The sequence below is a fragment of the Pseudomonas sp. CFBP 5748 genome, from assembly GCF_053850495.1.
Window position 1 is genome coordinate 169,764 of record NZ_JBSPTN010000002.1, and the last position, 57,671, is coordinate 227,434.

Sequence of the window (57,671 nt, forward strand, 5' to 3'; positions counted from 1 at the left end):
TTCACCGGCGCCGACCTGCAGTGCCAGACCCAACTCGGCGATGCGCTGCTGAAGCAGTTCGCGTATCACCAGGGCCCGGGCGGCCTGGTAGACCGCATCCTCGCGGCTCTCGGCCGGGTGATATTGCAGCTCCTGAGCCATCGCCTGCGGGGTGATCGACACCCCGTTGACGCTGATGATCGGCCACTCCTGCTCACTGCTGGCGATCAATTGCGCCGGGGCTTCATCACCCGCCGCCGGCTCGGCCTGGGCCGGTTCGAACTGCACCGCTCCTGTCGGTTCGACATCGGCAACCGGCGCGCTCACCGGTGCCGCTTTTGCCGAAGAACCGCAGCCGCCGCTGCCGCCACCACTACCGCCACATCCGCATCCACTCGTCATGATCTTCTCCTCAAAACTTCTGCCGAACGATTTGATAACGACGTCCCAGGTACCAGACCGGCGCACTGACGATGTGGACCAGACGAGTGAACGGGAACAACACGAACAGCGTCAGGCCCAGCAGCACATGGAGCTTGTAGACCAAGCCCACCGGTGCGATGGCCGTAGCCGCTTCCACCGGACGCAACAGCACGGTGTTCTGGGCCCAGTCGGCCAGCATCACCATTACCGAACCGTCCATGTGGGCGGTGGACGCGACGATGGTCAGCAACCCCAACACCAGTTGCACCAGCAGCACCACCAGCACCAGAATGTCCGAGGTACTGGACGTGGCGCGGACCCGTGGGTCGGTCAGGCGCCGATTGATCAGCATCACCAGGCCGATCAGGCCCAGGACACCGAAGAAGCCGCCGGAGACCATCGCCAACAACTGCTTGTTCTCGGTGCTCAGCACATGGTGGTAAATCGCCGATGGCGTCAGCAGCCCGACGAAGTGCCCGGCCAGCACGAACAGCACGCCGACGTGGAACAGGTTGCTCGCCACGCGCATGCCACGATTGCTCAGCATCTGGCTGGAACCGGCCTTCCAGGTGTACTGGGACAGGTCGAACCGCGCCCAGCTGCCGAGCAGGCAAATCGCCAAGGCGATATAGGGGTAGACCCCGAACAACAACAGATCCCATTTAGACATTACCCACCTCCCCGGCAGGCGCAGCGGCCCGCCCTTCATGCTGAAAATCCACCCAGTGCAACGGCACCGCGCTTTCGTCCCGCGCCTTGCCCGGCGCGCTCGGCAGTGAACTGCAACGGTCCTGCTGTTCGGCTTTCATGAAATCCACCGCCTCCTCTTCCCAGATCCTGTCCAGGGCTTCGAGTGAGTCGTCCCGTGGCTCGGCCTTCACTTGCTCACGCAACTCGGCCACCGCCACCTGAGGCTCGGCCCCAGCGATTTGCAACAAGGCCCGGAAGCAACTGGCGTAGGCGCTTTCACGCTCATCCAGGCGCGCCGCAAGCAAGGCCAGCAGGTGCGCCACATCGGCCAGGCCCTCTCGGGCCTCGATGTCTTCGCGAGTGGACAGGAACTCCAGGTACAGCGGGATGTAATCGGGCAGCTCCTTGACGCCGATGGCAAAGCCGGCCTCTTCGTACTGGGCCATCATGTCCACCATGGCCTGGCCGCGGTCGCGGGACTCGCCGTGGACGTGTTCGAACAACAGCAGCGACAGCGAACGGCCCCGGCCGAACAGCGCGCCGTAATGCTCCTGGCCGTCCATCAGGTCCTTGCCGCAGATCACCTCGAGCAACTCGAACAACCCGGCGCGCTGGTTCGGACTGATTTCCCGCGCCTGGAGAATCGCTTGTTCCAGCTCATCCCGAGCGGCCACCAGGGTCTCGGTCGGATAATCGAGCAGCAACGAAATCACTTTGAGAATGCGCATGCTCACTCCTCCCACAACTGCACGGTTTTGATCACGTCGCGGCGGTTGGCTTTCTTGCCGCCGAACATGTTGGTGTCGGAACTGCCGCTGCAACCGCTACCAAAGCTGAAGCCACAACCGGAGCGTTCGGCGAACGCATCGCTCATGGCGTCTTCGCGGTGGGCGCTTGGCACGACAAACCGATCTTCGTAGTTGGCAATGGCCAGGTAGCGGTACATCTCTTCCACCTGGTTCACGCTCAAGCCGACGTCGGCCAGCACTTGCAGATCCTGCACGCCGTCCACTTGTTCGGAACGCTTGTAGGCACGCATCGCCAGCAGGCGCTTGAGGGCGCGCTTGACCGGTTTTTCATCGCCAGCGGTGAGCATGTTCGCCAGGTAACGCAGCGGGATGCGCAGGCTGTCGACATCCGGGATCACCCCGTTCATGCCCACGGTGCCAGCGGCGGCCGCGTTTTGGATCGGCGAGAGTGGCGGCACGTACCAGACCATCGGCAAGGTGCGGTACTCCGGGTGCAGCGGCAGCGCGAGCTTCCAGTCCACGGCCATTTTGTAGACCGGCGAGCGTTGCGCCGAGTCGATCACCGACTGCGGCACGCCATCGGCCAGGGCCTGGCGAATCACCGCCGGGTCATTCGGGTCGAGGAAAATCTCCAGTTGTTTTTCGTACAGGTCCTGCTCATTGGCGGTGCTGGCCACTTCGCTGATGCGGTCGGCGTCATACAGCAGCACACCGAGGTAACGAATCCGTCCGACGCAGGTTTCAGCACAGACCGTCGGCATCCCGGCTTCGATGCGCGGGTAGCAGAAAATGCATTTTTCCGACTTGCCGCTCTTCCAGTTGAAATAGATCTTCTTGTACGGGCAGCCGCTGATGCACATGCGCCAGCCGCGGCACTTCTCCTGGTCAATCAGGACAATGCCGTCCTCTTCGCGCTTGTAGATCGCGCCGCTCGGGCAGGACGCCGCGCACGCCGGGTTCAGGCAGTGCTCGCACAGACGCGGCAGGTACATCATGAAGGTGTTTTCGTACTCGCCGTAGATGTCCGCCTGGATCTTGTCGAAGTTCTTGTCCTTGCGCCGTTTGGCGAATTCGGTGCCGAGGATTTCCTCCCAGTTCGGGCCCCATTCGATTTTCTGCATGCGCTTGCCGGACACCAGTGAACGCGGCCGCGCGGTGGGCTGATGCTCGCCCAGCGGCGCGGTGTGCAGGTGCTGGTAGTCGAAGTCGAACGGTTCGTAGTAATCGTCCAGGCTCGGCAGGTCCGGGTTGGCGAAGATGTTCGCCAGCACGCGGAACTTGCCGCCAATGCGCGGGTTGATCGAACCGTCGGCGTTGCGGATCCAGCCACCCTTCCACTTGTCCTGGTTTTCCCATTCCTTGGGATAGCCGATGCCCGGCTTGGATTCGACGTTGTTGAACCAGGCGTATTCCATGCCTTCACGGCTGGTCCAGACGTTTTTGCAGGTAATCGAGCAAGTGTGGCAGCCGATGCATTTGTCCAGGTTCAGGACCATGCCGATTTGTGAGCGAATTTTCATCTCAGTTCTCCTCGATATCAGTCGGCAGTGGACGCGGCAGATCATCGCCACTGGAACCATCGAGCCAATCGACTTTGGACATCTTGCGCACCACGACAAACTCGTCGCGGTTGCAACCGACCGTGCCGTAATAGTTGAAGCCATAGGCCTGTTGCGCATAGCCACCGATCATGTGGGTGGGCTTGAGCACCACGCGGGTCACCGAGTTGTGGTGGCCGCCACGGGTCTTGGTGGTTTCCGAGCCGGGCACGTTCACGATCCGTTCCTGGGCGTGATACATCATCACCATGCCTTCCTTGACCCGCTGGCTGACCACCGCCCGGGCGGTCAGCGCGCCGTTGACGTTGAAGCATTCGATCCAGTCGTTGTCCTCGATACCGGCGCGCTTGGCGTCGATTTCCGAGAGCCAGACAATCGGTCCGCCACGGCTCAAGGTGAGCATCAGCAGGTTGTCGCTGTAAGTGCTGTGGATGCCCCACTTCTGGTGCGGGGTGATCCAGTTCAGGACGATCTCGGTCTGGCCATTGCTGCGCTTGCCCTTCACGCCTTCGATGGTGCGGGTGTTGACCGGTGGCCGGTAGCTCATCAACTGCTCGCCGAACGCCTGCATCCACGGGTGATCCTGGTAGAACTGCTGGCGGCCGGTGATGGTGCGCCATGGGATCGACTCGTGGACGTTGGTGTAGCCGGCGTTGTAGCTCACGTGATCGTCTTCCAGGCCAGACCAGGTCGGGCTGGAAATGATCTTGCGCGGCTGGGCCTGGATGTCGCGGAAACGAATCGCCTCGTGCTCCTTGGCAATGGCCAGGTGGCTGTGGTCGATGCCGGTGAACTCCGACAGTGCAGCCCAGGCTTTCACCGCGACATGGCCGTTGGTTTCCGGGGCCAGGGACAGGATCACTTCGGCAGCGTCGATGGCGCTGTCGATCTTCGGCCGCCCTTGACTGATACCCGCCTCGACTTCCTTGTGGTTCAGTTCGCCGAGGAATTTAACTTCAGTGTCGGTGTTCCAGTTGATGCCCTTGCCACCGTTGCCGAGCTTCTCGAGCATCGGGCCCAGGGAGGTGAACTGCTTGTAGATGTTCGGGTAGTCGCGCTCCACCACCTGCAGGTTCGGTGCGTTCTTGCCCGGGATGGGCGCCACACCGGCACTTTTCCAGTCGGTGCCGCCAAAGGGTTGGGCCAGCTCGCCGACGCTGTCATGCATCAACGGCACGGTGACCAGGTCTTTCTCGACGCCCAGGTGGCCGACCGCCATGGCGGAAAACGCCTTGGCGATGCCTTTGTAGATTTCCCAGTCCGAACGCGACTCCCAGGCCGGATCGATAGCGGCCGACAGCGGGTGAATGAACGGGTGCATGTCCGAGGTGTTCATGTCGTCTTTTTCGTACCAGGTGGCGGTCGGCAAGACGATGTCGGAATACACGCAAGTCGAGGACATGCGGAAGTCCAGGGTAGTCACCAGGTCGAGCTTGCCAATGGCGCCCTCGTCGACCCATTCGGCCTCGGTGGGCTTGCACTCGGTGCTATGGCCGATGTCTTCGTTCATCACGCCGTTCTTGGTGCCCAGCAGGTACTTGAGCATGTACTCGTGGCCCTTGCCCGAGGAGCCCAGCAGGTTGGAACGCCAGATGAACATGTTGCGCGGGAAATTCACCGGGCTGTCGGGCTGCTCGCAGGCAAAGCGCAGGGAACCGTCCTGCAGTGACTTGACCACGTAGTCCTTGGGGTCCAGGCCAGCGGCGGCGGCATCGCGGCAGATGTGCAGCGGGTTGGTGTTGAGCTGCGGCGCGCTCGGCAACCAGCCGGCCCGTTCGGCGCGGATGTTGTAGTCCAGGGCGTGCTCGGGGAATTGCGATTTGTCGGCCAGGGGCGAGAGCACATCGTGCATGCTCATCTTCTCGTGGCGCCATTGCGAACTGTGGCCGTAGAAGAAGCTCGTGCCATTCATCTGCCGTGGCGGACGGTTCCAGTCCAGGCCGAAGGCCAGGGGCAGCCAGCCGCATTGCGGACGGAGTTTTTCCTGGCCGACGTAGTGGGCCCAGCCACCGCCGGTCTGGCCGACGCAACCGCAGAGCATGAGCATGTTGATCAGCCCACGGTAGTTCATGTCCATGTGGTACCAGTGGTTCATCGCCGCACCGACGATGATCATCGAGCGTCCACGGGTCTTGTCGGCGTTGTCGGCGAACTCGCGAGCGATCTGGATCGCTTTCTCGCGGCTCACGCCAGTGATCTGCTCTTGCCAGGCCGGGGTGCCAGGCACCGAGGCATCGTCGTAGTCCTTGGCAACGTTGGCGCCACCCAGGCCACGGTCAATGGCCAGGTTGGCCGCCGACAGGTCGAATACAGTGGCGACTTTCGCCACGCTGCCATCGGCAAGCACCACGCTGTGTACCGGCACCCGACGGAACTGCACCGCGTCACCGGCCACGTGCTGGAAGTACTCCTGGGCTTCACCGGCAAAATACGGGAACGCCACCTCGGCGACGTCGCCACCGATCAGGCTCAGCTTGAGGTCGATCTCACGCCCTGCGCCGCCTTCACGGGGCAGGATGTTCCACTTGCCCTTCTCGCCCCAGCGATAGCCGATGGAGCCTTGGGGCGAAACCAGTTCGCCGTCGGCATCCAGGGCAATGGTTTTCCATTCCGGGTTGTTGTCCTGGCCGAGGTTGTCGGTCAGGTCGCTGGCGCGCAGGAAACGGTCCGGCTGATAACCGGCACCCGGCGCTGCGCCGAGCATCGGCTTGAGCATCACCAGCACCGGCAAGTCGGTGTAGCGCTTGGCGTATTCGGTGAAATAGGCGCTAGGCTTGTCCAGGTGGAATTCTTTGAAGATCACATGGTTGAAGGCCTGGGCCAGCGCGGCGTCGGTGCCCTGCTTGGGGTTGAGCCACAGGTCGGTGAGCTTGGCGACTTCCGAGTAATCCGGGGTGATCGCCACGGTCTTGGTGCCCTTGTAGCGCACCTCGGTGAAGAAGTGCGCGTCGGGGGTACGGGTCTGCGGAACGTTGGAGCCCCAGGCGATGATGTAGTTGGAGTTGTACCAGTCGGCCGATTCCGGCACGTCGGTCTGCTCACCCCAGACCATCGGCGAGGCCGGTGGCAAGTCGCAGTACCAGTCATAGAAACTCAGGCACACGCCACCGATCAGCGAAAGGTAACGCGAACCGGCGGCATAGCTGACCATCGACATCGCCGGGATCGGCGAGAAGCCGACCACGCGGTCCGGGCCGTGTTCCTTGACGGTGTAGACGTTGGCCGCGGCAATGATCTCGTTGACTTCCTCCCAATTGGAACGGATGAAACCGCCCATGCCACGCTTGCTTTTATAGGCGTCAGCCTTGGCCTTGTCCTCGACAATGCTGGCCCAGGCCTCCACTGGCGGCAGGGTCTGCCGGGCTTCGCGCCACAGTTTGAGCAATGGCTTGCGGATCTTCGGGTACTTGAGCCGATTGGCACTGTAGATGTACCAGCTGTAGCTGGCGCCACGAGGGCAGCCGCGCGGCTCGTGATTGGGCAGGTCGTTGCGGGTACGCGGGTAGTCAGTCTGCTGGGTTTCCCAGGTGATCAGGCCGTTCTTGACGTAGATTTTCCACGAGCACGAACCGGTGCAGTTCACCCCATGGGTGGAACGCACGATCTTGTCGTACTGCCAGCGGGAGCGGTAGACGTTCTCCCAGTCGCGGGACTCCTTGCGGGTCTCGCCATGACCGTCGGAAAACTCGCCTTGCTTGCGGTTGAAAAACCGCAGTTGATCCAATAAATGACTCACAGTGTGTTCCTCTCAGGCTTGCTCCGCGGGGTCTGCGCCCCGCCCACGCAGGTTTAGGTTCGGCTTAGCAAGGTGTCGCGGCGCCCTTGCGGGCGTACCACCACCAAGTCACCACGATGCAGCTCAGGTAAAAGCCGACGAACATGTAGAAGGCCATCTCCGGGCCGCCGGTCAGGGCCATCGAAGTGCCAAATGATTTGGGAATGAAGAACGCCCCGAAGGCGCCCATGGCCGAGCTGAAACCCAGCACCGCGGCCGATTCCTTGCCGGCGTTCTTGAGCGCTTGCTCGCGTACCTCGGGCTTTTTGCCCAGGGCGGCTTTTTCATGCAGGGTGCGGAAGATCACCGGGATCATCCGGAAGGTGGAACCGTTGCCCACGCCGGTGGTGATGAACAGCAACATGAACATGCCCAGGAAGCCGTAGAAGCTGCCGCCCTGGCCGTTCTGCGGCAAAAAGTGCAGGACGCCGAAGACCATCGCGATCATCAGGACGAAGTTCCACAGGGTGACCTTCGCCCCACCGAGCTTGTCCGCCAGCCAGCCGCCCAGTGGCCGCACCAAGGCACCGACCAGCGGGCCGAGGAAGGCGAATTTCAGCGCGATGACTTCCGGGAACGAGGTCTTGATCAGCAGTGGAAAGGCGGCAGAGAAACCGATGAACGAGCCGAAGGTTGCCAGGTACAACCAGCACATCAGCCAGTTGTGCTTGCGCTTGAAAATCACTGCCTGCTCGCTGAACGAAGCGCGGGCGCTGGACAGGTCGTTCATGCCGAACCAGGCAATCAGGGTCACGGCGAGGATGAACGGCACCCAGATGAAACCGGCGTTTTGCAGCCACAACGAGCTGCCGTCGGCCAACACCTGTGGCTGGCCGCCCATGAAGCCGAACACACCGAAGGAGATCACCAGCGGCACGCTGAACTGCATCACCGACACACCCAGGTTACCCAGCCCGGCGTTCAGGCCCAGGGCGGTGCCCTGCTGGGACTTGGGGTAGAAGAAGCTGATGTTGGACATGCTCGAGGCGAAGTTGCCGCCCCCAAAACCGCAGAGCAGCGCGATCAGTACGAACACGCTGTAAGGCGTGGCCGGATCCTGCACGGCGAAGCCCATCCACAGCGCAGGCACCAGCAGCGACGCGGTGCTCAGGGCGGTCCAGCGGCGACCGCCAAAGATCGGCACCATGAACGAATAGAAGATGCGCAAGGTCGCGCCGGACAGCCCCGGCAGGGCCGCCAGCCAGAACAGCTGGTCAGTGGTGAAGCTGAAGCCGATGGCGTTCAGGCGCACGATCACCGTGCTCCAGACCATCCACACCGCGAAGGCCAACAACAGCGCCGGGATGGAAATCCACAGATTACGGCGTGCGGTCTGTTTGCCGCTGCGGCCCCAGAATGCAGGGTCTTCCGGGCGCCAGTCATGAATGACCGGGCCTTTTTCAGGCGTTTGCAGAACGGACATGTTCTTCTCCTTGGGCAATGCTGGAAAACGGGGACTGACTGGCCGGCGCTTGTTTACCCAGCAGCGGGCGCTTGCGCACTTCGCTCAGGTACATCCAGATCAGGGAGACCCAGACCACGCCGTACATCAACATGAAGCAGGACGAGCGCACGCCGGTGAGGTCCACCAGGGCGCCAAACATGATCGGCAGCACGAACCCACCCAAGCCGCCGGCCAGGCCGACGATGCCGGACACCGCGCCCATGTTTTTCGGGTAGTCGTTGGCGATGTATTTGAAGACCGAGGCCTTGCCGAACGCGAAGGCGATGCCCATCACGAACAGCAGCACGGTGAACAGCGTGGCGCTGAGGCCGATGTGGAAGTCGACGAGGCCGTTGACGGTCTGCACTTGCAGTTGGGTCTGGGGGTAGGACAGCAGGAACAGGCAGATCCAGCTGACCCACAACACCCACCAGGTCACGCTCTGGGCACCCCAGCGGTCGGACATCCAGCCGCCGACGGCCCGCAGCACGCCGCCGGGCAGGGAGAAACACGCCGCCAGCAGCGCTGCGCTTTGCAGGCTGAAACCGTATTCCTGCACGTAGTACTTGGTCATCCACAGGGCCAGGGCCACGTAGCCGCCGAACACGATCGAGTAGTACTGGCAGTAGCGCCACACCGCCGGTTCTTTCAAGGTTTTCAATTGCTCGCGCAACGTGGCGCCGCCAGTGCCGCTGTGTTCCTTTTTCTCGCTGGTGAGAAACCAGAACAGCAGCGCAGTGATGAACAGGATGGCGCTGAACACTTTCGGCACCAGGTGCCAGGAGCCGAAGGCGATCAACGCCGGAGCGAGGAACTTGGTCACCGCAGCCCCCGCGTTGCCCGCACCGAAGACGCCCATGGCGAAACCCTGGTTCTGCTTGTCGAACCATTTGGCGACGTAGGCGATGCCCACCGAGAACGAACCACCGGCCAGGCCGACGAACAGGCCCAGCACCAGGAACTGCCAGAAAGCGGTCGCCAGGGTGATCAGGTACAGCGGCAACACGCAGGAGAGCATCAGCAGGAAGAACACGATCCGTCCGCCAAAGCGGTCGGTCAGAAGGCCCAGGGGCAAACGCACCAGCGAACCGGTCAGCACCGGGGTGGCGGCCAACAGGCCGAATTGGGTTTCGTTGAGGGCCAGCATTTCCTTGATCGGGACGCCGAGCACGGCAAACATCATCCAGACCATGAAGCACACGGTGAAGGCCAGGGTACTCATCCCTAGTACCAGCCCTTGTTGCATTTGCGCTCGCATCACGATGCACTCCGTCAGTTCGATGAGCGCAGCCTAGTGATGCGAACCCCGCAAAAACTTGACCTGGGTCAACGTGCCCCAAGGCGGTACTGGCCTATGCTTGGCCCGTCTACCTCTAAGGAGGTAGACCCTGATATCGATAAAACCCTTTGTTTATCAACATCTTGATCACGTCCGCCGAAGCTTTTATCGAAACGGAGCGGCGGGCAACTCTTTAGAGGTAGTACGCCAGGGATCGGCGACTACACCCCAGGTCCAGGCGTCGCCCATGTTCGGGTTTCAGATTTTCTTGCAGAGTCAGCCTCAATGATGGGCTGGCTGCGCAGCTCCCTGCCCGCTCGCGCCGGCGTGGCGGTGATCCTCATCGCCATCCTCGCCCTGGCCAGTTCGTTGAGCGCCGGGTTGATCGCCTGGTTCAGCCAGGGCGACGCCGCGGCCATCAACACCGCCGGCTCCGTACGCATGGAGACCTACCACCTGAGCTGGAAACTGGCGGCCGGGGCCACCGATGAGGTCCCGGTGATCATCGACAGCCTGCAACAGCGCCTCGACAGCCCCGCCCTGCGCGCCGTGTTGGAAGATGGGCCGACAACCTCCCTGCACCAGAGCTACCAGAACCTTGTGCAACGCTGGAACCAGACCTTGCGACCGGCCATCGAGCGCGGCGATGCGGCGTTTTTCCAGGCCAGCGCCAGCTCTTTCGTTGAGCAACTGGACCAGTTCGTCACCCTGCTGCAACGCCAGAGCGAACACAAACAGGGCTGGCAACAGACGATCCAGGGCATGGCGCTGTTCAGCACCATGATCATCCTGCTGATCGGCCTGTATGAGTTGCAGTACGGCGTGGTCACACCCTTGCAGGAACTGGTGGAAGCCACCCAGCGCTTTCGCCGTGGCGAGTTCCAGGTACGGGTCAATCATCAATCCGAGGATGAGTTGGGCCAGTTGGCGACGAGCTTCAACACCATGGCCGAGACCATCGAGCAATCCCACCGCACCTTGGAAAACCAGGTCCAGCAAAAGACCCTGAACCTGCAACAGGCCAATGCCGCCCTGGAGTTGCTGTATCAGAGCAGCCGCAACCTCGCCACCCGCCAGGCCAACGCCGAAGGGCTCGATGAATTGATCCGGCGCTTCCAACAGCGACTCCCTGGCCTGCGTCTGTCGCTGTGCCTGCAAGGGCAATTGCAGGCACCGGCCCGGCAACTGCTGGCCCTGCATGGCGCCAACAGCCGCGAGGTGTGCGCCAGCAGCGATTGCGCCACCTGCCAGAAACATCACACCGCTCGTCCGCAGACGTTCAGCATCAGTAACCAGGGCAATGAACTGGGTGAACTCAAGGCGCATTTTGTCGACGGCCACACGGCGCAACCCTGGGAAACCGCACTGATCCAAGCCTTGGCGAACCTGATTGGCACATCACTGTCGCTCAAGCGCCAGCGTGAACAGGACCATCGCCTGCTGCTGCTCGATGAACGCACGATCATTGCCCGCGAGCTGCATGATTCCCTGGCCCAGGCTTTGTCGTACATGAAGCTGCAAGTCAGCCGCATGCAGACCCTGATGCGTCGGGGCGAGCCGGTGCAGACCCTGGAGACCGTCACCGGCGAACTGCGCGAAGGCCTCAACAACGCCTACCGCCAGTTGCGCGAATTGCTGACGACCTTCCGCCTGCAGATCCACGACGACGGCCTGGTCGAGGAGCTCAAGGACACCGCTGAAGAGTTCTCCAACCGAGGCGACTTCAAGGTGCACCTGTTCGTTGACACCCTGGCTTTCGAGCTGTCAGCCAGTGAGCAAATCCACATCCTGCAGATCACCCGTGAGGCCCTGTCCAACTGCCTGCGCCATGCCCATGCCGAGAACGCCTGGCTCGAACTGCGCCAGGAAGGCGAGACGGTGCGGCTGTCGATCGAAGACGATGGCCGGGGCTTTAGCGGCGAGGTCGACCAGCGCGAACACCATGGGCTGAACATCATGAACGAACGGGCCCGCAGCCTGCGCGGCCAATTGCAGATTCTCTCCCGAGCCCCCCAGGGCACCCGTATCCAGGTGCATTTCCAACCGGAATTCCTGGGCCAACACACCGAAGGCCTCGCAACATGAACGCCCCTCTGCGTCACACCCTGCTATTGGTCGACGATCACCCGATGATGCGTCGCGGGATCCGCCAGATGCTTGAGCTTGAAGACGATTTGCAGATCGTCGGCGAAGCCAGCCACGGCGAAGAAGCCCTGACGCTGATCGAACCGCTCAAGCCCGATCTGGTGCTGCTGGACAACAACATGCCGCAGATGAACGGCATCGAAACCCTGCGTCGGCTACGCGCCATGCACTACACCGGCAAGGTGTTGCTGTTCACCGTGTCCGACGCCGAAGACGACATCCGCGATGCCCTGCGCCTGGACGCCAACGGCTACCTGCTCAAGGACATGGAGCCTGAACTGCTGATCCAGTACATCCGCGACGCCCTCAACGGCGCGCTGGTGATCAGCCCCGGCCTGACCCGCGTCATGGCCCAGGCCCTGCGCTCCCCGCCGCGCCAGACCGATGTGGAACTGACCGAGCGCGAACGCCAGGTGCTCAAGACCATTGCTGGCGGCTACAGCAACAAAGTCATCGGCCACAAACTGGGCATCACCGAAGGCACGGTCAAGGTCCATGTGAAAAACCTGCTGCACAAGCTCGGCCTGCGTTCACGGGTCGAAGCGGCCGTATGGGCCATGGAGCATCTGCGCGGAGCGGGCTAGCCCAGCCAACACATCCCCCCCCTGTGGGAGCACAGCTTGCTCGCGATGGCGGTGGGCCAGACAACTCAATACTGACTGATCCGACGCTATCGCGAGCAAGCTTTGCTCCCACAAGGTTTGTGTCTTGAGCGGGGGCCCATCCCTCTTCCGAGGTAGGCCTGCCGAGGCATAGGCCGACGGCGCCCTGGGCCCTACCATGAGGGTACGCGGAGGTACGCCATGCTGACTCACCCTTCCATCGTTTTACTGTTGCGCCGTCACCACTTGTTCAGCCAGTTGCCGGAGCGGATTTTCGAGGAAGTGTGCAACCTCGCCGTCCTCAAGCGCCTGCCCTGCAACAGCACGCTCATGCATCAGGGCGACCCGGCCAAGCGGTTTTTCCTGCTGGTCAGTGGGCAGATCAAGTTGTATCGGGTCACCGGCGAAGGCCAGGAAAACCTGGTGGAGATCATCCAGCCCGGCCAGACCTTCGCCGAGGCCCTGCTGTTCAGCCAGGCCAAGTGCTACCCGGTCAGCGCGTCGGCGATCAAGGACAGTGTGCTGGTGAGTGTCGAAGGCAACCATTACCGAAACGCCCTGGAAGACCAACCAAAGGTCTGCCTGGCAATCCTGGCGAGCATGAGCATCCATCTGCACCAGCGCCTCAAGGACATCGACAACCTGACCCTGGCCAGCGCCAGCCGGCGCGTCATCAACTTTCTGCTTCAGGAGCGCGATCCCCGTGACGGCCAGTTGGTGCTGCAGGTGTCCAAACGCCTGGTGGCCTCCAAGCTGGGGATTCAGCCGGAGACCTTCTCGCGCATTCTTCATCGCCTGGTGGATGGCGGCCTGATTGCCATGGAACGGCGCAACATTCGCATCCTGGCCGAGGATGAGCTGGAGGCTTACCAGCAGTAGGAGCTGTCGAGTGCAACGAGGCTGCGATCTTTTCCCAGACACTTGATTCTCAAGCGAAAGATCAAAAGATCGCAGGCTTCGCCAGCGCCTACAGGACCCAGCGGGAGCAAGCGCCCTCGCCACGGGTTATCGATCAACGCCTATCATCGGTATCAACCGCTCGAACAACTCGTCCCCCTCCTCTTGCGAACAATCGACCCCGAAACGCTTGCGCAGCCCCAACTGGCTCAAAATCACATGCACATCCGCCGTCAGATCATGCTGCTGCAAACATGCCTGGACGCACTGCAACGGACACCCGTCCAGCGCAATGATCCGCCGCCCCGAGCGCGCCTTGTTGACCAGCGCCGCCACATGCCCGCCCACCCCGACAATACAGGACATCTCCGCCAGGCCGACACGGTCCAGGCGCAGGGCAACGCTGTTGGCCAGTTGCGCGACGTTGGAGCAACCGGAACAGGAATACACCAGAGGCAACACACTCGGGGCTTTCATCACACCGCTGCCAACCCCTTGCCCGCCCGCTCCAGGTTGCGCCATAACCACGGCGGCAAGACCTCCGGATCAAGGCTGTCGATCAAGTTCTTCAGCGCCAATCCCAACTCGGTATCCCCCTCGATGACCAACCGGCGACGAAAGAACAACGTGTCAGGGTCTTCCTGACGGCTGGCCAGCAACAGGAACTCACGCCAGTTGCCGCTGATGGTGACCTGGGCTTCAGCCCGTTCGGCGATGCGCAAGCCATCCCGTGCCAGGGTCAAGTACCAGCACAACTTCAGGTCCGGCACCCGCAGGCACAACCAGCGCCCGCGCAGCACTTCGAATCCGCCATCGCGCACTGGCTCGGCCAGGCAACGATTGAGCGCCTGCTGCAACGCCAATCGCTGCACCACGAACGGCACCTTGCTCACCAGCGGCAACACGCGGTCGGCACCTTTGAGCAGCCACTTCTTCGGACTCAACACAGGCCTGCCTCCTCTACCTTCAACATGCCGGCATGGCCGTGCCAGTAACCGTTGCAACCCTCCACGAACAGCGGTGGAGCCTCGCCCTGGCGCACCTTGTCGAACGCCGTGACCACCTCGGCCATGCCCTGGGCGCGCGGGCTCAGGCGCAGCAGGTCGGCGCCACTGGCCATGAGTGCGTTGTAATCAGCCAGCAGATTCGTCACCTCCCCCGACATCGTCTGGATACCGTTGAGGGTGAACAACTGCTGGCCCTCCTGACTGCTCAACGCCAGACCGTCGGGATAGTTGATGCAACAGAACTGGCAGTCGTCCTTGGGGCGGTTTTCGGCCCGGGCGGTGAAGCAGCGCGCCGAGTAAGCCAAAGGCAGATGGCCGTAGGCAAAAATCTCCACCTCGGGCAGTTCACGGTCCATCTCGCGCACCTGCTCCAGTACATCGCCGATCAGTGCCGCCGAACACTCCACAGGCGGTACCCAACGGATCATGCCGCTGTCGAGCAATTGCCCGAGGGCATGGCCGTTGTACAAGTTCAACGCCGGCCCGCCGACGAAGGGCAATTTGCGCTCGGCGAGGAACTGCACCGCGCCCATGTCATTGGCCTCCACCAACAACTGGCCGTTGTCACACAGGCGTCGCAGCGAGGACAGCTCCGAGGCCGCCTCGATCAGCGTCAGGCTCGACAATACGATCTGCGCCTGACTGCACGCTTGCAGCTCACGCGCCAAGCCCAGCCATTGATCCAGGGAAAATGCCCGGCGCTTGGAACACACGGTTTCCCCCAGGTAAATCACATCCAACGGCAGGGCCGACATCTCGGCGTAGAAATTCCCCAGTTGCGCTTTGTCCCAGTAAAACAGGACCGGTCCCAGGCTGAGTTTCATCGGGTTTCCCTCATTGCCATGATCGATGGTAGGCACCCAGGGTGGTCTGGCTGCCCTCGGACAAACCGGCCAACACCTGGCGCCATTCTTCCTGTACCCGGAACCGTTGCGGCGCGGCCTGGTGTGCGTCCAGCGCGGCGCGCCAGACCCGGGTCACTTGTTCGACATACGCCGGGCTGCGCTGGCGACCTTCGATTTTCACCGCTTCGACGCCAATGGCCGTCAGTTCCGGCAGCAGGTCCAGGGTGTCGAGGCTGGTGGGTTCTTCCAATGCATGGAAACGCTTGCCGCCCACCAGGAAGCGGCCCTTGCACAGGGTTGGGTAACCGGCGGGTTCTTCAGGGGTGTAGCGGTCGATCAGCACCTCGCTCAAGCGGGCACTCAGGCCGTCGGCGTCCTCGCTCCAGCGCACCGCCTTGGCGGGCGAGCAGACACCACAGAGGTTCGGTGATTCGCCGGTGATGTAGGAAGACAAGTGACAACGGCCCTCGGCCATGATGCACAAGCTACCGAAACCGAAGACCTCGATCGGCACCGGGCTGGCCGCCGCCACCTGACGCACCTGGGCCAGGGACAGCACCCGTGGCAGCACGGCGCGGCGGATGTCATAGCGCTCGGCGTAAAAAGCCAGGGCCGCCGCGTGGGTCGCCGAGCCCTGTACCGACAGGTGCAACGCCAGTTGTGGATGGCGCTGGCGGGCGTAGCTGAGCACACCGGGGTCGGCGGCAATCAGCGCGTCCACGCCGAAATCGGCGGCACGGTCCACCGCCCGCTGCCAGCGCTCCCAGCCCTTGGGTTGCGGGTAGGTGTTGACCGCCACATACAGCTTGCGTTGGTGTTGACGGATGTGCGCGACAGCGGCGTCGAATTGCTTGTCGTCCATGTTCAGCCCGGCGAAATGCCGGGCATTGGTGTCATCGCGAAAGCCGACATAGACAGCATCGGCGCCTTGGCGCACCGCCGCTTTGAGGGCAGGCAGATTCCCTGCCGGGCAAACCAGTTGCATGGGGCATCCTCGTGAGAAAACTAAGGGCGCCGCCAGTCTAGCCAGCCCTCCGCTGGCCACCTTGACGGCAATCAATTGCCGTCACTGCATCAGGCTCGCGAACGGCAGATACATCACTTTGTCGTGCTTGTGCACTTGCGCCTGGCACTCCACCACGGCCAAGCCATCGGCCCAGCACGCGGCCGCCAACATGGCCGAACTTTGCTGGGGATGCAGCTCGACACACAACGAGCCGTCGGCGGTCGGGGTCAATTTCGCCCGCAAGTACTGCCGTCGCCGGTTGGGTTTTAACCAGTCAAATCCGGCCGGCACCTGCAACGCTGCGGGCAATACCTCATCCATGCCCTGGGCCCGGAACAGGAACGGGCGCACGACAATCAACGCGGTAATCAGCGCCGCCGACGGGTTACCCGGCAGCCCGATCCAGGGTTTGCCCGCCACCTCGCCAAAGGCCAGGGGTTTGCCCGGCTGGATTGCCAGGCGCCACAGGTCAACGCTGCCCAGGGCTTCGATGGCTTGTTTGAGATGATCCTCCTCACCCACCGACACACCGCCGGAGGTCAGCAGCACGTCGCATTCGGCCGCCGCCAGGCTCAAGGCCTGGCGACTGGCGAGCAGTTTGTCCGGCATGACGCCGTAGTCGTGGACCTCGATACCCCAGCCGCGCAGCAGTGCCGCGAGGCTATGGCGATTGCTGTTGTAGATCTGCCCTGGTGCCAGCGTTTCGCCCGGTTCGCGCAATTCATCACCGCTGCTGAGCAGGCCCACCTGCAACGGTCGATAGACCTCTACCCGGGCAATCCCGGCACCGGCCAGCAACCCCAGTTCCTGGGCCCGCAAGCGTTTTCCGGCCTGAAGCAAACGGTCCCCTCGGCGCACTTCCTCGCCTTCCTTGCGCACATGCTCCCCGCCATTGACCGGTGGCAACCAGACTCGCTCACCTTCCACCCGGCAGCTTTCCTGGGGAACCACCGTGTCTGCCCCCGGCGGCAGCGGCGCGCCGGTGAAAATCCGTACGGCCTGTCCGGACCGCAGCGGTTGACTCGATGCCTGGCCGGCGGCAATGCGCCCGGCCAGGGTCAGGGAACCGCCGGCGGCTGGCAGGTCAGCGGCCCGCAGGGCATAACCGTCCATGGCACTGTTGTCCCATGGGGGCAAGTTCACCGGACAACGGATGTCGGTCGCCAGCACTCGGCCCAAGGCCTGGGCCAGCGCCACCCGCTGCACCGGAGGCGGCAGCGGCGCCTGATCCAGCAAATAGCGAATGGCTTCCTCCACCGGCATCAGCGCGCCGCTGTCACAGGCGCTGCCACACGCGCCGCTGCTCATGAACGCGCCTCACAGGGTTCCAGGGCAATACCTGGCTGCGGCTTGAGGTGGGGGGTGAAATTGCACGGGCCAGTGCGACTGTCCAATTGCCCGGCCAGGATCTGTTCCCAACCGGTCCGGCAAGCCCCCGGCGAGCCTGGCAGGCAGCACACCAGCACACCGTTGCTCATACCCGCCAAGGCACGAGATTGCAGGGTGGACATGCCGATCTCGGCCAACGACACCTGTCGGAACAACTCGCCAAAACCGTCGACGTGCTTGTCCAGCAACGGTGCCACCGCCTGGGGCGTATTATCGCGCGGGGTGAAACCGGTGCCACCGGTCATCAACACCACTTGCACGTTCGGGTCGGCGATCCACTGCGAGACCTGGGCGCGGATCTGGTAGATATCGTCCTTCACCAGCCCGCGGTCGATCAGCACATGCCCGGCGGTTTGCAATAGATCGGCGAGGGTTTGGCCGGAGGTATCGGTGTCGAAACTGCGGGTATCGCTGATGGTGAGTACCGCAATGTTCAGCGGTTGAAAAAGGCGTTGCGTCAGATGGGCCATGGTCAGCCGTCCTGTCAGAAAAGATGGCCCAGCCTGAACCGCATTCGGTGCCGGGCCTATTCCTCCATGGAGGTACCTCCTCGGCGTCAGGGCGCCAGACGCGTGCGCTGCCATACGCCCGCTTGCCGGCGGTAGTCGAGACGATCATGCAGACGGTCGGCGCGGCCCTGCCAGAACTCCAGCCGTTCGGGCCGCAGGCAATAACCGCCCCAATGCTCGGGACGCGGCACCGGTTGATCGGCGAAATGTTGTCCGGTTTGCGCCAGCAAGATCTCGAGGGTGGCACGATCGTCCAATGGACGGCTTTGTGGTGAGGCCCAGGCGCCAAGACGGCTGGCCACGGAGCGGGAGGCGAAATAGGCATCCGACAGCGCCGGGGCGAGCTTGCCGACGACCCCTTCGATACGCACTTGCCGCTCCAGTCCCGGCCAGAAAAAGGTCATGGCCGCCCAGGGATTGGCGGCCAGGTCCTGGCCCTTGGCACTGTCGTAGTTACCGAAAAACGAGAAGCCTTCGCTACTGAAGCCCTTGAGCAACAAGATCCGGCAGTGAGGCCGGCCCTGCCCGTCCACCGTCGCCAGGGCCATGCTGTTGGCTTCCACTGGCGGGCTCTCGGTATCGCGGGCCTGTTGCATCCACAACCCGAACAAGACCATCGGGTCGTCTGGTGCCTGGGCTTCATCCAGACCATCGAGGGTGTACTGGCGGCGCATTTTGGCCAGGGAAAGGGGCATGACGGTGATCTCCCGATAGGTTGGGCCCAGTCTGCGCCTGGCCGCCTGAGCCGACCTTGATCGTTGTCAATGCTGATTCCTGTGTTGAATTTACTGACGCCATCGCGAGCAAGCTCGCTCCCACAGGGTTTTGTGAGCGCCACAGGACGAATGTGGGAGCGAGTTTGCTCGCGATGAAGGCGGCTCGGTCGTGACAGACAAAACGCTACTTGAGCCTCAACCGCCGTGCCAGCTTATGCAGGTTGCTCGGATCAACCTCCAACAGCCGCGCCGCCCCGGCCCAGTTCTGCCCGCAACGCTCCAGGGCCTTGAGGATCGCCTGGCGCTGACAACCATCGACGGCTTCGCTCAAGGGTTGCACGGGCGTATCCAGAGCCTCCAGGGCTTGGTCCGGCATCGCCTGCGCCGACGCTGCACTGGCATTGACGTCCAGATCCAGCACCTGCGGTTCCAGGGTCATGATCAGGCTGCGACTGGCGCCGCGACTCAGTTGCTTCAACGCCGCGCGACTGATCACGTGTTCCAGCTCCCGCACGTTGCCCGGCCAGGAGTACGCCAGCAGCGCCTGTTCGGCCGCCGGTGACAGGCGCAAACCGCGCAGGCCCAGGCGTGTGCGGTTCAGTTCGAGGAAGTGGCCGGCCAGCATCAACACGTCGTGGCCGCGTTCGCGCAACGGCGGGATCGGCACCGGGTAGACCGAGAGCCGGTGATACAGGTCGGCGCGAAACAGGCCGTCACGGATGCTGTCGGGCAAATGTCGGTTGGTGGCGGCGATGATCCGCACATCGACGTGCAGCGGCTTGTCCGCCCCCAGGCGCTGGATCTCGCCATTCTGCAGGGTGCGCAGCAACTTGGCCTGCACGCTCAACGGCAATTCGCCGACCTCGTCGAGAAACAGCGTGCCGCCATTGGCCGCGTCGAACCGTCCGGCACGGTCGGTGGTCGCGCCGGAAAAAGCGCCTTTGACGTGACCGAACAACTCGCTTTCGGCCAGGGACTCCGGCAGCGCCGCGCAATTGACCTGGACCAACGGCTTGTGGCCACGCCGGGACAGGCGATGCAGGCGGCGGGCGAACAACTCCTTGCCGACACCGGTTTCCCCCAGCAACAGCACCGGCAGTTCCGAGTCGGCCAGTACATCCAGCTCGTTGAGCAACTGCTGCAGCCCCTCGCTGCGCCCGAGGATTTCGCCCTCTTCGGCCGGCAGGCGCAGGTCCGCCGGATCACTGCGCGAGGCCCGCAGGCTGCGGTTTTCCTGCTCGAGTCGGGTGACCCGCACCGCCGCCTCGATCTGCAAGGTACAACGCTTGAGCTCCTCGCGAGCGCGGCTGTCGAAGGTACCGGCGTGCAACGCATCGAGGGTGATCGCCCCCCACAGCCGGCCTTCCACGTACAGGCTCACGCCCATGCAGTCGTGCACCGGCAGCGGTTCGCCGACGTGGTTGTCGAGCAAGCCGTCATAAGGATCCGGCAAGCGGCTGTCGGGCTCGAACCAGGTGGGTTCACGCGAAGCCATGATCGCCGCCAGGCGCGGGTGCTGGGCAATCACGAAGCGACGGCCCAACGCCTCGTGAACCAGGCCCACGGTGGCCACGGGCCTGAGGCTGTCATCGTCCAGGCGCAACAAACCCACGGCGCCACTGTTGAAGTATTCGCGCAGGGTCTGCACCAGGCGCTGCAATCGCACGGCATTGGGCAGCTCGACGATCAGGTCGGCGGCCAGGCTTTCACGCAGCATGGTAGTGATGACCCTCCAGGGTTCGTTTGACCCTTCGCAACCAGGGTGACAATCACCCTGGTAAAAAATTAATGCTTTATTTTCAGTCAGTTACATCTGGCACGCTGACTGCAAAGTTCGCTCATCTGTCCCTCCCCGGGATTCAACCCAAGGAAACACGATGAGCCTCGATCTGCTGGAACAAAGCCTCGGCCAACTGGCCTGCGACATTCCCGGTGCCACCCGTACCTTCCATCATTACAACCTCGACTTCTGCTGCGGCGGGCAAAAGTCCTTGCGCGAAGCGGCGCTGGGCAAAGGCCTCAACCCACTGCTGATCGCCGATGCCCTGCGCACGCTGCAAGCCGCCGGGGAGCTGGGCCATGACTGGCGCGACGAGCCCCAGGCGCTGTTGATCGGCCACATCCTGGAACGCTACCACGCCCGCCATCGCGAACAACTGCCGGAACTTATCCGCCTGGCCCGGCGTGTCGAGCAGGTCCATGGTGCGCGGCCCAACTGCCCGAACGGTCTGGCTGATCACCTGCAGGACATGTATCAGGAGCTCGAAGGCCACATGCTCAAGGAAGAACAGGTGCTGTTCCCGATGCTGCAACAGGGCCTCGGCGAACGGGCCTCGGCGCCAATCCAGGTCCTGCGTTACGAACACGACCAGCACGGTGAAGCCCTGGAAACCATGCTCACCCTGACCGACCAGATCACCCCGCCCGCCAACGCCTGCAACACCTGGCGCGCCCTGTATCGCGGGCTCGTGGAGTTTCGTGATGACCTGATGCAGCATATCCATCTGGAAAACAATGTGTTGTTCGTCAACGCGATGAAGCCTGCCCGCTGAACATCAAACACTGAAAACCCCTTGTGGGGGCAAGCCTGCTTCCACAAGGGATTTGTGATATTCACCCTTTTTGCAATCACCTCGGTTCAGTGTGGGAGCGGGCTTGCTCGCTCCCACAGGGGTTCGGTGTTGTATTCTCCCGCTCAAAACTGCCAATAGAACATCGCCTTGGCCAACACCACGATCAGCAACATGTGCCCCAGGATACTGCGACGCAGCCAACTAGCGCGGCCCGGTGTCAGCCGCCCGCGCTTGAGCCAGTACGCCAGCCACAAATAATGGCCGATGATGCTCAGGGCCAGCAGGATCTTCAGGCTCAGCAACAGGCCGAAGCTGTTGTTCAACGGTTGGCTCAATGCACCGCGATGCTGCCAGGCCAGGGCTATGCCGGCGCTGTAAAGCACCAGCACCACACCGTGCAACACCTGCCGCGAACGCTTGGCGATCGCCGGGTCGGCGGCGTCCTTGACGCCTTGGGCCAAGGGCCTGCGGGCGGCATGCCAGATAAAAACCTCGAAAAACAACGTGCCGATAAAGGCGATAGCCGCCAACAGGTGCGTGACCAGCAAGACCCCATACATCATCGATCCCCTCGGCTCATCCCGGATGCCCATCCACCCGGGTCTGCAACAGCATCGGGCCATAACGCCAGGCGTAGAGGCCGAACGCCAACGTCCAGCACAGCGCCGCCAACCACAGCCCGGCCAACGGGAATACCAGCACCAGCAAAACACGGCTCACACACGCCAGGTTCAACAGAATGAAAGCCAGGGTCATGCCCGCTGGCGGCTCAAGGGGGCGCCCGGTATGGCCCAGGCTGACGCGGGCGATCATCGCCAGGATCAGCCCGGCCATGGCCCCGATGGTCAGGCCGTGCACCGCCAGGCTCGGATTCACCGGCACACCGAAGTGCCACAGCGCCATGCCCAGGCACGCCACCGCCAGCCAAGCGTAAGCCAGGTGCAACGACCACAGCAGCGGCACCCGCCACAAATCCCGATCATGCCAACGCACCAGTCGAATCCCGTGCCCCACCGCCAGCGCGACGAACAACAGGCCGACCCAGGCACTGGCCGCCAGCGCCAGACCGAAGGCATACAGCAACGCCACCAGCGCCGAACCCGCCAGCAACAGACGATCGAGCCACGGCCAGGGCGCGACGCCCTCGACCCGACCGAGGCCGCGCTGGGTAAAGAACGGAATCACGCGCCCGCCGATCAGCCCCATCATCGCCGCCACCAGCCACAGGCCGGTGAGCACACTCTGACGTTGCAAGCCCTCGTTGTGCTGCACCAGGCCGTACAGGGATAACGCATCGGCGGCGGCCAACAGCAGCAATACCAGGACAATCGGGTAATTGCGCTTCTGCCGCACGCGCCACAACGTCAGCCCCATCAACACCGCGACCGCCAGGGCGAATCCCAGCTCCAGCACCGTCAGCACTGGCCAGGGCGCATCCACCAACCAGGCCAATCGTGCGCCAAGCCACACCACCGCCAGCGCCGCCAAGCGCTTGCCGCTGAGTCCCGGCGTTCCCGTCCAGGTCTGTACCGCCGTCAGCAGGAACCCGGCAATGATCGCCAGGCCGAAGCCGAACAACAGCTCATGGCGATGCCAGGCCAACCAGCCGCCAGCCGGCTGCCAGGCCGCCAATCGCCCGGTGAACGCCGCGAGCCACAGCGGCACCGCCAGTAGCGCAAGCACACCCCCGGCGAGAAAGAACGGTCGGAACGCCAGGCGCCACAACGGCAGGATGGCCATGGCCTTGCGACGGTCAAGCACTTGCATACACCACTCCTCTGCCTCACCGGGGATCTGGCCCGCCAATGAGGTACGACAAATCAGGGTTCGAATGATCGGTTATCGACGCCAGCAGGCCTTGTCTCAGATCAAGCCCGCGCATCGGCAACCTCCCGTCTCGAACAGGCACTTGCAAGGGGCTTGCCGTTGTGGGAACCAAGCTTGCTCGCGATGAACGATAACGCGGTTCCGCTGTAGATCCCGGTGTCTTCATCGCGAGCAAGCTTGGCTCCCACGAGGGCTCACTCCCACAAAGACTGTAGCTGAAAGGGTATTTATGACCTTTTTATGGTTGTTTTAACCCTATCAGGCCAGGGTCATTTGTACCCACATCGCCTGCATCGCCCCGCGAATCAACGCCCGCCAGCATGGCCCGCGTCTTGCTCAGGCAGGGCATAGACTTTTGCCCGGGGTAATCCATGAAAAATGTCGCGCTGCCACTGACCTGGTTCGTCCTGCTCTCCTGCGTCGTAGCACTGGCCAGCAGCCTGTCCCTGAGCCTCGTCTGAACCCGCTTACTTTCTTGCCACCACAAGGATTCATGCCATGGTGCTCCACCGTGTCCATCACCAGATTCTGCGCAGCCATCACCTGTTCGAGCCGTTGAATGAAGAACAACTCGACGAACTGATGAGCACCAGCCAACTGCTGAATATCGACAAGGGCGATCCGCTGTTCCGCCAGGGCGAACCGGCGCAGGCGTTTTACTTCGTGATCTCCGGGGCGGTGAAAATCTACCGGTTGACCCCGGACGGCCAGGAGAAAGTCTTCGAGGTGATCGGCGAGCGCCAGACTTTCGCCGAGGCGATGATGCTGATGGACACCCCCAACTACGTCGCATCCGCCGAAGCCGTCGGCCCGACCCAGTTGTATCGCCTGTCCAACGCCACGTACATGCGCCTGTTGCACAGCAACAGCCGGTTGACCTTTGCCCTGCTCGGCAAGCTTTGCGTACGCCTGCACCAACGGGTCAACGAGATTGAAACCCTGTCGCTGAAGAACGCCACTCACCGCGTGGTGCGCTATCTGCTGACGCAACTGGTGCGCCTGCAAACCGTGAACAGCCAGTTCGAACTGCCAATGGCCAAGCAATTGATCGCCGGGCACTTGTCGATCCAGCCGGAAACCTTCTCGCGGATCATCCGGCGCCTGATCGATGAAAAGATCATCACCCAGGACGGTCGCCAGATCGCCATTCTCGATCGCCTGCGCCTGGAGCAATTCGAATGAACGCACAGCCCGTCTGCCTGTATTGCCAACAGGCTAATCCCACCGATGAAAGCGAATGTCGCCAGTGCGGCATGCCCCTGCCGGCCGAAGCTGCGTTGGCCGGCGAGCGTCGGCTGCGGCGCTTCGGCTGGTTCTGTGTCGGGCTGACGATCTTCTGCATCGTCATGTTCTTCTGGCTGCCCCGCAGCATCGTCTGAACCCTCAATCCTGCGTCAATTGCCGGTACAACTGCGGCAGCCGCAGCGGCAGTTGTTCGGGCTGACGAATCAAGGTGTAGCCGTTGGCCCCGAACATGTACGGCAGATAATCCCCGGCCTCGCGATCAATAGTGATGCAGAACGGCGTCAGCCCTTGGCGCCGGGCCTCGAGCACCGCTTGGCGAGTGTCTTCCACGCCGTAACGCCCTTCGTAGAGGTCCAAGTCATTGGGCTTGCCGTCACTGAGCAGCAGCAACAATTTGCGCCGCCGCTTGCAGCCCTCCAACCGTTGCGTGGCTTGGCGAATCGCCGCCCCCATGCGTGTGTAATAACCGGGTTTGAGCCCCTGGATCCGGCCCCGGGTGTGGTCGTCGTAGCGCTGGTTGAACGCCTTCAGTTCATGCATCCGCACCTGTTGACGCCGCAGTGAGGAGAACCCGTACAAAGCAAAATCGTCGCCCAGCACCGACAGGGTTTCACCGAACAGCAACAGGCTGTCGCGGATCACATCGATCACCCGGTGTTCGTCGTTGAGGTGGGCATCGGTGGACATCGACAGGTCCGCCAACAGCAGGCAGGCCAGGTCGCGGCGGGTCTGGCGTTGTTCCATGAACAGGCCGCGCTCGCTGCATCGGCCGTGCTGGCGCTCAACGTGAAAATCCAGCCAGGCTTGCAGGTCCAGTTCCGAGCCCTGGGTTTGCTGGCGCAGCCATTGTCGATCGTTACGCAGGTGTTCGAATTGGCGACGCAAGCGCTGGGCCGAGGGGCGCAGGCGCGATGGCAGCGGCTGCGGCTCGCAGTCCCGGGGAATGAAGGTCTGTACGCTGACGAAATCATCCTGCAGCCGTTGCTTGCGGTAGTCCCATTCGGGCAACAGGATGCCCTCGCCCAAGGGGATGTCATCCACATCGGCCGGCGGCAGGTCCAGGTGCAGCTTCAGGCCGCCGCCCTTGCGCAAGCGGGTACGTGACAGGGTCAATTGGTCCAAGTCTTCGGCCACCCGGGCGGCGTCCGGGTCTTCGCTGTCGTCCGCCCAGCGATCCAGGTCCACGTGTTCGGTCCAGCTGAACAGGTTCTCCAGGCGCACGATCAGCAAGCCACCGTCACGACTGGTTTCGTCGATGCGCTCAGCGCGCTTGCGCCCGCCCTGCTGCTCACCCGGCGGCGTCGCCAGGTATTGGTCGGACTCTTCAAGCTCGGCTGCCTGGGGATTGGCCAGATGCTGCGGCGGATACAGCCACAGCGGCAATGGCCAGGCGGCCCGTTCACTGCGTGGAAAATGCTCGACACTGCCTGGTTCGCGCAAGGCTTGGCACAGCGCGCGCTCCAGGGCGGCTTCGGCTGGGTTGAGCGTGGCGGGATCGGGGCGCAGGGACAAATGCGCTTCCACCAGCCGCCGGTAACGAGCGCGCAGCGCCGGGTAGCGCTTCAACACTGCTTGCGTCCAGCGCTGATTGTCCCGCCCCCAGTGCCGCATCGGCCCCGATTGCGCGGCCAGCAACGCAAGCCAGCGATACAGCTCCTCGTTCAGCCCGATATCGGGAAACGCCGCCAGGTTCGCTGGCAAACGCAGGTTGTCGCCATCGCACCAGGCCAGGGGCACTTGCTTGCAGGTGCCGGCGATCTGCTGCAACAGGTTGCGGCGCAGCAGCAGATCGCGGTCGCTGACGGCCTCCACACCCAGGTGAAGCGCACCGCCGGTGGCGCGAAACAATACCTGCAGGGCGCGTTGCCGAGGAATCAGCTCGACCCGTGCCTCGGGAAAATCGACGCTGGCGCGGCGGGTGATGAAACGGTGCCAGACACTGCCGACCCATTCTTCCAGCTCCAGGGTGAATGCCATGGTTACTCTCCTATCGACCCGTTGCAGTGAAGGGACTGACTCGCACCGTTGTTGTGGCGAGGGAGCTTGCTCCCTCCCCACAACAAACGCCCTTGCCACAGGTTCAGCGATGATGATTCACGACGGCACCACCGCCGCCGGTGCGCGCAAGGCCGCACGGCCACGCTGGCGGAAGCTGAACAGGTAGCAGAGCAACCCCGCCAGGAACCCCACGCCACTGACCAGCCGCGCCCAGAACAGCGGCTTCAAATGATCCATCGTGGCCATGAACGGCAAGGCACTACCGTCCGCCATCCAGCGTTGCAACCACACCTGGACGACACCGGCGGCGGTGAGGAACAAGGTGATCATTACCATCGACAGGGTCATCAACCAGAAGCCCCAGATTTCCAACCGCTGGGAACGCTCATCTGCCGCTTCACCCAGCCCACGCAAGCGTGGCATGGCGTAGCTGATCAACGTCATCACGATCATCGCGTAGGCACCGTAGAAAGCCAGGTGACCGTGGGCCGCGGTCAGTTGCGAACCGTGGGTGTAGTAGTTGACCGGGGCCAGGGTGTGCAGGAACCCCCAGACGCCCGCACCGAAGAACGCGGTGACCGTGGTGCCCTTGGCCCACAACGTGGCGGCGCGATTCGGGTGTTGCCGACGACGGTTTTTCACCATGCTGAAGGCGAACACCACCATCGCCAGGAACGGTAACGGTTCCAACGCCGAGAAGATCGAGCCGACCCACAACCAGACCTCGGGTGCGCCTATCCAGAAGAAGTGGTGACCGGTACCAATGATCCCGGTAATCAGCGCCATGGCGATGATCACGTAGAGCCATTTCTCGACCACTTCGCGGTCCACGCCGGTGATTTTGATCAGGACAAAAGCGAGCATCGAACCCATGATCAGTTCCCAGACACCTTCCACCCAAAGATGCACCACCCACCACCAGTAGAACTTGTCACGGGCGAGGTTTTCCGGGTTGTAGAAGGAGAACAGGAAGAACACTGCCAGGCCGATCAACCCGGTCATCATCACCATGCTGACCGTGGTTTTGCGCCCCTTGAGCAGGGTCATGCCGATGTTGTAGAGGAACCCCAGGCACACCACGACGATGCCCATCTTGGTGATGGTCGGTTGCTCCAGGAACTCACGGCCCATGGTCGGCAGCAAGTCGTTGCCGGTGAATTTCGCCAGCGTCGCATAAGGCACCGAGAGGTAACCCAGGATCGTCGCCACACCCGCGGCGGCGAACACCCAAAACAGCACGAGCGCCAGTTTCGGGCTGTGCAGCTCTCGATCAGCCTCCTCCGGAATCAGGTAATACGCCGCGCCCATGAAGCCAAACAGCAGCCAGACGATCAGCAGATTGGTGTGGACCATGCGGGCCACGTTGAAGGGAATCAGCGGGAACAGAAAGTCGCCGACCACGTATTGCAAGCCCATGATCAAACCGAACAGCACTTGCCCCAGGAACAGCATCAGGGCAAACACGAAGTAAGGTTTGGCGACGGCCTGCGAGGCGAATTTCAGATGCGGATTAGCCATGCTCATCTCTCAGCCCTCCTTGTTTGGCGGCCAGCCATTGGTATTGATTTTCGAACTCCACTTGAGGAACTCGGCGATGTCGTCGACTTCCTGCTCGCTCAGGTTGAACTGCGGCATGGCCCGACGGCCCGGGACGTTCAGCGGCTGCATTTTCATCCAGGCCTGCAGGAACGGCTTGAAGGCTTCCTCGCCACCGCGACGGTTGACCACATTGCCCAGCTCCGGCGCAAAGTACGCACCCTCGCCCAGCAGGGTATGGCAGCCGATGCAGTTGTTGCGCTCCCAGACGCCCTTGCCGCGTATCACCGATTCGCTCAATTGCGCCTGGTTGCTGCGCTCTGGAAAGGTCTGTTCCGTGTGGTAGGTCAGGGCCAGGAATATCAGGAAAAAGAACACGCTTCCCCCGAAATAAATATTCCTGGCCATGCCTTTGGTGAAGGTATCTGACATGGTCACTTCCTCATTGCTTGGCGTGTTCATTCTAGGAAGCGAGGGGTCTGAAACCGCTTGATGGCGATCAAGAATCTCCGATGGTTTTAGTCGGTTGTTCGCCCCCCTGTGACTGGGGAGCTTGCTGTGGCGAGGGAGCTTGCTCCCGCAGGGGTGCGAAGCGGCCCTGAAATCTGCCGGCGCGGTGTGTCAGGGGGGGGACTGAGTTGTTGCTTTTGGGGCTGCTGCGCAGCCCTGCGGGAGCAAGCTCCCTCGCCACGGGGACCGTGTTCACAGATTCAGACCGCGGATGTGATGACGATCCCTATCACGCTCGCCAGTACCACCGCCCAACTCAGTACCAACCGCCGCCACAGGCGCGGCGCATGGTGCAGTTCCATGAAGCCGTCGGCGATCAACCAGGCCTTGGCCACCGCCACCGTCAATATGGCGATGGAAACCAGTCCGGTGGCGGCGGCCTGGCCCAGGGCCACGGTGGCGCTGCTCAACACCGCCAGCGCCATCCAACAAACGATCAGAACACGAGAAGCCGACATGGGTATTTCATCTCAATCAAGGATGTAGACCAACGGAAACAACAGCACCCAGACCAGATCCACCATGTGCCAATACAGCACGCCGGATTCCAGCCCGCTGTAGCGCTGTGAATCATAACGACGGCGCCGACAACCCTCGGCCAGCCAACCGAGAATCACCATGCCCAGCAGCACGTGCAGGAAATGAAACGCCGTGAGGATCCAGTACAAGGTGAAGAAGGTGTTGTGCTCCATGCCCAGGCCGCTCGCCAACAGATGGGCGTACTCAGTGAGCTTGATCCCCACATAGCCACAGGCAAGCAACAACGCCACAGACAAAAACAGCGCACCTCGACCCGGCCGGTCCTGCCTGACCTGCTCCTGGGCCAGGGCGGCGAACAGCCCGGTGGTCAGCAGGCTGAGGGTCATCGCCAGCCCCGTGGAGCGGTCGAGCAAGAGCCGACCTTCACTGAACATCTGCGGGTGCAACACCTGGGCGACGGCGAACGCCAGGATCAACAGTGCAAACACTGACAACTCGGCGAGGATGAAAAACCACATCGCCAAGTCCCCCGGCAAACGCCGGGGTGTGATAGCGGTTTCAGCCGAAGTGGACATCGACCACATCCATCAACGCGGCAACCGTCTGCGGGTCATCACTCAAGGGCTCCGCCAGGCACGCCAGACAGGCCTGTCGCGGGCCCATACCGGAACCGATCATGCGCGCCGCAAAAATCAGCAAGCGCGTGGAAGCGACCTCCTCCAGATCATGCTGATCGAGCCGGCGCAGTGCCTGCCCCAGTCGCACCACCTGGGCTGCCAGGGCCATATCAACGCCGGCCTCACGGGCAACGATACGTTCTTCATCGGCAACAGCCGGATAACCAAAGCGCATCGCCACGAAACGCTGGCGGGTGCTGGGCTTCATGCCTTTGAGCAGGTTCTGGTAACCGGGGTTGTAAGACACCACCAGCATGAAGGACCGCGGCGCCTGGAGCACTTCGCCCGTGCGCTCCAGATACAACTGCCGCCGATCATCGGCCAGTGGGTGCAACACCACCGCTGTGTCCTGCCGCGCTTCGACCACCTCGTCCAGGTAACAGATGCCTCCCTCGCGCACCGCCCGGGTCAATGGCCCGTCCTGCCACCAGGTGCCCTGGGCGCCGATCAGGTGACGGCCGATCAGGTCGGCCGCGCTCAAGTCATCGTGGCAGGCCACGGTGTACAGCGGCAGTTTCAGACGGTGGGCCATGTGCTGGACAAAACGGGTCTTGCCACACCCGGTGGGGCCTTTGATCAGCACCGGCATGCCGTGATGCCAGGCCTGTTCGAACAGCGCCTGTTCGTTGTCCTGAGGTTGATAAAAGGGTTCGTCCGGGTGCTGCAAGGTATGGAGAGTGTTCATGACAGAGCCTGATCAGAGAGCGCGATTGCCGGCCACGCTACGGGGCCCTGCGACAACCTGGCAAGGGCTGCGGCGGGCAAACTTGATCGCCGTCAAGCGGCTAACCACCGGCCTGGGCATAGCCTTGCAGCGCACCAAGAATCTGCGCGCCGAACGTCAATTGCAGGGCAGCGCGGGTCACGCCTGAGGAGAAATGGAATGCTGATCAGCCACAAAAAATCGTGGGCCCTGAGGGTCACGGCGCTGTGTACAGCGCTGGTCGCCCCCCACGCCTTCGCCGACCAAACCGCTGCGCCGGAGCAACCCCGCGTGGTCAAGAGCGAAGGCGCGCCGGACCTGAGCCAGGCCGACTTCGACTCGGCCAAGGAAATCTATTTCCAACGCTGCGCCGGCTGCCACGGCGTACTACGCAAGGGCGCCACCGGCAAGCCGCTGACACCCGACATCACCCAGGCACGCGGCCAGCCATACCTGGAGGCGCTGATCACCTATGGCTCGGCCGCCGGCATGCCGAACTGGGGCACCTCCAATGCCCTGAGCAAAGACCAGATCACGGTGATGGCCAAGTTCATTCAGCACACCCCGCCGACGCCGCCGGAATGGGGCATGGCCGAAACCCTCAAGACCTGGAAAGTGCTGGTCAAGCCTGAGGACCGGCCGACCCGGCAACTCAACTCGCTCAACCTGCAAAACCTGTTTTCGGTGACCCTGCGCGACGACGGCAAGATTGCCTTGATCGACGGCGACAGCAAGAAAATCGTCAAGCTGATCGACACCGGTTACGCCGTGCACATTTCGCGCATCTCGGCCTCGGGTCGCTACCTGCTGGTGATCGGTCGGGACGCCAAGATCGACATGATCGACCTGTGGCCGAAGGAACCGACCAAGGTTGCGGAAATCAAGGTGGGCATCGAGGCCCGCTCGGTGGAAACCTCCAAGTTCAAGGGCTACGAAGACAAATACACCATCGCCGGTTCCTACTGGCCGCCGCAGTTCACCATCATGGACGGCGAGACCCTGGAGCCCAAGCAGATCGTCTCGACCCGTGGCATGACTGTCGACACCCAGCAATACCACCCGGAACCTCGGGTCGCGGCCATCATCGCCTCCCACGAGTGGCCGGAGTTCATCGTCAACGTCAAGGAAACCGGCAAGGTGATGCTGGTCAACTACCAGGACATCAAGAACCTCACCATCACCAGCATCGACGCCGCGCCGTTCCTGCACGACGGCGGTTGGGACAGCAGCCATCGCTACTTCATGACGGCGGCCAACAACTCCAACAAAGTCGCGGTGATCGACTCCAAGGAACGCAAGCTCACCGCCCTGGTGGACGTAGGCAAGACCCCGCATCCGGGACGCGGCGCCAACTTCAACCACCCGCTCTACGGACCGGTCTGGGCCACCAGCCACTTGGGCGACGCCGGGGTTTCGCTGATCGGCACCGACCCGGTCAAACACCCGCAATACGCCTGGAAGCAGGTCGGCTCGCTGCAGGGCCAAGGTGGCGGTTCGCTGTTCATCAAGACCCACCCCGAATCCCGTCACCTGTATGTCGACACCACCCTCAGCCCCGACGCCAAGCTCAGCCAGTCGGTAGCGGTATTCAACATCGACAAGCTCGACGCCGGCTACACCGTGCTGCCGATTGCCGAGTACGCCGGTATCAAGAAAGGCGCGTTGCGCGTGGTCCAGCCGGAATACAACAAGGCCGGCGATGAGGTCTGGTTCTCGGTCTGGAGTGGCCAGGAAGACGAGTCGGCGCTGGTGGTGATCGACGACAAGACCCTCAAGGTCAAGAACGTGATCAAGGACAAGCGCCTGATCACCCCGACCGGGAAATTCAACGTCTACAACACCCAACACGACATCTATTGAGCCCCATCAATATGAGGAAAAACCATGAAGCCTATTCTGATTGCCTTGGCCCTGACGGCCGCCTACAGCCTACCGGCGCTGGCACAAGACGGCCCGACGCTGTTCAAGAGCAAACCCTGCGCAGCCTGCCATTCCATCGATACCAAGGTGGTTGGCCCGGCGCTCAAGGAAGTGGCGGCGAAAAACGCCGGCGTCGCTGGCGCGCAGGACCTGCTCGCCAAGCACATCAAGGAGGGTACGCAAGGCAACTGGGGACCGATGCCGATGCCGGCCAACCCAGTGACCGATGAAGAAGCCAAGATCCTGGCTGCGTGGGTGTTGAGCCTTAAATAACTTTGACTGAGAGCATCTCCCTGTGGCGAGGGATTTATGTGGGAGCAAAGCTTGCTCCCACATAACCCCCTCGCCACAAAAGCTGCGCTCGACTTTATTTCTTGATCAGGAGGACGTCATGGAACGACACCGCTCTGCAACCTTGATGACCACCCTCCTCTTTGTTTTCTCCTCCTGTGTGCTGGCCGATCCCGACCACCAGCGCCAGGTGCAACTGCAACACCTGTTGGAACAGGATTGTGGCGCCTGCCACGGCCTGTACATGACCGGCGGCCTCGGCCCAGCCCTGACCCGTGATGCCCTGGCCGGAAAATCCCGAGACAACCTCATCGCCACCGTCACCCTGGGGCGGCCCGGCAGTGCCATGCCCGCTTGGGCGCCGCTGCTCGGCCCCGACGATATCCGCTGGCTGGTGGACCGGCTCCTTCAAGGAAAACCCGCCTCATGATCCGTTCTCTATTGTCCCTTACAGCCACCGCCCTGCTGCTCTCGGCTTGCGCCCAGACACCGCTGCGCGGCACCGGCGATCTCGGCGTGGTGGTGGAGCGCGCCACCGGCAGCCTGCAAATCATCGAAAGCGACACCCGCACCGCCCTCGCCCGCGTTGAGGGACTGGGGGATCTGTCTCACGCCTCGGTGGTGTTCTCCCGTGACCAGCGTTATGCCTATGTGTTCGGCCGCGATGGCGGCTTGAGCAAGGTTGACCTGCTCACCGCACACATCGACCGGCGCATTATCCAGGGCGGCAACAGCATCGGTGGCGCGATCAGTCAGGACGGCAAACTGATCGCGGTGTCCAACTACGAGCCCGGCGGCGTCAAGGTGTTCGATGCCCAGACCTTGGCACAGGTCGCTGACATTCCGGCCACGCCTTTGCCTGACGGCAAGAAACGTTCACGAGTGGTCGGTCTGGTGGACGCCCCGGGGCAGCGCTTCGTGTTCAGCCTGTTCGACACCGGCGAAATCTGGACCGCCGACTTCAGCCAGGGCCACACGCCGCGCATCGAACGTTTCACCGCCATCGGCCAGCAACCCTACGACGCGTTGATCACCCCAGACGGGCGTTATTACATGGCCGGGCTGTTCGGTGAGGACGGTATGGCGCAACTCGATCTCTGGCACCCGGAACACGGCGTGAAACGGGTGCTGGGGCAATACGGACGCGGCGAGGCCCGCCTCCCGGTGTACAAGATGCCCCATCTGGAAGGCTGGGCCCTGGCCGACCAACAAGCCTTCGTGCCCGCCGTCGGCCATCACCAGGTGTTGGTGATGGACGCGAGCAACTGGCAGCAGCGCGATGCCATCGCCGTGGCCGGCCAGCCAGTGTTTGTCACGGCACGCCCGGACGGCCGGCAACTGTGGGTCAACTTCGCCTACCCGGACAACGATCGCGTGCAGGTCATCGACACCCAGACCCACGCCATCGTCGCCGACCTGCGACCGGGGCCGGCGGTGCTGCACATGGAATTTACCGCACGGGGTGACCAGCTGTGGCTGTCCGCACGAGATGGCGCTGAGGTGCAAGTCTGGGACCCTTATCGCCTCGAACGCCTGGGCAGCCTGCCGGCCCTGAGCCCCAGCGGCATTTTCTTCAGCAGCCGCGCACACAAACCGGGGTACTGACCATGACATCGAGTTCACTGGCCCGGCGCCTGATCGATCAATTCCAGCACGGCATGCCGCTGTGCGCCGAACCCTATCGGGCCATGGCCGATGCCCTGGGCTGCAGCGAGGCGCAAGTGCTCGAATGCCTGCAACACCTGCAAGTGGCCGGCTCCTTGTCGCGAGTCGGCCCAGTGTTCGAACACACCCGGGCCGGCGCCAGCACCCTCGCCGCCCTGGCGGTGCCCGAGGACCGCTTGCATCAAGTCGCGGCGCGCGTCAGCCAATACCCGGAAGTGAATCACAACTACGCCCGGGAACATCGCTACAACCTCTGGTTCGTGCTGACCGGCCCTGACCGCGCACACCTGGACAACATTCTCCAGGAGCTGGAAAGCGACACCGGCCTCACACCACTGGACCTGCCCATGCTGACCGCCTACCGCATCGACCTGGGCTTTGCCCTGGAGGCCACCCCATGAACATCCCCTTGAACGAGCAACAGTTACTGACGCTACGCCGCCTGCTGGAAGCCGGCCTGCCCCTGGCCGCACGGCCCTTCCAGGTCCTGGCCGAGCAGATCGATGCCAGCGAGCAACACGTCCTCGAACAGATGCAGGCTTGGCATGAACAAGGCCTGTTCCGGCGCGTCGGCCTGGTGGTCAACCATCGCGCTTTGGGTTTCGCCGCCAACGCCATGCTGGTGCTGGATGTGCCGGACGCACTGGTCGATGAAGTCGGTCGTCGCCTGGGCCAGGCGCCGGGCATCAGCCTTTGCTATCAACGGCCGCGGCGCTTGCCCCAGTGGCAATACAACCTGTTCTGCATGATCCACGGGCGCCAGCGTGACCGCGTGGAAGCCCAGGTCCAGGCGTTGCTGCAAGAGCATTTGCTCGACGACCTGCCCCACCAGTTGTTGTTCAGCACGCACCTGTTCAAGCAATGCGGCGGGCGCTTCGCCCCACCGGCCGGAGCCTGCCTCAATGGATGATCTCGACCGTCGCCTGATCAACCGCCTGCAACTGGGCCTGCCACTGGTGCGGCATCCCTGGCAGGCCCTGGCCCGCGAACTGGACAGCAGTAGCAGCGAATTGCTCGACCGCCTGCACGAATTGCTCAACGACGGCGTCCTCACCCGCTTCGGTCCGATGTTCGACATCGATCGCCTGGGCGGCGCCTTCACCCTGGCGGCGCTGGCGGTGCCCGAGCCGCGTTTCGACACCGTCGCCGAGCTGCTTGGGGCCATGCCCGAGGTGGCCCACAACTACCGCCGCGAACACACCTGGAACATGTGGTTCGTGCTCGCCTGCCCCAGCGAACAAGCCATCAGCGACACCCTGACGCGCATCGAGCATCTGACCGGCCTGGTGCCGCTGAACCTGCCCAAAGAGGAGACCTACCATGTCGGCCTGTATTTCCCGGTCTGAGTCATTGCTGCGGCCCCTGCCTCGGTTGGATGAAACACCTCTGGCGCTGCGGCTGGTGGAACTGACCCAGGCCGGCCTGCCCTTGCTCGAAGACCCCTGGGCCTGGCTCGCGGAGCAACTGGGGCTGAGTGTGGAATCCACGCTCGATTTGCTCAAGCGCCTGCAGGCCGAAGGCGCGATCCGTCGCATCGCCGCCGTCCCCAATCACTATCGCCTGGGTTATCGCCACAACGGCATGACCGTCTGGGACGTGTGCGATACCGACATCGCGCGCCTCGGTGCCCTGCTGGGCGCGCAGCCTTTCGTCAGCCATTGCTACCGCCGTCCGCGCCGGCCCCACTGGCGTTACAACCTGTTCGCCATGGTCCATGGCCGCAGCCGCGAAGAAATCGACAGCTACCGCGAGCACCTGCGCTACCTGCTGGGTGACGCCTGTGCCGCCGACGACATGCTGGTGAGCAGCCGCATCCTGAAAAAAACCGGCCTGCGCCTTTCGCCCACCTTGGGCTGAACCGGCACGTCGGCCGAAGGAGCACGTTATGTTGAGGATCAGCCACTACCTGCGGGCCCTGGCCGGCCAATGCGCTGCCCCACGCGTAGCATCACCGGGCAGCAGCCGGCCGCCCGTGGTGATCTGGAACCTGCTCAGGCGCTGCAACCTGACCTGCAAGCACTGCTACGCCACGTCCGCCGACAGCGTGTTTCGCGATGAGCTGGACACGACGGCGGCGCTGCAGGTCATCGACGACCTGCATGACGCCGGCGTACGTGTGTTGATCCTTTCCGGTGGCGAACCGTTGCTGCGCGAGGACCTGTTCCAGCTCAGCGCCTATGCCCGCGACAAAGGCTTTTTCCTCGCCCTGTCCACCAACGGCACGCTGATCAACGCGTCCAACATCGAACAGATTGCCGCGGCGAACTTCGATTACGTGGGCATCAGCATTGATGGCCTGGAAGCCACCCACGATGAGTTCCGGCAACTCAAGGGCAGTTTCGCCAGTTCCATGGCGGCCATCCGGCTCTGCCGTGAACGCGGGATCCGCGTCGGGTTGCGCACCACCCTCACCCAGCAAAACCATACCCAGCTGCCACGGCTGCTGGACTTGATGACTGAATACGACGTGCAGAAATTCTACCTGTCGCACCTCAACTACAGCGGCCGGGGCAAGCGCAGCCGCAAGCTCGACGCCCTGCAGCAGATGAGCCGCGAAGCAATGACGCTGATTTTCGAGCGGGCCTGGCGCGATGTCGAGCAGGGTCGTGAGAGTGATTTCGTCAGCGGCAACAACGACGCCGATGCAATCGTGCTGCTGCAATGGGTCGCCCGGCGCCTGCCCCAGCACTACACCGCACTGGAGCAGATGCTGCGGGCCTGGGGCGGCAATGCTTCGGGCAGCGGCATCGCCAATATCGACAACACCGGCGAGGTCCATCCCGACACTTATTGGTGGCAGCACTCGGTGGGCAATGTCCGCCAGACCCCGTTCAAGACCCTCTGGCTCGAGCGTCCCGATGCCCTGCTGCTGAAACTGCGTGAGCACCCACGGGCCGTGAGCGGTCGCTGCGGACAATGCCGCTGGCTGGCGATCTGCAACGGCAATACCCGCACCCGTGCCTGGGCCGACGGCGACCTGTGGGGCCAGGACCCGGGCTGCCACCTCAGCGATGAAGAAATTGGTGTGCACGCGATTCCCAGCGTTGGGATTCCCAGCACTGCGTTGCCCTGCGCCCGATAACCCAATGGCGAACCTGATGCCAAACCAAGGAAGTCCCATGCCAGCCCCCCTCGTTTTGCCCGCTGCCCTGCAATCGTTCCTCAGACCGGGGGAAGTCGCCCTGGTCGGCGCCGGTCCCGGTGACCCGGGCCTGCTGACGTTGCGCGCCTGGAGCCTGTTGATGCAGGCCGACGCGGTTGTCTACGACCGCTTGATCAGCCCGCAACTGCTGAGCCTGATCCCGTTGACCTGCGCCCGACATTACGTCGGCAAGGCCGCCGGTTGCCACAGCCTGCCCCAGGCGCAGATCAACGAGCTGCTGGCCGAGCTGGCGGACCAGGGACAACGGGTGGTCCGACTCAAGGGCGGCGACCCATTCATTTTCGGTCGCGGTGCCGAAGAACTGGAGTACTTGCTGGCCCGTGGCATCGATTGCCAAGTGGTGCCCGGCATCACCGCTGCGGCCGGTTGCAGCGCCTACGCCGGCATTCCGCTGACCCATCGCGACCTGGTCAATTCCTGCCGGTTCATCACCGGTCATCTGCAACGCGAAGGCGATTTGAGCCTGCCATGGCAAAGCCTGGCGGATGACAGCCAGACCCTGGTGTTTTACATGGGGCTGTCGAACCTGGGCACCATTGCTGCGCGGCTGATGGAGGCAGGCCTGGCGGCCGACACCCCGGCGGCGTTGATCAGCAACGGCACCCGCCCCGACCAACAGGTGCTGCGTGGCACCCTGCGGCAATTGCCGGGCATGGCGCTGCAATGCTGCGAAGGCCTGCCGACGTTGACGGTGATCGGCAAGGTCGTCGGCCTGTTCGCCCATCAAATGCTGGAGCATCCGGCGCGTCTTCACCCCATCACACAGGCCCTGAAGGTGGCGCTATGAAGCGCTGGTGGCTGCCACTGCTGTGGATCGGCGCGGCCCATGGCGCGGTCACCCGCGACGTGGATCTGCAACTGGCCGAGCGTGACTACCAGCAGCATTGCCAACAATGCCACGGCGTCAATCGTATCGGCGGCACCGGGCCGGCGCTGTTGCCCCAGAGCCTGAGCCGGATCAAGCCCGCCGAAGTCCGCCAGGTAATTGAAAACGGCCGGCCGGCCAGCCAGATGGCGGCGTTCGGCACGGTGCTGGAGCCGGCGCGGATCGACGCCCTGGCGCTGTACTTGCAGCGCCCCCTCGCCGTCGAGCCGACCTGGAATGAGGACGACATTCGCCAGAGCCATCGGCTGCTGGCCGACGTCGCCAGACTGCCCGACACCCCTCAGCACAAGGCCGATCCGCTGAACCTGTTCGTGGTGGTGGAGGCCGGCGATCATCACATCGACGTGGTCGACGGCGATCGCTTCGAGGTCCTCGCACGTTTCGCCTCGCACTTCGCCGTGCATGGCGGGCCGAAGTTTTCGCCGGATGGGCGCTTCGTCTACCTGGCCTCCCGGGACGGCTGGATCAGCCTGTACGACCTGCACAACCTCAAGCTGATCGCCGAGGTACGGGCCGGGCTCAATACCCGTAACCTGGCGGTGAGCAAAGACGGCCGCTGGGTGTTGGTGGGCAACTACCTGCCCGGCAACCTGACGGTGCTCGATGCCCGCGACCTGTCACTGGTCAAGACCCTCCCAACGGTGGGCCGCGACGGGCAAGCTTCGCGGGTCAGCGCGGTCTACACAGCCCCACCGCGCAACAGCTTCATTGTCGCGTTGAAGGACGTCAAAGAAGTTTGGGAACTGTCCACCGGACCGAGCCCGGACTTCGTGCCCAGGCGTATCGAGACCGAGGATGATCTGGACGACTTCTCCTTCTCGCCCGACTACCGCCAATTGCTCGCCACCTCGCGCAAGGCCCAAGGCGGCCAGGTGATCGACCTCGACTCTGGTCGTGTCGTCACCGACATCGCGTTGCCGGGCATGCCGCACCTGGGCTCGGGCACTTATTGGAAGCGCGATGGGCACTGGGTGTTCGCCACGCCCAATATCAGCAAGGGGCTGATTTCGGTGATCGACTTCAACACCTGGAAAGTCATCAAGCAGATCCCCACCCTGGGGCCGGGTTTCTTCCTGCGCAGCCACGTCAACTCGCGCTATGCCTGGACCGACGTGTTCTTCGGCCCGGACAACGATGCCATCCACCTGATCGACAAACAGACCCTGGAAATCGCCCACACCCTGCGCCCGATGCCCGGCAAAACCGCCGCCCACGTCGAATTCACCCGCGACGGCCGATACCTGCTGCTGAGCATCTGGGCCACCGACGGCGCGCTGATCGTCTACGACAGCAACACCCTCCAGGAGATCAAGCGCCTGCCCATGAACAAACCTTCGGGCAAGTACAACGTCGGCAACAAGATCGAATTTGCCGAGGGGACATCGCACTAGCGATAAAAAAACTGTGGGAGCCGAGCCTGCTCGCGATGGCAGCGGCATGGCCAACATCATTGCAAGCTGATCCACCGCTATCGCGAGCAAGCTCGGCTCCCACAGTTTTTGGGTGTACACAGATTCTCTGAACACCTGAGAACCCGTGTGGGAGCGGGCTTGCTCGCGAATGGGGGCGACTCGGTCTACGACCGGTCTACAAACTCAATCGCCCCCGCTCGTCCTCGGTCAACCGCTGCCGGGTCTGTTCATCGAGCGGGCCGGCGCCCAATACCTGGACCGGGCTGGCCGGGTCGTAGGCCCGTGGCGCTTCGCGGCTCGCGCCGTCGCGGGACGGGGCCAGTTGTTCCGAGCCGAAGCTCACCACCTGCACGGTGAACACCGACGCCTGGTTCTGCCGCGCCGCATTCTGCTGCTGGCGCGCCACGTCTTCCGCCGCTTGCGTGGCCGAGGACGCCGCCGAACTGGCGGAGGTGATGGCCCCAGTGTTCACCGAAGCCGCCAGCGGCACACCGGAGGATTTGCCCTGGGTCTGGATGTTGGCTGCGTTCACCACAGTCAATGCCGCGATGTTGACGTTGCCCGACACCCGGATCCCCGCCTCGCCCGCATCGATGGTGCCCAGCGGCGCGATCAGATCGATATCCCCCGGCGCCACTTCGGCAATCGGGTTGAGCGTGGCGATACCGGCCCCGGTGCTCGGCACTGACGGCGACAGCGTCACGTTGCCCCAGGTGTCATACAAGCGCTTGGGCGGCGTGTAGACCACGGTGGTCTTCGAGCCACGACCGGCGTTGATGTCGCCCTGGGCCGACCAGCCGAGGATCGAGCCACCAAAGGTGGTCATGATCCGGCTCTGCCCCAGCAGAATGCTGTTCTGCGCGTACAACTGGATATCGCCCTCGCCCTGGGTAATGACCCCGGCGGTGGACGGCGGCGCATTACCCTCGATGCCAAATGTCTGCCCGCCACCCGGGGTGAGCATCTGGATACTGCCACCGAAATCGGTGTGCACCCCCGCCCCGCCGAACATCGTGATATCGCCCTTGTAGGTGATCGCATTGCCCGCCACATCCTTGTCCGGGAACAACAGCGCAATCGCCTCCCGGCCCCGCAGGTAGCTGCCCTGGCGCACACCGCCCACTTCGTTGTACTCACGGCCAGCGGCCTTGAGTTCGGCGAAGTACACATCGCGGGCAAACACCCGTTGCTGCTCGGCCGGCAGTGCCGCGAAGTAACTGCGGGCTTGCTCGGTATCGCCGCTGAAGCCGAAGCGTTTCTCCAGCCATTTCACCAGTTCCACCTCGTAGGTCTTGGCGACCTTACCGTCCTGGTTCGCCAGGGGCACACCGGCCAGGGCCTGGTTCGCCGGGTCCAGGTACGCCTTGACGAAGCGCTCGTAATCCGCCCCGTTGAGCCCCGCGCCGGCTTGCAGCACCAGGCTCGCGCCGGGGCGCGCATCCCCTGGCACCACCGCGCCGAGGCTGGTGATGCTGACCTTGTCGTCCATCAGGATATTGCGCCCGGCGGTGATTTCCAGCAGGCCGGGGCCGGCGACGTTGAAGGTGCTGTAGAGGATGTCGCGCCCGGCCGAGACGATGGAGATGTCGGTTGGGTTGTTGTGGATAAAGAGGTTGCCGGTGCTGGTGTAGTTCCCCGCGTCGAAATTATCATTCAGAGACCCGCCCAGCGGTATGCCGCTGCTGACGATGTCTCGCCCAGCCATCATCCGTACAGGTCCGGCGCCTTCGTACGCGATTCGCCCCGGCCATCTGCCTGTAGAGACTGAGGTCATCGACCGTCCAGTGGCGACTGCCAGCAAGTCACCTTCAAGCGCATAGAAGCGAGCAGAATCGACATTGAGGGCCCATTCGCTGGAAGCGCTGCTGGTGTCGAAGGCAAACAGAGGCAATATGTTCGCACTAGGGCGAGCGGGGTTGCCATCGGTTGAGAGATTGCTGGCCTTTATGATGAAACCATCGACGATACCGGCAAAGGCCGGCCGAAACGGTGTGGCCAGGGCTGCGGACGATGCACCGGAGCGACTGACCGACATATCGCCGCCGTAGATGGAATCGCCGGCCATGAATTGCAGCTCACTGTTGATGCCGGGAGCGAGCAGCAGTGCCGGACGATTGTTGCCGTTGTAGCCTGTGTCATACAGTTGCGAGGACTTCCCGTAATAAAGACTGCCACTGGCTGCCACAGCTCTCAGGATGGACGGATAGACGACCGCCAGATCCGTTGCGGTACTGAAGGTAAAAGGCGTCAGGTTACCTCCCGACGACCACAAGTCGACCGCAGTATTGGCCGTCCACAGCGTGAACCAGCTCACGCCCGATCCGTTAGTGTTACCGTCCTTGAAGCGTGAGGCGCTCATCATCGACGCCCGACCCGGGTCGGCGACGTCCGTCACCACAAGGTCGCCTGAAGTCGTCAGATCGAAGGTAGCATCGCCCGGCATGAGGGTCAGGCCGCCGGTCGCAAACCCTCGTGTGGATTTGAAGGAGTCGTAGGCCCGAGTTTCTCCAGGGGACTGTACTGCGACAGCATTGCCGTATTGAAGGTCGATTCGACCGATGGCGCCGCTGTCGATCTGCGCGTGGCCCCGCAGGTTGATGACCGCGCCGTTGAGATGTCCGCTCACGAACAGGCCCTCGGGATTCAAAGCACCACCCACACGCAGATTGAGATCACCACCGCCGGTCAGTTGCAAACTCCCATCGGCACCTACCCGCCCGGTGCTGCCCACAGCAAGAACCAGTCCTTGACTGCGGCGGTTGCTGCGCGGCTCAAGAAGACTGCCCGCCAGTTGATCGAGTATTCCGGCATCGCCGGCCACTTGGACGTTCAGATTCCCCCCGCCCAGCGTACCGAAACCGGTAAAACCAACCATCAGGTCAGCATTGATAGGATCCTGCGCAGCGGTGTAACTACCAAAGTTGATCCACCAGGCGGACGGTTGCGCCCCGGTACCCGTGGCAACTGAGCCGTTGCCTTGGCGCCACAGCCAGTTACCAACGTTGACCGTGTCGTAACCGGTGTCGTATAGGTTGGGCCGCCCATAATTGCTGCTGGAAACATCCATGGCGTTGCCGATCAAGTCACCGCCGACCTTCAGGGTCAGGTTGCCGCCTGAGTCAGGGTACCAAGCGCGATAAACACTGTTGACGCCGCCGTCCACGAATTGCTCGTTTTCGCCTGTATCGTCATTGAGCACTTTACCTTCTGCACCCAGTGCCTTGGGCTGGTTGTATGGATCGCCGGCGTAGGTTGCGTTGGCCGAACTGCCGGCGGTGTAGACCCCATAAAGGGAATCCATTTTCAGATCACCTGCCGATAGCAACTCAAGGTCTGCCGTGCCAGTGCGAATGACACTCCAGCGTTGGCTGCCCGGCTTATATCCGGGGGGACCATCCTCTTCACAGCGAGACGGGTCGTCGATGCACAGATTCGGATCGCCGAACCCAACGAAGTCCACGGGTTGCCCTACCATGCTGGAGTCACCAAAAAACTCCAGCGATCCGGCTTCGGTCCAGACCATATTCGGCACGCCAAATACACCGTAATGACTGTCAGCCAGATGAAGATCGCCACGGGCCGAGGCAGGCTGCACGACCCGGCTGTCCGCCGCCTGTGTATCGGCGCCCGCCACAAGGCGCAACGACCAGGACTGCGAGCCCTCGGCCAACATCGGTGCGATGGCCCAGTTGCTCCCCGCCACTTCCGGACGCAACTGCACCGACTCGACACCGGCCGGCAGCTTGATGTCGGTACCTGAAGGGATTTTCGAACCCACACTCAGTGCCAGGGGGCCGCTGAGACGCAAGACGTTGGTCAAGCCGTTGCTCGCGTCCGCAATGCCCGGCAACGCAACGCCTTTAGGCCAGATCAGGCTGCCGATGGTTGCGCTGCTGCCCAGCAGGCTGCCCGCCCCCAGCACTGTTCCCGCCTCAAGGGTCTGAGTCGAAGCCAACAAGGTGCCGGCCGCGAACAACAGGTTACCCGAGGCGTCATGCACCGCCGCGGCCAGCACCGTACCGGCCGGTAGCACCAGTGGTTGATCAAGCGTCGCAGCGACCGGCAGGCGCGTTCCCGCCGCCAAGGTAGCGCCCTTGAGCGGCACGTCAAAGTTGAGCACCGAGCCCGCCGGAAACGCCGTGTCGTCGGCCAGGGTCACGCCGGTACCGGGCACGACGATATCGCCCGCCGCGAAATCAATGCCCGGCAACAGCACCCAGCCTTTGTCATCGTTACTGGCCGGCGGCTGGGCAAACCCGTCGGTGATGCTGCCGTAGATATTCAAGTCACCGCCGGCCCGTAGGGTCAGGCTACCGGATTCGCCGGAGCCGTAGATCCCGCTCAGGGCGTTATGCGGATTGAGGCTCTCGTAGCGATAGCGCGACAGGTCCAGGTCCCCCTGGACCACCAGGTCGCCATCGGCCGTTGCACTCACGACCTCCACGCCGGGGCGCAGATGCAACACATCGCGATAGCGGCTGTTGTTCAGCCCGGCGAGTTTGCGCTGCAACAGATCGTTGTTGTCGAGGGCGTTAGTGATAAAAGCGGTGTTGTCCTTATGGGCGAATTCGTCCAACCAGGCCTGATTGATGACCTGATAAGGCTTGCCGCTGGCCGCCGGCACGTTAATCAGCGGCGCATCACTGTATTGCCACATAGCAACCAGCGAGATCGAGCGGGCGCCTTGAATATCCAGCGCACCACTGGCATCGACAGCCACGTCGCCACCCGACACGCCCCCCAATCGTGGTGCGCTGAGCTGCAACGTCCCGCGAGCACGACCATCATTCATACCGGGCACACCGCCCAGCGCAACCTCGGTACCGTGGCGCAGGTCGATACGGGCGCCGTTACCCAGGGTCAGGCGCCCTTCCCTGGCGGTCAGGTCAACAATGGCGCGGTTCGGCGAGTCGATGATCTTGCCGTAGCTGTCTACCCGCAGGCGCCGACCATGGGCGTCGAGCACAGCACCGCTGCCCAGGGTCAGGGCATTCTTGGCGGCCAGATAGATGCTGCCGACCCGCTCGCCGCTGGCGTCCACCGTACCGTTGACCAACAGGCTGCCATTGTCCAGGGACACGTTGATGGACGAGGCCTTGAGTTCGTTGCCGATCACCAGATCGCCTTGCTTGAGCTGGAAGCTGCGAGAGCCGAATACCTGCCCTTCGTTCAACCGTTGGTTCAACGCCGCGAACTGTTCACTGAGGTTGCCGCTGCCGCCCAGGCGCTGGGCCTGAATCTCCACGCCGCCGGCCAGGTACGGCATGGCGGTGCCACCGGCGTCATATTCGCCCGTGCTGCTGCCGAGAATCCGCCCCTGCAAATCAACGATCCCGGCCGCCTCGTCCAGAGCCACCGCACTGAGCCGACCGGCCTGGTTGTGTCGGGCCGAGACGTCGATGCTTGAACCATCCGCCTGGCGGATGTTGCCGCTCTGGCTTTGCAGGATCACCTCGCCACCGGCGCTGTAGCGTGTCACATCGTTGAAGGTGACGGTGCGGCCCGCCACGTCGATCAGCGCCTCATCGGCCAGGGTCAGGTCATCCGTCGCGCTCAGGGTCAGCTTGCCGCTGGGCAGCATCACCGCGCTGGCAAGGTTGAGGCTCGCGCCTTTGATGGACAACTCGCCCCCAAGCCCGGAGACGCTGCCCGGCTTAGCGCTTGTGCCCGCTACGTTGACCGCCCCGCCCGCGGTGATGCGGTTGACCGAACCGGCTTCACCGGTCAGCAACGGGGTGAGGATATTCAGGTTGCCGCCGCTGTAGGCGTAGCCCGTTTTCGCGTCATAGGCACCCTGGCTTTGATACACCGCCAGGCTGCCTTTGTGGTTGGCCGTCAGGCGCTCGCTGGCACTGAGGTTGACGTTGGCGAATCCCAGTGCGAGACGGTCCAGGGTGGTGACCGAGCTAGGTTGGGCGAAGTCACCGTAGCCGAATTCGATGCGCTGGGCCTGGATGTCCAGGCGACCGGTGCCGGTACCGGCACCGCCGGCAATCACCGAACCCGGTGCGCCAACGGCACCGTTCCAGATCAGGTTGGCGGTGCGAATGGTCGCCACGTCATTGGCGCTGCCGGCGCCATAAATGGCCGGGGTGCTGAGCATCAGGTTATTCAGGCGCGACTTGCCTGTGGTCGGGTCAAAGGTGTCGAGACTGACGGTGCCGTAGAAATTCAGCGCCTGACTGGCCGACAGTTCGAGGGTTTCCAGGGCTGGGGCACCGTACTCGGTGTCCCCGCGCAACAGGCGATCGAGCACGGTCTGGCTCAGGGTCAGACCGGCAGGCAGTACCTGGCGCGTCGCCGCGTTGCTCAGGGCCTGGGCGGTGCCGACGTTGATGTTGCTCAGGGCCAGAGTCAGGTGACGGGTGCCGTAACGCACCTGGTCGTCCAACTCCAGGCTGCTGCCGGACGCAGCAACGATGCTGCCTTCGGAGTGAATTCGGGTCACGCCGCTGCACGGCGTCAGGCTGCACCCGCCGATGTTGACCGTGCCGGTGGTGCCTGACAGAGGGGCCAATACATTGAGCAAGCCATTGGAGGCGGCCAGCAAGCTATAGTTTTGGAACTTCACATTGAGGTTATAGATAAAACCATCACGGGCATCGTAAGCGGCCTTGCCCCGTCCGATGGTGTTGATGGCGGCGCCTTGTTCCACCAACAGTTCGCCGCCGTCGGCCAGGAGGAATACCTCAGGCGCCGACAGGGTCGCACCTTCACGCAGTGCGACACTACGGGACACGTTTTGCGGCGTGATGTAGTTGCCACCTTGGCCATAGAGCACCGAAAACTGGCCGCCGATCACTTGCCGTGAGGCATTCAATGCATTGAGGCTTTCGGCGTTGAGGGTCACGCCCTCGAAGCCGTCCGTGGCCCCGCGCCCTTCGGCGACCACCTCCAGCGCGGTACCATTGCTGGCGACCACCGCGACGGTGCCGCCGTATCCCCCGGTCTGAGGCGCGAACTTGCCGATGCCCTTGAAGGAGAACGCCTGATCCCCCGCGCCCTTGGCCAGGTTCAACTTCAACGTCTTGGCGTCCACTGGCAACAAAGCCCTGGGGACACCCAGGCGTGCGGCATCGGCCACGGCAAACTGGGCATAGCTGGTTTCGTTGTACTGCGAGTAACGACGCAGCACATCGCCAGACGTCAGAATGAGCTGGCTGGCAATGCTGTTGCGCTGCCCGGTATTGGCCACCGACAGCACCCCGGCGGCGGTCCACGAACCGTTGCGCATCTGTTGCGCGCCGGTTGTAACGCCTTGCCCCGCCAAGCCATTGACCTCGACTCGAAACGCCCCCGGCAGCAAAGCATAGGTGGACGGCATCAGGGTATAGGTACCGGCAGCCAGCCCAGGCACACCGGCACCTATGGTGATTTGCTGACCGACCCTAGGGTCCACCGCACCGCCCTCGGAGGCGACCGGCGCATACTGGCTCTGGTTGCCCGGCACGATGGCGTAGACCGGGTTGCTGGACAATCCCGGCAAGGTGAAACCGCCGTTCGCGCCGATTTGTACCAGCGGGTTGAAGCGAGCATCGGTGGAACCGCCTCGGCCAGAGATAAAACCGGCGCCGAGCAATTCACCACCACCCGAAAGATCGAGCACCGAGCCTTCCTGGGCCGCCACCGACTTGCCGCCGAGAATCACGCCGATATTCAGGTCACCATTGCCGGCAGTCGCTCCTTGCCCTAGCAACACAACCTTCTTTCCAGCGTACTGATAGCTCTGCCCATCGACAGTGCCACCATAAGGCAGCACCAACCCCAGGCCGCTGACCGAGGTCAGGCTGCCCGGCAACAAGTCTACTCGAGCCGATACACCCGCCAAGCTGTTGTTTGTACCGATTTCAAGCAACCCCAAAGGTGCACGGACAACACCACCTTGTTCGATCTTGGCGCTACCCAGTTGCAAGCGACCGAACACCGAATAAGGCACTTGAGGTGCTACCTGTGTGGTGCGTCCGATGACCAGGCTACGCGCCGGATCATAGAGAATCATGCCGCTACCGGGTTCAGTGCCCCAGCCATATCCTGCCAATATCCGTGCGCCGACCCCGGTCGCGGGATACAACTGCGCCGCTTGCAAGATCATGTCCGAAGGGGTCAGCAATTGGGTAGTGAAGCCTTCAGGCATACCGCCGCCAGAGAACCCGGCCAGGAATCGTAAATCACCCCGACTGCTTAGCTGGACCCGGTCGAAACCGGCGCGCTCCAGCTCGACGGTAGTACCGTCGGCCTGCCTCAGCGTGCCTTTGCCGCTAAATATCACACTACCCTGTACATCCAGCAGGTCTGCGTTAACGGAAAACACTGCCTTGTTTGCCAACAGCGACACACCGCCGCCCTCGACTGCGGGCCGAGTATACCCGTCCATATTCGGTCGCGCGGCCGCAGGCCCGGACAGCAGCACATGGGAGGCATTGAGTTGGACCCGGGTATTGGCTGGCGCATTTGCACTCGGCCCAAAGCTGCGGGCATACAGACTCAGGCTTTGGCCGAGAGACAGTGACACGTCGCCATCGGCGCTCAACAGGCCATTGCTCAACAAGGCAAGGCTGTCGAAGCCGCCCGACTGCACCTGATCCACGCCCAACCGACCGTGACCGTAGACCAGTGAATCCGCCGAGGTTTCGGCTGAGTCGCCCAGTAGGGTCGCCTGGGCGTTTTGCCCCAGCACCAGCTCACGCACTTGCAAGACCCGATCACTGACCGCATCGTTGCGGTAATAGGGCGTTTCCAGGGCTACTGACAAACTGCCGCCTGCCGCCCCTGTGCCACCCGAACGAGCGCTGAAGTCGCCGTCCAGGTACAAACCATTGGCCGATGCCAGGGAAATACTGCCCCCATTACTCGCCACCGACGTACGTCCCTGGCCGGGAATGTCCAGTACGGCCTGGCTGCCATTCGCTTGCAGACGCGCACCGTCGCGCACCACCACAAACAGTTCGGATGCGGAAGCAGAACCTTTCGCGGCATCGATCTGGCCGCCGATGACAATCTGGCCGCCGTCGCGCACCAGGCCGTAGGTCTGGCCGCGCATATCCTGGGCAGTCACGGCGCGACTGGAGACGTCGATCAGCGCCTGTTCGCCGAGCCAAATGGAACGACCGTGGCCCTGGGCATTGACCCCTTCGCCGTCCGCACCCGTGACGCTCAACTCGGTGAGACTGACCCGCCCACCCCACGCATTAAGGGTGCCGTTGGCAGTCAGTTGACCAATGCTGCGCACATCGATGCCCTGCCCCGGATCGACGCTGATCACGCTACCCTTGCCCAGGTTCAACACCGTGCTCGCCATGTCGGCGGCGCTGGAGTTCGCGGTACCGGCAGTGAGGCTCAGGCTCGCGCCGCGACGCTGGGTGAGGACGCCTTTGATCGCATCTTCCTGGTACAGCTCCGGCGTCCAGCGCTGCAAAGCCTCGGCCGGCTCTGCATCGCTGCCGGTGCTCAACGCCTGCTCGCCAAAACGGTACACCGGCATCGTCACATCGACCCGGGTGCCTTCGGCCACCGTCAGGCCTTCGTTGCCGGTGATGTCATAGGCCGAGAAGCCCTTGTCGAAGAAGTCACCGCTCAGTTGCAGGGTGCCCGGTTCAAGCGGCGAGTCGCTGTTGCCAATCAGCACTTTATTGGCCGCCAGCTTCAAGGTCCCGCCACCGCTCACTCCGGTCCCGCGCAGCTCACCACCCAGGCTCAAGTCGCCGCTGTCTGACGACGTACTGGTAATCGCCGTCAGAGTCAGGTCCCCGCCCTTACCACCGCGGGTCTTGCCATCGGCCATGACCGCGGCGCCGGAGCTGACGTCAATCAGGCTGCCCTGGCGCACATCTATGTTGTCGCTGCGCACGGACACGGCACCGCCGTTGATAAACGGCAGGTTCTGGTGATCGTTGCCTTCAAGCAGCAGGTTGCTCCACCGTCCAGCGGTGTTCAACGTCACGCCCTCGCCCAACGTGACCAGCGCACGCTGACCTGTGGCGGGCGAAAGCACGACGTCTCCCATCTGGAAATTGTCGATTCTGACCTGTTTAAGCACGTTACCCAAGGCAATGCGACCGCTGCGGGCCGTCAGGTCGGCATTCACCTCGACCTGCGGTGCATAAAGCGTGATGTCGCCGCCATCGGCGACCTTGAGTGCCCCCTCGACCTTGATGCCCTCAAGCGCCGCGACCTTGACCGCGCCGAGTTGGAAGCCGTTGAGCAGATCGTTATCCAGAACCAGTTTGCCTTGCCGATCAGTGCCGACCACCGAGGTCAGGTCCAGGCCCGCGGCAATCTTGTCGGCCACCTTACCGACGGTGACCTGATCGAGCGTGGGGTTCAGGCCGCTATTGATCACACCACTGGTCTTGTCATAGATCGGCGTGTAACTGCCCACCCACAACTGCGCCCGTCGGGCCACAGCGTTTTGCGATTGCTGGTAACCGTCGAGGTTGAGGTTCGGCGCCTGGGTCTGGCGTTCGCCCTGGTAGACCTCGCCGACGATCTGGCCTTCCAGCACCGCGTTGCGGGTCGACACCACCAGCTTGCCGGCATCGCGACCGACTGTGTAACCCGCTTCGAAACGCTCGCGCGGGGCAATCAGCGGGTTGTAGTAGTAATCGGTCTGGCCCCAGCGTTGGCTGTGGTCTTCGTAGCCCTTGTAGATGCCGGTGTAGAGGATGTCCCCCGGCGCCTTGGACAATTCATACAAGCGCCCATTGGGGCCCTTGAGCCAGGACTGACGCAGGTAGCCGCTCTGCACATCCAGGGTGCCGCCGGACAGGTTCAACTGCGCCGCCTGTTGGGTCACCACGTCGTTGCCGGTGAACGTCAGGGTGCCGCCTTGAGCAGCCCATTCACCGGCGCTGTGGCCTCGGGTCCCCAAATAACCGCCGACTTCCAACAGCCCACCCGCCGTGTACCAACGGTCAGTGGCGTAGCCGTTGGTGCCCGCCGGGACGTAGATCAAGTCACGCACGTCCACCCAGACATCGTTGTTGGTCAGCTTGCCGCCCTCGCGGTTGACCGGAGCATCACGCTGTTCGTTGCCCTGCACGTTGACCTTGATGGAGTTGGATTCCATCGCCACCTTGACGCCGATGGCGCCGGACACATCGATCACCGCACCATCGCGCACCAGGCTGCGACCGGCGGCGCTGACCGCGACCTGGCCGCCGGTGGCCAGGGTAATGGAGCCGTTCTGGAAGTCGACGCTGCCGCCACTGACGATCTCGACCCGGGACTGGTCGCTGCGGTCGACCACGCTGCTGAGGTTGTTGAACTGACCGGTGATCAGGTTGTTCGGCGTGCCGTCCAGGCCAGCCGGTCCGGCATTGCGCTGGCTGTCCAGGGCGCTGCCGCCCGCAGCGTCGAGAAGCACTGCGGTGGCGCTGCCCTGCCCCAGGGTCACGCTGCCGGTGCTGTCGCTGAAAGCGTTGAGCAGGTGCACCGTGCCGCGGGTGTCCACCGAACTGCTCGCCACCGCCACGCCGTTCTGCTGCACATTGTGCCCAGTGAGGGTGATGTCGCCGGTGCTGGCCTGGATCAGGCCGCTGTTGATCACCGTGCCGGCGCTGCTGCCCGGTTTGAGGGATGTCGCGACCTCGTTGCCACGGGTGGTGGAGCGCAGGTTGCCGCTGGTGCCCTGGCCGCGCCGGATGTAGAAGTTGTCGCCCGCCGCCAGGGTGGTCTGGCCCTTGGCGGTGATGATGGAACCGGCGTTCTCCACTTCGGAACCCAGCAGCAAGGCATAACCACCACCGGCCGTGGAGGTGGCAGCTCGATGGGTTTCGATCAGCGCGCCCTGCTGCACTTCGACCTTGCCCGCTGCGTCGGTGAAGGTCGGTTGGCTGCCGATGGCATCGACGTACAAGCCGCGCTTGCTGAATTGCTCATCGCTGATGTTGGCCGCCACCGCCGCCAGGTTGCGCACGTTGACCTGGCTGCTGCCGCTGAAAATGATGCCGTTGCGGTTGATCAGCATCACCGTGCCGTTGCCCTTGATCTGGCCCTGGATCTGGCTTGGTCGCGCTTGAGGGTCGTTGACTCGGTTGAGCACGGCCCAGTTCGACTGCTGCTGGAAATCCACCGTGGTATTGCGCCCGACGTTGAAGGTTTCCCAGTTGAGAATCGCCTTGTCGGCGGTCTGCTCGATCGTCACCGTGGTCTTGCCGCCGGACTGAGTCTGCTTCGGGCCCTTGGCGTTGAGCCAGCCCTGGGTCAGGCTGTTATCGACCTTGAGCCCACCCTCGCCCAGCCCGTCGGGCACAGTCTGCACCTGCCCGAACGCGGCTTGCCGCCCCGCTGCCTGGGCGGCCTGCTGGGCCGCGATGGCAGCCACGGTGTTGTTGAGGTTGGTCAGCGAACGCTGCAACTGCGCGTTAGCCCGTTGCTGCTGCGCCAAGGGCGGCGGCATGCCTGGCTGCGCGGTCGTAGGCCGCGTCGCGCCACCGGCCTGGGTCGCCCCCTTGGCGGCAAACCAGGCCGAACTGAACGCCGTCGCTGCGTGGGCATTGCCGGCCACCATCAGCAGCGCAATGGCCTGGGCCAACGGCTTGAGCCGCAGCATCGACAACTCGCTGTCGCGACGTGGAGCGTTCAGGTTCGTCTGGGGTTTGCAGCGCAGCATCCTACTCATCCTTTCGGTTTGCTCTAAGGGGACACAACGCAGTGCTGTCAGGCTGCCAGCGTTGGTTATAGGGGATAGGCGGTTACAGGGGGACGGGACCGAACGGTTGTCATGAAAATTTCATGTGGCTGTGTTGGTCGCGGCGCCAGAGCAAAAAATCAGCAACGGCTTGCGCCGTTGCTGATGGTGTAGTGGGTGCACCCGACATGGGTTTACAGAGGGCGACCGATGCCATTGCAGACGTTGGGGTTGCCGACACTTAGACCATTGCTAGCGGTCAGGAAGCTGGAACGAATAAAGGTTTTCAAACGGGCTGACAGTGGCAAGAGGCGATTGGCGATGATAGCGGAGTCATTGTTGTTTACGGCCAATGCACCATAGTGACGAGTGAGGAAACCTCGCACTTGTGCGCTCTGCGAAGGGTCGGTGTAGCACTGGCTCAGGATCAGATTTGTAAAGCCCAAAATCGGATAACCGGTGGTTGGGTACGCCACGACGCTTGGGTCGTTAGGGTTGGTGGTTGCGGCGAACACCGGAACCCAGGCATTAGGGTTGGCGCGATTGTAGGCGGCAGGTACGTCAATGTTCGCGATCGCAGCCGAAATATTCGCTGGTGCTGGAGAAACACCAGCAACCCGCGCCACTTTTGTGGCGTCGTCCAGACCGGCCAGCGCGGACGCTGCATAGGCGGGGCTCATGTAGGTGATACGACCTTGAGCCGCATTCACCGCACTCATGACACCTGAACTACCGTTTGCTGATATTGCACCGACCGGAAGGCCGCCACTATAGGTGGAGGCAAAGTTGGTGGTGACGGCAAAGGTGCCGGTTTCAGCGCACTTGGCATTCAGGAAACGGGTAAACAGCTCCGTAGTACCACTGGAACCTTGGGGGTAAACGACGGTAATGGCACCGGTACGGCCGGCCCCGATGATCTGGCTCCAGTCAGTAAGCCGTCCAGAGAAGATGCCGCACAGTTGATTCACGCTCAAATCGACGTTAGCGGTCCCTGCTTTATTGAAAGGAATGGCAACCGACGTGGCCGCCGACGGTATCTGAATCAATGGCCCCCAGGTCGCACCGTGAACGCTGACGTAGGTACTCAGTTCGGTAGCGGTGAGCTTCGAGTCGCTGGCAGCCCAATGCACATTTTTACTGGTATCGCCCGGTACGAACCGAGAGTAATCGTTGTTCAGGAACGCTACCTTGCCTGCTCCACTGCCCACACCGATGTAAGGAGCAAAACCGGTGGTCAATACGCCGGACGTTTGGTAAAGCGGCTGAGGCAAAGTAGCGCCACCGCCATTGACATCTGCCAGTGCAAACGGCGCACATATAGCGCCGCACAACAATGCAACGGTCTTGGGAAATTGGTTGAACATGACAAGACTCCTGTCTTGGAATGCTGCCCCAGGCCCGAGTAAACCGAGCTGTAAGCGCAGCTGAAGGGTGTGAAACGACCACCGTTAACTACAAAGAAATCAGCAACGGCTTGCGCCGTTGCTGATCAGTGTTGCGTGTCGCTCGAACGCGGTGTTACAGCGGACGACCGATGCCGTTGCAGACGTTGGTGTTGCCGATGCTAAGGGTGTTGGTTGCGGTCACGAAGCTGCCACGGATGGCGGTCTTCCAGGCCGCTGGGAGCGGTACGAAGCGGTTGGCGGTGATTGCTGCGTCGTTGTTGTTCGCTGCCGTGGCGTTGTAGTGGCGGGTGAAGAAGTCTCGCACCTGCGTGGTTTGCGCAGCGTTGGCATAGCACTGGCTGAAGATCAGGTTGGTGAAGCCCAGGATCGGATAACCGGTGGTTGGGTAAGCCACGACGCTTGGATCGTTAGGGTTAGTGGTTGCGGCGAACACCGGCACCCAGGCGTTCGGATTGGCGCGGTTGGCGGCGGCTGGTACTGAAACAGCAGCGATGGCAGTCGATACGTTGGCTGGGGCAGGGGAAACACCGGCAACGCGAGCAACCTTGGTGGCGTCATCCAGACCGGCCAAGGTGGTGGCGGCGTAGTCCGGGCTCATGTAGGTGATACGACCCTGGGCAGCGTTCACAGCAGTCATCACAGCCTGGCTGCCAGTGGCGGAAACGGCACCGGATGGCAGACCGCCGCTGAAGCTGGAGGCGAAGTTGGTGGTGATTGCGAACTTGGCGCTGTTAGGTTCAGCGCACTTGGCGTTCAGGAAACGAGTGAACAGCTCAGTGGTACCGCTGCTCTCAGCACGATAAACCACGGTAATTGCGCCGGTACGGCCCGAGCCGGTGATCTGGCTCCAGTCGTTCAGACGGCCGGAGAACACGCCACACAACTGGTCAACGCTCAAGTTGACGTTAGCAGTGCCGGTCTTGTTGAAGGGAATGGCAACCGAAGTGGCGACCGAAGGCACCTGGATCAATGGACCCCAAGCGGCACCGTGGTTGGCAACGTAGCCATCCAGTTCAGCCTGGCTGAGCTTCGAATCACTACCCGCCCAGTGCACGTTTTTGCTGGTGTTGCCAGCCACGAACTTGGTGTAGTCGTTGTTCAGGAAAGCAGCCTTGCCAGCACCGCTGCCCACGCCGATGTAAGGGGCAAAACCGGCAGTCAGTACGCCGGAGGTCTGGTACAGCGGCTGAGGCAAGGTAGCACCACCGCCATTGACATCAGCCATGGCGGCCTGAGCGGCGCAGAGGCCGGCGAGGGTCAGGGATACCGCGAGAACGTTGCGCTTAAACATGAAGAATCTCCTTTCATCGTGTTCGTACGTAGGTTGGGTGACGCGTGCTTGCCGTCATGGCGCTCGGTCCTGTGCCGATGGCGGTGGGGTGAGGCCATGGGTTAGAAATTCGCAGTTTCCGGTGACAGATAAAGGAAAAAACCTCGGGAGCTGAGGGCTGTTTTTTGGCTTTTTTCCTCGGGTGTTCGAGGGCTCTGGAGCGGGGTTTCGACTGGGTCTGGCGGCGCTGTTGCGCAGGGTGGGCGTGGGGATGGCGGCAGGTGGTTGTCGGGCGAAGAAAGATGACAGAACGAGGAACCCGAGTTTGGTGCTGGCAAGGGTCGGGAGGTGTCGCGGCAGCGCAAAAATAACTGATTGTTTTTGTGACGAGGGAGCTTGCTCCCTCGCCACAAGGGTGGTGTTCACCAGAAAGTGCTCGGTTTACTGGACCAACTGGTTGATCTCGATAATCGGCAACAACACCGCCATGACGATCACCAGCACCACGCCGCCCATGATCACGATCATCAGCGGTTCCAGCAGTGCGGTCATGCCCATGGCCCGGCGTTCGATGTCGCGGGACAGGGTTTGCGCGGCGCGTTCGAGCATCGGTGGAAGGCAGCCAGTTTTCTCGCCACTGGCGATCAGGTGGATCAGCACCGGCGGGAAGACTTTTTCCACCCGCAACGCTGCGGCCAGGTTGACCCCTTCGCGAACCTTGGCTGTGGCATCGCTGACACTCAGGCTCAGCCGGTCGTTGGACAGGGTCTGGCGCGCCGCCTCCAGGGCCCGCAGCAACGGCACCCCGGCGCCGCCGAGAATCGCCAGGGTCGAGGCAAAGCGCGCGGTGTTGAGGCCCAGCACGAAGCGTCCGATCAGCGGCAGGCGCAGCACCCGCGCATGCCAGTTCAACCGCGCTGCCGGGTTGCGCAAGTACATGCGCCAACTCCAGAACCCACCGGCCAGCACGCCAAAACACAACCAGCCCCAGGCACGGATGAAGTCACTGGCGGTGAGCATCGCCACGGTCAGCCCGGGCAAGTCCTGCCGGGCCTGGGAGAACGCGCTGACCACCTGTGGCACCACATAGCTGAGGAGGAAAATCACAATAGCGATCGACACCAGCCCCACTACACCCGGATAGATAAACGCGGTAAGGATCTTGCCCCGCAGGTTGTTGCGCTCTTCGATGTAATCCGCCAGCCGCTCCATCACCTGGGCCAGGTCGCCGGACTCCTCGCCGGCGGCAATCAGCGCCCGGTAGATTTCCGGGAAGTCCCGTGGCCGCGCGGCCAGGGCTTCGGCCAGGCGCATGCCGCCGCGCACGTCGGCGCGCACTGCGCTGAGGGTCTGGGCGATGTGCTTGCGTTCGGCCTGCTCCACCGTGGCGCTTAATGCTGCCTCCAATGGCAGGCTCGCCCCCAACAGGCTCGCCAGTTGTCGGGTGGCCCAGGCCAGGTCGTTGTCCGAGAGTTTGGCGCTGAACAAGCCACCGCCATTGGCCTGCGTGGTATTGCGTTCGACCTGCACCTGCAACGCCGTCAGGCCGCGGCTGCGCAGCAGGTTGAAGGCCGCCCCCTGGCTGTCGGCTTCCAGGTGCCCGACCTCGATTTTTCCGGTGGCGTCAGCGGCCTCGAAACGGTAGCGATTCATCAGGCGTCCCGTGTCACGCGCAAGATTTCTTCAGGGGCGGTGGCGCCGCTGCGAACCCAACGTTCACCATCCTCGCGCATGCTGAACATGCCAGCCTGGCGGGCGGCCGCACGCAGGGCCTGCTCCCCTGCCCCTTGGTGGATAAGCGTGCGGATGTCATCGTCGATGCAGAACAATTCATGAATACCGGTGCGACCGCTGTAGCCGGTCTGGTTACAGGTCGGACAACCCACCGGGCGCCAGGTGCCGGGCGCTGCCGGATCGGCTTGTTTGCACTGCGGGCACAGCCTGCGAACCAGACGCTGGGCGAGCACGCCAAGCATCGACGAGGCCAGCAGGAACGGCTCGACGCCCATGTCGATCAGACGATTGACGGCCGACACCGCGTCATTGGTGTGCAACGTGGCCAGCACCAGGTGACCGGTAAGAGACGCCTGCACGGCAATTTGTGCGGTCTCCAGGTCGCGGATTTCCCCGATCATGATGATGTCCGGGTCCTGGCGCAGGATCGCGCGCAGGGCCAGGGCGAAGGTCATGTCGATCTTGGCGTTGACCTGGATCTGGCTGATGCCCGGCAGGTCGTATTCCACTGGATCTTCCACGGTGAGGATGTTGTGGACACTGGCGTCCAGACGAGCCAGGGCGGCGTAGAGGCTGGTGGTCTTGCCACTGCCGGTGGGGCCGGTGACCAGCACGATGCCGTGGGGCTGACGGATCAGGTGATCGAGCTTGCCCAGCACGTCCGGGTCCATCCCCAACGTTTCCAGTTGCAGGCGTCCAGCTTGCTTGTCCAGCAACCGCATCACCACCCGTT

Annotated in this window: 46 protein-coding genes (2 of these 46 cut by a window edge); 18 read left to right on the forward strand and 28 right to left on the reverse strand. The window is 62.9% G+C overall.

All coding sequences use genetic code 11. The features are described from left to right. The 7 genes from ACWNZ1_RS05420 to ACWNZ1_RS05450 form a co-directional block, all read right to left on the reverse strand. On the reverse strand, positions 1-381 hold the start of the coding sequence (locus tag ACWNZ1_RS05420) for a peptidylprolyl isomerase (RefSeq protein WP_256452742.1). Its footprint begins 591 nt before the window's first position; 381 of the gene's 972 nt are visible here — the first part of the coding sequence; the start codon lies at positions 379-381; its stop codon lies off the left edge, out of view. Positions 382-391: 10 nt separating this feature from the next. Beyond that, positions 392-1,072, reverse strand: a complete 681-nt coding sequence (gene narI / locus ACWNZ1_RS05425; RefSeq protein ID WP_135845155.1) for a respiratory nitrate reductase subunit gamma — start codon at positions 1,070-1,072, stop codon at positions 392-394. Beyond that, on the reverse strand, positions 1,065-1,820 hold the full coding sequence (gene narJ, locus ACWNZ1_RS05430; RefSeq protein WP_135845154.1) for a nitrate reductase molybdenum cofactor assembly chaperone: 756 nt from the start codon (positions 1,818-1,820) through the stop codon (positions 1,065-1,067). Before narJ ends, narI begins: the two co-directional genes overlap by 8 nt. Before the next feature lie 2 nt (positions 1,821-1,822). Further along, positions 1,823-3,361 carry a nitrate reductase subunit beta gene (gene narH / locus ACWNZ1_RS05435; RefSeq protein ID WP_025213361.1) on the reverse strand — a complete coding sequence of 513 codons (1,539 nt, stop codon included), beginning with the start codon at positions 3,359-3,361 and terminating at the stop codon, positions 1,823-1,825. Position 3,362: 1 nt separating this feature from the next. After that, positions 3,363-7,136 carry a nitrate reductase subunit alpha gene (locus tag ACWNZ1_RS05440; RefSeq protein WP_456027468.1) on the reverse strand — a complete coding sequence of 1,258 codons (3,774 nt, stop codon included), beginning with the start codon at positions 7,134-7,136 and terminating at the stop codon, positions 3,363-3,365. Between the two features lie 64 nt (positions 7,137-7,200). Beyond that, a complete protein-coding gene (locus tag ACWNZ1_RS05445) occupies positions 7,201-8,598 on the reverse strand; it encodes a NarK family nitrate/nitrite MFS transporter (RefSeq protein ID WP_135845152.1) in 1,398 nt (465 codons plus the stop codon). Further along, positions 8,576-9,877: an MFS transporter gene (locus tag ACWNZ1_RS05450; protein ID WP_406550168.1), complete on the reverse strand. Its 1,302-nt coding sequence runs from the start codon at positions 9,875-9,877 to the stop codon at positions 8,576-8,578. The genes ACWNZ1_RS05445 and ACWNZ1_RS05450 overlap by 23 nt, the downstream gene beginning before the upstream one ends. Positions 9,878-10,183: 306 nt before the next feature. Between ACWNZ1_RS05450 and ACWNZ1_RS05455 the strand changes: the two genes are divergently transcribed. From ACWNZ1_RS05455 to ACWNZ1_RS05465, 3 genes are all read left to right on the forward strand, one after another. Continuing rightward, complete coding sequence (locus tag ACWNZ1_RS05455; protein WP_256452738.1) at positions 10,184-11,983, forward strand: HAMP domain-containing protein; 1,800 nt, start codon at positions 10,184-10,186, stop codon at positions 11,981-11,983. Next, positions 11,980-12,627 (forward strand): two-component system response regulator NarL, encoded by a 648-nt coding sequence (narL, locus tag ACWNZ1_RS05460; protein WP_123413743.1) that lies wholly within the window; start codon positions 11,980-11,982, stop codon positions 12,625-12,627. The genes ACWNZ1_RS05455 and narL overlap by 4 nt, the downstream gene beginning before the upstream one ends. Before the next feature lie 219 nt (positions 12,628-12,846). After that, positions 12,847-13,524: a Crp/Fnr family transcriptional regulator gene (locus tag ACWNZ1_RS05465; protein ID WP_135845149.1), complete on the forward strand. Its 678-nt coding sequence runs from the start codon at positions 12,847-12,849 to the stop codon at positions 13,522-13,524. A gap of 126 nt (positions 13,525-13,650) precedes the next feature. Here the strand turns inward: ACWNZ1_RS05465 and ACWNZ1_RS05470 are convergent, their stop codons facing one another. The 8 genes from ACWNZ1_RS05470 to norR all read right to left on the reverse strand — a co-directional run bounded on the left by ACWNZ1_RS05470 (position 13,651) and on the right by norR (position 20,731). Beyond that, positions 13,651-14,019, reverse strand: coding sequence for a putative zinc-binding protein (locus ACWNZ1_RS05470; RefSeq protein WP_280944897.1), 369 nt, complete (start codon positions 14,017-14,019; stop codon positions 13,651-13,653). Beyond that, the gene (gene ubiT / locus ACWNZ1_RS05475; protein ID WP_135845147.1) at positions 14,019-14,489 is read right to left on the reverse strand and encodes a ubiquinone anaerobic biosynthesis accessory factor UbiT; all 471 of its coding nucleotides are present in this window, start codon (positions 14,487-14,489) and stop codon (positions 14,019-14,021) included. Before ubiT ends, ACWNZ1_RS05470 begins: the two co-directional genes overlap by 1 nt. Beyond that, the gene (locus tag ACWNZ1_RS05480) at positions 14,483-15,373 is read right to left on the reverse strand and encodes a U32 family peptidase (RefSeq protein ID WP_135845146.1); all 891 of its coding nucleotides are present in this window, start codon (positions 15,371-15,373) and stop codon (positions 14,483-14,485) included. Before ACWNZ1_RS05480 ends, ubiT begins: the two co-directional genes overlap by 7 nt. Positions 15,374-15,383: 10 nt before the next feature. Next, a complete protein-coding gene (gene ubiU, locus ACWNZ1_RS05485) occupies positions 15,384-16,379 on the reverse strand; it encodes a ubiquinone anaerobic biosynthesis protein UbiU (protein ID WP_135845145.1) in 996 nt (331 codons plus the stop codon). 81 nt (positions 16,380-16,460) lie between these two features. Further along, entirely contained in the window at positions 16,461-17,708 is a 1,248-nt protein-coding gene (locus ACWNZ1_RS05490; RefSeq protein ID WP_135845144.1) for a molybdopterin molybdotransferase MoeA, read from the reverse strand. Beyond that, the gene (gene moaB, locus ACWNZ1_RS05495; protein ID WP_135845143.1) at positions 17,705-18,259 is read right to left on the reverse strand and encodes a molybdenum cofactor biosynthesis protein B; all 555 of its coding nucleotides are present in this window, start codon (positions 18,257-18,259) and stop codon (positions 17,705-17,707) included. The genes ACWNZ1_RS05490 and moaB overlap by 4 nt, the downstream gene beginning before the upstream one ends. A gap of 86 nt (positions 18,260-18,345) precedes the next feature. Beyond that, complete coding sequence (gene pdxH / locus ACWNZ1_RS05500; RefSeq protein WP_135845142.1) at positions 18,346-18,993, reverse strand: pyridoxamine 5'-phosphate oxidase; 648 nt, start codon at positions 18,991-18,993, stop codon at positions 18,346-18,348. 205 nt (positions 18,994-19,198) lie between these two features. Further along, on the reverse strand, positions 19,199-20,731 hold the full coding sequence (norR, locus tag ACWNZ1_RS05505) for a nitric oxide reductase transcriptional regulator NorR (RefSeq protein ID WP_456027469.1): 1,533 nt from the start codon (positions 20,729-20,731) through the stop codon (positions 19,199-19,201). A 160-nt stretch (positions 20,732-20,891) separates the two neighbouring features. Between norR and ytfE the strand changes: the two genes are divergently transcribed. Continuing rightward, the gene (ytfE, locus tag ACWNZ1_RS05510; RefSeq protein WP_135845140.1) at positions 20,892-21,566 is read left to right on the forward strand and encodes an iron-sulfur cluster repair protein YtfE; all 675 of its coding nucleotides are present in this window, start codon (positions 20,892-20,894) and stop codon (positions 21,564-21,566) included. A 143-nt stretch (positions 21,567-21,709) separates the two neighbouring features. Here the strand turns inward: ytfE and ACWNZ1_RS05515 are convergent, their stop codons facing one another. Then, complete coding sequence (locus ACWNZ1_RS05515) at positions 21,710-22,150, reverse strand: hypothetical protein (protein WP_256452734.1); 441 nt, start codon at positions 22,148-22,150, stop codon at positions 21,710-21,712. Between the two features lie 13 nt (positions 22,151-22,163). Next, positions 22,164-23,354: an NnrS family protein gene (locus ACWNZ1_RS05520; protein ID WP_135845138.1), complete on the reverse strand. Its 1,191-nt coding sequence runs from the start codon at positions 23,352-23,354 to the stop codon at positions 22,164-22,166. Between the two features lie 558 nt (positions 23,355-23,912). Here ACWNZ1_RS05520 and ACWNZ1_RS05525 point away from each other — a divergent pair. Further along, positions 23,913-24,596: a Crp/Fnr family transcriptional regulator gene (locus ACWNZ1_RS05525; protein WP_135845137.1), complete on the forward strand. Its 684-nt coding sequence runs from the start codon at positions 23,913-23,915 to the stop codon at positions 24,594-24,596. Next, positions 24,593-24,793 (forward strand): protein DnrP, encoded by a 201-nt coding sequence (locus tag ACWNZ1_RS05530; RefSeq protein ID WP_135845136.1) that lies wholly within the window; start codon positions 24,593-24,595, stop codon positions 24,791-24,793. The genes ACWNZ1_RS05525 and ACWNZ1_RS05530 overlap by 4 nt, the downstream gene beginning before the upstream one ends. A gap of 4 nt (positions 24,794-24,797) precedes the next feature. Here the strand turns inward: ACWNZ1_RS05530 and ACWNZ1_RS05535 are convergent, their stop codons facing one another. The 6 genes from ACWNZ1_RS05535 to ACWNZ1_RS05560 all read right to left on the reverse strand — a co-directional run bounded on the left by ACWNZ1_RS05535 (position 24,798) and on the right by ACWNZ1_RS05560 (position 30,545). Further along, positions 24,798-26,636, reverse strand: a complete 1,839-nt coding sequence (locus ACWNZ1_RS05535; RefSeq protein WP_256452733.1) for a nitric oxide reductase activation protein NorD — start codon at positions 26,634-26,636, stop codon at positions 24,798-24,800. A 117-nt stretch (positions 26,637-26,753) separates the two neighbouring features. Continuing rightward, complete coding sequence (locus ACWNZ1_RS05540; protein ID WP_135845134.1) at positions 26,754-28,181, reverse strand: cbb3-type cytochrome c oxidase subunit I; 1,428 nt, start codon at positions 28,179-28,181, stop codon at positions 26,754-26,756. A 3-nt stretch (positions 28,182-28,184) separates the two neighbouring features. Continuing rightward, complete coding sequence (locus tag ACWNZ1_RS05545; protein ID WP_109756147.1) at positions 28,185-28,625, reverse strand: c-type cytochrome; 441 nt, start codon at positions 28,623-28,625, stop codon at positions 28,185-28,187. Positions 28,626-28,903: 278 nt separating this feature from the next. Continuing rightward, entirely contained in the window at positions 28,904-29,161 is a 258-nt protein-coding gene (locus ACWNZ1_RS05550) for a cytochrome C oxidase subunit IV family protein (RefSeq protein ID WP_135845133.1), read from the reverse strand. A gap of 12 nt (positions 29,162-29,173) precedes the next feature. Next, positions 29,174-29,758 carry a cytochrome c oxidase subunit 3 family protein gene (locus ACWNZ1_RS05555; RefSeq protein WP_256452731.1) on the reverse strand — a complete coding sequence of 195 codons (585 nt, stop codon included), beginning with the start codon at positions 29,756-29,758 and terminating at the stop codon, positions 29,174-29,176. Then, a complete protein-coding gene (locus ACWNZ1_RS05560) occupies positions 29,742-30,545 on the reverse strand; it encodes a CbbQ/NirQ/NorQ/GpvN family protein (RefSeq protein WP_135845131.1) in 804 nt (267 codons plus the stop codon). Before ACWNZ1_RS05560 ends, ACWNZ1_RS05555 begins: the two co-directional genes overlap by 17 nt. Between ACWNZ1_RS05560 and ACWNZ1_RS05565 the strand changes: the two genes are divergently transcribed. The 12 genes from ACWNZ1_RS05565 (at position 30,544) to ACWNZ1_RS05620 (ending at position 39,879) form a co-directional block, all read left to right on the forward strand. Continuing rightward, positions 30,544-30,732 (forward strand): hypothetical protein, encoded by a 189-nt coding sequence (locus tag ACWNZ1_RS05565; RefSeq protein WP_135845130.1) that lies wholly within the window; start codon positions 30,544-30,546, stop codon positions 30,730-30,732. The two genes, ACWNZ1_RS05560 and ACWNZ1_RS05565, sit on opposite strands and share 2 nt — an antisense overlap. A gap of 11 nt (positions 30,733-30,743) precedes the next feature. Beyond that, entirely contained in the window at positions 30,744-32,423 is a 1,680-nt protein-coding gene (locus tag ACWNZ1_RS05570) for a cytochrome D1 domain-containing protein (RefSeq protein ID WP_135845129.1), read from the forward strand. Between the two features lie 24 nt (positions 32,424-32,447). Next, positions 32,448-32,756, forward strand: a complete 309-nt coding sequence (locus ACWNZ1_RS05575; protein ID WP_135845128.1) for a c-type cytochrome — start codon at positions 32,448-32,450, stop codon at positions 32,754-32,756. Between the two features lie 118 nt (positions 32,757-32,874). Then, positions 32,875-33,204: a c-type cytochrome gene (locus ACWNZ1_RS05580; protein WP_135845127.1), complete on the forward strand. Its 330-nt coding sequence runs from the start codon at positions 32,875-32,877 to the stop codon at positions 33,202-33,204. Then, the gene (locus ACWNZ1_RS05585) at positions 33,201-34,379 is read left to right on the forward strand and encodes a cytochrome D1 domain-containing protein (RefSeq protein WP_135845126.1); all 1,179 of its coding nucleotides are present in this window, start codon (positions 33,201-33,203) and stop codon (positions 34,377-34,379) included. The genes ACWNZ1_RS05580 and ACWNZ1_RS05585 overlap by 4 nt, the downstream gene beginning before the upstream one ends. Before the next feature lie 2 nt (positions 34,380-34,381). Further along, the gene (locus ACWNZ1_RS05590) at positions 34,382-34,840 is read left to right on the forward strand and encodes an Lrp/AsnC family transcriptional regulator (RefSeq protein WP_256452730.1); all 459 of its coding nucleotides are present in this window, start codon (positions 34,382-34,384) and stop codon (positions 34,838-34,840) included. After that, positions 34,837-35,349, forward strand: a complete 513-nt coding sequence (gene ahbB, locus ACWNZ1_RS05595) for a siroheme decarboxylase subunit beta (protein WP_135845124.1) — start codon at positions 34,837-34,839, stop codon at positions 35,347-35,349. The genes ACWNZ1_RS05590 and ahbB (ACWNZ1_RS05595) overlap by 4 nt, the downstream gene beginning before the upstream one ends. Further along, positions 35,342-35,785, forward strand: a complete 444-nt coding sequence (locus tag ACWNZ1_RS05600) for an Lrp/AsnC family transcriptional regulator (RefSeq protein ID WP_135845123.1) — start codon at positions 35,342-35,344, stop codon at positions 35,783-35,785. Before ahbB (ACWNZ1_RS05595) ends, ACWNZ1_RS05600 begins: the two co-directional genes overlap by 8 nt. Next, complete coding sequence (gene ahbB / locus ACWNZ1_RS05605) at positions 35,760-36,296, forward strand: siroheme decarboxylase subunit beta (protein WP_135845122.1); 537 nt, start codon at positions 35,760-35,762, stop codon at positions 36,294-36,296. Before ACWNZ1_RS05600 ends, ahbB (ACWNZ1_RS05605) begins: the two co-directional genes overlap by 26 nt. 28 nt (positions 36,297-36,324) lie before the next feature. Further along, positions 36,325-37,521, forward strand: a complete 1,197-nt coding sequence (nirJ, locus tag ACWNZ1_RS05610; protein WP_135845121.1) for a heme d1 biosynthesis radical SAM protein NirJ — start codon at positions 36,325-36,327, stop codon at positions 37,519-37,521. A gap of 37 nt (positions 37,522-37,558) precedes the next feature. Next, the gene (gene cobA / locus ACWNZ1_RS05615; protein WP_135845120.1) at positions 37,559-38,389 is read left to right on the forward strand and encodes a uroporphyrinogen-III C-methyltransferase; all 831 of its coding nucleotides are present in this window, start codon (positions 37,559-37,561) and stop codon (positions 38,387-38,389) included. Then, the gene (locus ACWNZ1_RS05620; protein ID WP_135845119.1) at positions 38,386-39,879 is read left to right on the forward strand and encodes a nitrite reductase; all 1,494 of its coding nucleotides are present in this window, start codon (positions 38,386-38,388) and stop codon (positions 39,877-39,879) included. Before cobA ends, ACWNZ1_RS05620 begins: the two co-directional genes overlap by 4 nt. Positions 39,880-40,075: 196 nt before the next feature. Here ACWNZ1_RS05620 and ACWNZ1_RS05625 read toward each other — a convergent pair whose 3' ends face one another. From ACWNZ1_RS05625 to gspE, 5 genes are all read right to left on the reverse strand, one after another. Continuing rightward, a complete protein-coding gene (locus tag ACWNZ1_RS05625; protein WP_456027470.1) occupies positions 40,076-52,510 on the reverse strand; it encodes a filamentous haemagglutinin family protein in 12,435 nt (4,144 codons plus the stop codon). A 212-nt stretch (positions 52,511-52,722) separates the two neighbouring features. After that, positions 52,723-53,892 carry a substrate-binding domain-containing protein gene (locus ACWNZ1_RS05630; protein WP_135845117.1) on the reverse strand — a complete coding sequence of 390 codons (1,170 nt, stop codon included), beginning with the start codon at positions 53,890-53,892 and terminating at the stop codon, positions 52,723-52,725. Between the two features lie 154 nt (positions 53,893-54,046). Beyond that, positions 54,047-55,225 carry a substrate-binding domain-containing protein gene (locus tag ACWNZ1_RS05635; protein WP_135845116.1) on the reverse strand — a complete coding sequence of 393 codons (1,179 nt, stop codon included), beginning with the start codon at positions 55,223-55,225 and terminating at the stop codon, positions 54,047-54,049. A 420-nt stretch (positions 55,226-55,645) separates the two neighbouring features. Further along, positions 55,646-56,857, reverse strand: coding sequence for a type II secretion system inner membrane protein GspF (gene gspF / locus ACWNZ1_RS05640; RefSeq protein ID WP_135845115.1), 1,212 nt, complete (start codon positions 56,855-56,857; stop codon positions 55,646-55,648). Then, positions 56,857-57,671, reverse strand: partial view of a type II secretion system ATPase GspE gene (gene gspE / locus ACWNZ1_RS05645; RefSeq protein ID WP_135845114.1) — the 3' portion only. Its footprint extends 604 nt past the window's final position; only the last 815 of its 1,419 coding nucleotides appear in the window; its start codon lies beyond the right edge, outside the window — the gene reads right to left on this strand; its stop codon occupies positions 56,857-56,859. Before gspE ends, gspF begins: the two co-directional genes overlap by 1 nt.

Coding starts and splice junctions, on each gene's coding strand:
- narI (WP_135845155.1), bottom strand. CDS start 1,072: ATGTCTAAATGGGATCTGTTGTTGTTCGGGGTCTACCCCTATATCGCC.
- narJ (WP_135845154.1), bottom strand. CDS start 1,820: ATGCGCATTCTCAAAGTGATTTCGTTGCTGCTCGATTATCCGACCGAG.
- narH (WP_025213361.1), bottom strand. CDS start 3,361: ATGAAAATTCGCTCACAAATCGGCATGGTCCTGAACCTGGACAAATGC.
- ACWNZ1_RS05445 (WP_135845152.1), bottom strand. CDS start 8,598: ATGTCCGTTCTGCAAACGCCTGAAAAAGGCCCGGTCATTCATGACTGG.
- ACWNZ1_RS05450 (WP_406550168.1), bottom strand. CDS start 9,877: ATGCGAGCGCAAATGCAACAAGGGCTGGTACTAGGGATGAGTACCCTG.
- ACWNZ1_RS05455 (WP_256452738.1), top strand. CDS start 10,184: ATGATGGGCTGGCTGCGCAGCTCCCTGCCCGCTCGCGCCGGCGTGGCG.
- narL (WP_123413743.1), top strand. CDS start 11,980: ATGAACGCCCCTCTGCGTCACACCCTGCTATTGGTCGACGATCACCCG.
- ACWNZ1_RS05465 (WP_135845149.1), top strand. CDS start 12,847: ATGCTGACTCACCCTTCCATCGTTTTACTGTTGCGCCGTCACCACTTG.
- ACWNZ1_RS05470 (WP_280944897.1), bottom strand. CDS start 14,019: ATGAAAGCCCCGAGTGTGTTGCCTCTGGTGTATTCCTGTTCCGGTTGC.
- ACWNZ1_RS05480 (WP_135845146.1), bottom strand. CDS start 15,373: ATGAAACTCAGCCTGGGACCGGTCCTGTTTTACTGGGACAAAGCGCAA.
- ubiU (WP_135845145.1), bottom strand. CDS start 16,379: ATGCAACTGGTTTGCCCGGCAGGGAATCTGCCTGCCCTCAAAGCGGCG.
- ACWNZ1_RS05490 (WP_135845144.1), bottom strand. CDS start 17,708: ATGAGCAGCGGCGCGTGTGGCAGCGCCTGTGACAGCGGCGCGCTGATG.
- moaB (WP_135845143.1), bottom strand. CDS start 18,259: ATGGCCCATCTGACGCAACGCCTTTTTCAACCGCTGAACATTGCGGTA.
- pdxH (WP_135845142.1), bottom strand. CDS start 18,993: ATGCCCCTTTCCCTGGCCAAAATGCGCCGCCAGTACACCCTCGATGGT.
- norR (WP_456027469.1), bottom strand. CDS start 20,731: ATGCTGCGTGAAAGCCTGGCCGCCGACCTGATCGTCGAGCTGCCCAAT.
- ytfE (WP_135845140.1), top strand. CDS start 20,892: ATGAGCCTCGATCTGCTGGAACAAAGCCTCGGCCAACTGGCCTGCGAC.
- ACWNZ1_RS05515 (WP_256452734.1), bottom strand. CDS start 22,150: ATGATGTATGGGGTCTTGCTGGTCACGCACCTGTTGGCGGCTATCGCC.
- ACWNZ1_RS05520 (WP_135845138.1), bottom strand. CDS start 23,354: ATGCAAGTGCTTGACCGTCGCAAGGCCATGGCCATCCTGCCGTTGTGG.
- ACWNZ1_RS05525 (WP_135845137.1), top strand. CDS start 23,913: ATGGTGCTCCACCGTGTCCATCACCAGATTCTGCGCAGCCATCACCTG.
- ACWNZ1_RS05530 (WP_135845136.1), top strand. CDS start 24,593: ATGAACGCACAGCCCGTCTGCCTGTATTGCCAACAGGCTAATCCCACC.
- ACWNZ1_RS05535 (WP_256452733.1), bottom strand. CDS start 26,636: ATGGCATTCACCCTGGAGCTGGAAGAATGGGTCGGCAGTGTCTGGCAC.
- ACWNZ1_RS05540 (WP_135845134.1), bottom strand. CDS start 28,181: ATGAGCATGGCTAATCCGCATCTGAAATTCGCCTCGCAGGCCGTCGCC.
- ACWNZ1_RS05545 (WP_109756147.1), bottom strand. CDS start 28,625: ATGTCAGATACCTTCACCAAAGGCATGGCCAGGAATATTTATTTCGGG.
- ACWNZ1_RS05550 (WP_135845133.1), bottom strand. CDS start 29,161: ATGTCGGCTTCTCGTGTTCTGATCGTTTGTTGGATGGCGCTGGCGGTG.
- ACWNZ1_RS05555 (WP_256452731.1), bottom strand. CDS start 29,758: ATGTCCACTTCGGCTGAAACCGCTATCACACCCCGGCGTTTGCCGGGG.
- ACWNZ1_RS05565 (WP_135845130.1), top strand. CDS start 30,544: ATGACAGAGCCTGATCAGAGAGCGCGATTGCCGGCCACGCTACGGGGC.
- ACWNZ1_RS05560 (WP_135845131.1), bottom strand. CDS start 30,545: ATGAACACTCTCCATACCTTGCAGCACCCGGACGAACCCTTTTATCAA.
- ACWNZ1_RS05570 (WP_135845129.1), top strand. CDS start 30,744: ATGCTGATCAGCCACAAAAAATCGTGGGCCCTGAGGGTCACGGCGCTG.
- ACWNZ1_RS05575 (WP_135845128.1), top strand. CDS start 32,448: ATGAAGCCTATTCTGATTGCCTTGGCCCTGACGGCCGCCTACAGCCTA.
- ACWNZ1_RS05580 (WP_135845127.1), top strand. CDS start 32,875: ATGGAACGACACCGCTCTGCAACCTTGATGACCACCCTCCTCTTTGTT.
- ACWNZ1_RS05585 (WP_135845126.1), top strand. CDS start 33,201: ATGATCCGTTCTCTATTGTCCCTTACAGCCACCGCCCTGCTGCTCTCG.
- ACWNZ1_RS05590 (WP_256452730.1), top strand. CDS start 34,382: ATGACATCGAGTTCACTGGCCCGGCGCCTGATCGATCAATTCCAGCAC.
- ahbB (WP_135845124.1), top strand. CDS start 34,837: ATGAACATCCCCTTGAACGAGCAACAGTTACTGACGCTACGCCGCCTG.
- ACWNZ1_RS05600 (WP_135845123.1), top strand. CDS start 35,342: ATGGATGATCTCGACCGTCGCCTGATCAACCGCCTGCAACTGGGCCTG.
- ahbB (WP_135845122.1), top strand. CDS start 35,760: ATGTCGGCCTGTATTTCCCGGTCTGAGTCATTGCTGCGGCCCCTGCCT.
- nirJ (WP_135845121.1), top strand. CDS start 36,325: ATGTTGAGGATCAGCCACTACCTGCGGGCCCTGGCCGGCCAATGCGCT.
- cobA (WP_135845120.1), top strand. CDS start 37,559: ATGCCAGCCCCCCTCGTTTTGCCCGCTGCCCTGCAATCGTTCCTCAGA.
- ACWNZ1_RS05620 (WP_135845119.1), top strand. CDS start 38,386: ATGAAGCGCTGGTGGCTGCCACTGCTGTGGATCGGCGCGGCCCATGGC.
- ACWNZ1_RS05625 (WP_456027470.1), bottom strand. CDS start 52,510: ATGCTGCGCTGCAAACCCCAGACGAACCTGAACGCTCCACGTCGCGAC.
- ACWNZ1_RS05630 (WP_135845117.1), bottom strand. CDS start 53,892: ATGTTCAACCAATTTCCCAAGACCGTTGCATTGTTGTGCGGCGCTATA.
- ACWNZ1_RS05635 (WP_135845116.1), bottom strand. CDS start 55,225: ATGTTTAAGCGCAACGTTCTCGCGGTATCCCTGACCCTCGCCGGCCTC.
- gspF (WP_135845115.1), bottom strand. CDS start 56,857: ATGAATCGCTACCGTTTCGAGGCCGCTGACGCCACCGGAAAAATCGAG.